Origin of the sequence: Indioceanicola profundi, from assembly GCF_003568845.1 — a bacterium.
Taxonomy (GTDB): Bacteria; Pseudomonadota; Alphaproteobacteria; order Azospirillales; family Azospirillaceae; genus Indioceanicola; species Indioceanicola profundi.
Genome location: NZ_CP030126.1, coordinates 2,019,321 through 2,074,391, shown reverse-complemented (window position 1 = coordinate 2,074,391; position 55,071 = coordinate 2,019,321). Strand labels below are relative to the sequence as shown.

53 protein-coding genes and 3 pseudogenes (2 of these 56 running past the window's edge) are annotated in these 55,071 nt (G+C 68.3%); 23 read left to right on the top strand and 33 right to left on the bottom strand.

The annotated features are described in order from the left end of the window. Nucleotides 1-874 carry the 5' portion of a dihydroorotase gene (gene pyrC, locus DOL89_RS09915; protein WP_119679004.1) on the bottom strand. 425 nt of this gene lie to the left of the window's left edge, so the window shows 874 of its 1,299 coding nt (coding positions 1-874); its start codon is at nt 872-874; its stop codon lies off the left edge, out of view. Between the two features lie 15 nt (nt 875-889). Beyond that, on the bottom strand, nt 890-1,852 hold the full coding sequence (locus tag DOL89_RS09910) for an aspartate carbamoyltransferase catalytic subunit (RefSeq protein ID WP_119679003.1): 963 nt from the start codon (nt 1,850-1,852) through the stop codon (nt 890-892). A 147-nt stretch (nt 1,853-1,999) separates the two neighbouring features. Here DOL89_RS09910 and DOL89_RS09905 point away from each other — a divergent pair, with 147 nt between their 5' ends. Beyond that, a complete protein-coding gene (locus tag DOL89_RS09905; RefSeq protein ID WP_162937434.1) occupies nt 2,000-2,632 on the top strand; it encodes a DUF4142 domain-containing protein in 633 nt (210 codons plus the stop codon). A 63-nt stretch (nt 2,633-2,695) separates the two neighbouring features. On the opposite strand, the gene DOL89_RS09900 is transcribed toward DOL89_RS09905, so the two are convergent. Continuing rightward, nucleotides 2,696-3,580 (bottom strand): dienelactone hydrolase family protein, encoded by an 885-nt coding sequence (locus DOL89_RS09900; protein WP_119679001.1) that lies wholly within the window; start codon nt 3,578-3,580, stop codon nt 2,696-2,698. Nucleotides 3,581-3,635: 55 nt separating this feature from the next. Then, nucleotides 3,636-4,871 carry a CaiB/BaiF CoA transferase family protein gene (locus tag DOL89_RS09895; protein ID WP_119679000.1) on the bottom strand — a complete coding sequence of 412 codons (1,236 nt, stop codon included), beginning with the start codon at nt 4,869-4,871 and terminating at the stop codon, nt 3,636-3,638. Between the two features lie 164 nt (nt 4,872-5,035). Here DOL89_RS09895 and DOL89_RS09890 point away from each other — a divergent pair, with 164 nt between their 5' ends. Continuing rightward, nucleotides 5,036-5,362: a hypothetical protein gene (locus tag DOL89_RS09890; protein WP_119678999.1), complete on the top strand. Its 327-nt coding sequence runs from the start codon at nt 5,036-5,038 to the stop codon at nt 5,360-5,362. Nucleotides 5,363-5,368: 6 nt separating this feature from the next. On the opposite strand, the gene DOL89_RS09885 is transcribed toward DOL89_RS09890, so the two are convergent. Continuing rightward, a complete protein-coding gene (locus DOL89_RS09885; RefSeq protein ID WP_119678998.1) occupies nt 5,369-6,295 on the bottom strand; it encodes an AEC family transporter in 927 nt (308 codons plus the stop codon). After that, nucleotides 6,292-6,873: a Holliday junction resolvase RuvX gene (gene ruvX, locus DOL89_RS09880; RefSeq protein WP_119678997.1), complete on the bottom strand. Its 582-nt coding sequence runs from the start codon at nt 6,871-6,873 to the stop codon at nt 6,292-6,294. Before ruvX ends, DOL89_RS09885 begins: the two co-directional genes overlap by 4 nt. A gap of 113 nt (nt 6,874-6,986) precedes the next feature. Here ruvX and gatC point away from each other — a divergent pair, with 113 nt between their 5' ends. The 3 genes from gatC (at nt 6,987) to mepA (ending at nt 9,853) form a co-directional block, all read left to right on the top strand. After that, nucleotides 6,987-7,289: an Asp-tRNA(Asn)/Glu-tRNA(Gln) amidotransferase subunit GatC gene (gene gatC, locus DOL89_RS09875; RefSeq protein WP_119678996.1), complete on the top strand. Its 303-nt coding sequence runs from the start codon at nt 6,987-6,989 to the stop codon at nt 7,287-7,289. Further along, the gene (locus DOL89_RS09870; RefSeq protein WP_119678995.1) at nt 7,289-8,854 is read left to right on the top strand and encodes an amidase family protein; all 1,566 of its coding nucleotides are present in this window, start codon (nt 7,289-7,291) and stop codon (nt 8,852-8,854) included. The genes gatC and DOL89_RS09870 overlap by 1 nt, the downstream gene beginning before the upstream one ends. 144 nt (nt 8,855-8,998) lie before the next feature. Next, the gene (mepA, locus tag DOL89_RS09865) at nt 8,999-9,853 is read left to right on the top strand and encodes a penicillin-insensitive murein endopeptidase (protein WP_119678994.1); all 855 of its coding nucleotides are present in this window, start codon (nt 8,999-9,001) and stop codon (nt 9,851-9,853) included. Nucleotides 9,854-9,904: 51 nt separating this feature from the next. On the opposite strand, the gene DOL89_RS09860 is transcribed toward mepA, so the two are convergent. The 3 genes and pseudogenes from DOL89_RS09860 to DOL89_RS26145 all read right to left on the bottom strand — a co-directional run. Next, nucleotides 9,905-10,315 carry a GlcG/HbpS family heme-binding protein gene (locus DOL89_RS09860; RefSeq protein ID WP_119678993.1) on the bottom strand — a complete coding sequence of 137 codons (411 nt, stop codon included), beginning with the start codon at nt 10,313-10,315 and terminating at the stop codon, nt 9,905-9,907. 107 nt (nt 10,316-10,422) lie between these two features. Then, nucleotides 10,423-11,532: a malate synthase G gene (locus tag DOL89_RS26150; RefSeq protein ID WP_449768883.1), complete on the bottom strand. Its 1,110-nt coding sequence runs from the start codon at nt 11,530-11,532 to the stop codon at nt 10,423-10,425. Between the two features lie 418 nt (nt 11,533-11,950). Further along, nucleotides 11,951-12,589 (bottom strand): annotated as a pseudogene (locus DOL89_RS26145) (malate synthase G); the annotation flags it as partial. 179 nt (nt 12,590-12,768) lie between these two features. On the opposite strand from DOL89_RS26145, the gene DOL89_RS09850 reads away from it, so the two are divergent. After that, nucleotides 12,769-13,611 carry an IclR family transcriptional regulator domain-containing protein gene (locus tag DOL89_RS09850; protein WP_119678992.1) on the top strand — a complete coding sequence of 281 codons (843 nt, stop codon included), beginning with the start codon at nt 12,769-12,771 and terminating at the stop codon, nt 13,609-13,611. On the opposite strand, the gene glpD is transcribed toward DOL89_RS09850, so the two are convergent. Next, a complete protein-coding gene (gene glpD / locus DOL89_RS09845; RefSeq protein ID WP_119678991.1) occupies nt 13,574-15,133 on the bottom strand; it encodes a glycerol-3-phosphate dehydrogenase in 1,560 nt (519 codons plus the stop codon). The two genes, DOL89_RS09850 and glpD, sit on opposite strands and share 38 nt — an antisense overlap. Before the next feature lie 99 nt (nt 15,134-15,232). On the opposite strand from glpD, the gene DOL89_RS09840 reads away from it, so the two are divergent. Both DOL89_RS09840 and DOL89_RS09835 read left to right on the top strand, forming a co-directional pair. Continuing rightward, complete coding sequence (locus tag DOL89_RS09840) at nt 15,233-16,036, top strand: type 1 glutamine amidotransferase domain-containing protein (RefSeq protein WP_119678990.1); 804 nt, start codon at nt 15,233-15,235, stop codon at nt 16,034-16,036. Nucleotides 16,037-16,131: 95 nt separating this feature from the next. After that, complete coding sequence (locus DOL89_RS09835) at nt 16,132-17,268, top strand: SMP-30/gluconolactonase/LRE family protein (RefSeq protein ID WP_119678989.1); 1,137 nt, start codon at nt 16,132-16,134, stop codon at nt 17,266-17,268. A 9-nt stretch (nt 17,269-17,277) separates the two neighbouring features. Here the strand turns inward: DOL89_RS09835 and DOL89_RS09830 are convergent, their stop codons facing one another. Beyond that, nucleotides 17,278-20,382, bottom strand: a complete 3,105-nt coding sequence (locus DOL89_RS09830) for a phosphoenolpyruvate carboxylase (RefSeq protein WP_162937433.1) — start codon at nt 20,380-20,382, stop codon at nt 17,278-17,280. A 152-nt stretch (nt 20,383-20,534) separates the two neighbouring features. Here DOL89_RS09830 and DOL89_RS09825 point away from each other — a divergent pair, with 152 nt between their 5' ends. The 3 genes from DOL89_RS09825 to DOL89_RS09815 all read left to right on the top strand — a co-directional run bounded on the left by DOL89_RS09825 (nt 20,535) and on the right by DOL89_RS09815 (nt 23,507). Continuing rightward, nucleotides 20,535-22,145, top strand: a complete 1,611-nt coding sequence (locus DOL89_RS09825; protein ID WP_119678987.1) for a bifunctional aminoglycoside phosphotransferase/ATP-binding protein — start codon at nt 20,535-20,537, stop codon at nt 22,143-22,145. A gap of 54 nt (nt 22,146-22,199) precedes the next feature. Continuing rightward, nucleotides 22,200-23,066 carry a universal stress protein gene (locus DOL89_RS09820; RefSeq protein WP_119678986.1) on the top strand — a complete coding sequence of 289 codons (867 nt, stop codon included), beginning with the start codon at nt 22,200-22,202 and terminating at the stop codon, nt 23,064-23,066. Nucleotides 23,067-23,135: 69 nt separating this feature from the next. Continuing rightward, the gene (locus DOL89_RS09815; protein ID WP_119678985.1) at nt 23,136-23,507 is read left to right on the top strand and encodes a hypothetical protein; all 372 of its coding nucleotides are present in this window, start codon (nt 23,136-23,138) and stop codon (nt 23,505-23,507) included. Nucleotides 23,508-23,698: 191 nt separating this feature from the next. Here DOL89_RS09815 and DOL89_RS09810 read toward each other — a convergent pair whose 3' ends face one another. From DOL89_RS09810 to pepN, 3 genes are all read right to left on the bottom strand, one after another. Continuing rightward, on the bottom strand, nt 23,699-24,217 hold the full coding sequence (locus DOL89_RS09810) for a macro domain-containing protein (protein ID WP_225889753.1): 519 nt from the start codon (nt 24,215-24,217) through the stop codon (nt 23,699-23,701). A gap of 141 nt (nt 24,218-24,358) precedes the next feature. Next, on the bottom strand, nt 24,359-24,865 hold the full coding sequence (locus DOL89_RS09805) for an O-acetyl-ADP-ribose deacetylase (protein WP_119678983.1): 507 nt from the start codon (nt 24,863-24,865) through the stop codon (nt 24,359-24,361). 158 nt (nt 24,866-25,023) lie between these two features. Then, complete coding sequence (pepN, locus tag DOL89_RS09800) at nt 25,024-27,681, bottom strand: aminopeptidase N (protein WP_119678982.1); 2,658 nt, start codon at nt 27,679-27,681, stop codon at nt 25,024-25,026. A 197-nt stretch (nt 27,682-27,878) separates the two neighbouring features. On the opposite strand from pepN, the gene DOL89_RS09795 reads away from it, so the two are divergent. After that, the gene (locus DOL89_RS09795; protein WP_119678981.1) at nt 27,879-28,496 is read left to right on the top strand and encodes a hypothetical protein; all 618 of its coding nucleotides are present in this window, start codon (nt 27,879-27,881) and stop codon (nt 28,494-28,496) included. After that, nucleotides 28,493-29,044 (top strand): hypothetical protein, encoded by a 552-nt coding sequence (locus DOL89_RS09790; protein ID WP_119678980.1) that lies wholly within the window; start codon nt 28,493-28,495, stop codon nt 29,042-29,044. The genes DOL89_RS09795 and DOL89_RS09790 overlap by 4 nt, the downstream gene beginning before the upstream one ends. A gap of 12 nt (nt 29,045-29,056) precedes the next feature. Here DOL89_RS09790 and DOL89_RS09785 read toward each other — a convergent pair whose 3' ends face one another. The 14 genes from DOL89_RS09785 to DOL89_RS09720 form a co-directional block, all read right to left on the bottom strand. After that, a complete protein-coding gene (locus tag DOL89_RS09785) occupies nt 29,057-29,407 on the bottom strand; it encodes a HesB/IscA family protein (RefSeq protein ID WP_119678979.1) in 351 nt (116 codons plus the stop codon). 84 nt (nt 29,408-29,491) lie between these two features. Continuing rightward, nucleotides 29,492-29,881, bottom strand: a complete 390-nt coding sequence (locus DOL89_RS09780) for an SUF system Fe-S cluster assembly protein (protein ID WP_119678978.1) — start codon at nt 29,879-29,881, stop codon at nt 29,492-29,494. A gap of 13 nt (nt 29,882-29,894) precedes the next feature. Continuing rightward, the gene (sufU, locus tag DOL89_RS09775; protein ID WP_119678977.1) at nt 29,895-30,377 is read right to left on the bottom strand and encodes a Fe-S cluster assembly sulfur transfer protein SufU; all 483 of its coding nucleotides are present in this window, start codon (nt 30,375-30,377) and stop codon (nt 29,895-29,897) included. Nucleotides 30,378-30,380: 3 nt separating this feature from the next. Then, nucleotides 30,381-31,670 (bottom strand): aminotransferase class V-fold PLP-dependent enzyme, encoded by a 1,290-nt coding sequence (locus DOL89_RS09770; RefSeq protein ID WP_119678976.1) that lies wholly within the window; start codon nt 31,668-31,670, stop codon nt 30,381-30,383. Further along, nucleotides 31,667-32,545 carry a GNAT family N-acetyltransferase gene (locus DOL89_RS09765; protein WP_119678975.1) on the bottom strand — a complete coding sequence of 293 codons (879 nt, stop codon included), beginning with the start codon at nt 32,543-32,545 and terminating at the stop codon, nt 31,667-31,669. The genes DOL89_RS09770 and DOL89_RS09765 overlap by 4 nt, the downstream gene beginning before the upstream one ends. A gap of 3 nt (nt 32,546-32,548) precedes the next feature. Continuing rightward, complete coding sequence (gene sufD, locus DOL89_RS09760; protein ID WP_119678974.1) at nt 32,549-33,874, bottom strand: Fe-S cluster assembly protein SufD; 1,326 nt, start codon at nt 33,872-33,874, stop codon at nt 32,549-32,551. 26 nt (nt 33,875-33,900) lie between these two features. Further along, a complete protein-coding gene (locus DOL89_RS09755) occupies nt 33,901-34,773 on the bottom strand; it encodes a GNAT family N-acetyltransferase (protein WP_119678973.1) in 873 nt (290 codons plus the stop codon). 20 nt (nt 34,774-34,793) lie between these two features. After that, a complete protein-coding gene (sufC, locus tag DOL89_RS09750; protein ID WP_449768882.1) occupies nt 34,794-35,552 on the bottom strand; it encodes a Fe-S cluster assembly ATPase SufC in 759 nt (252 codons plus the stop codon). A 130-nt stretch (nt 35,553-35,682) separates the two neighbouring features. Then, a complete protein-coding gene (gene sufB, locus DOL89_RS09745; protein ID WP_119678972.1) occupies nt 35,683-37,164 on the bottom strand; it encodes a Fe-S cluster assembly protein SufB in 1,482 nt (493 codons plus the stop codon). Nucleotides 37,165-37,217: 53 nt separating this feature from the next. Continuing rightward, nucleotides 37,218-37,694: an SUF system Fe-S cluster assembly regulator gene (locus DOL89_RS09740; RefSeq protein ID WP_119678971.1), complete on the bottom strand. Its 477-nt coding sequence runs from the start codon at nt 37,692-37,694 to the stop codon at nt 37,218-37,220. 235 nt (nt 37,695-37,929) lie between these two features. Continuing rightward, nucleotides 37,930-38,766 carry a hypothetical protein gene (locus DOL89_RS09735; protein WP_119678970.1) on the bottom strand — a complete coding sequence of 279 codons (837 nt, stop codon included), beginning with the start codon at nt 38,764-38,766 and terminating at the stop codon, nt 37,930-37,932. A 120-nt stretch (nt 38,767-38,886) separates the two neighbouring features. After that, nucleotides 38,887-39,342, bottom strand: a complete 456-nt coding sequence (locus tag DOL89_RS09730) for a phage holin family protein (RefSeq protein ID WP_119678969.1) — start codon at nt 39,340-39,342, stop codon at nt 38,887-38,889. After that, nucleotides 39,339-39,566 (bottom strand): hypothetical protein, encoded by a 228-nt coding sequence (locus DOL89_RS09725; RefSeq protein ID WP_119678968.1) that lies wholly within the window; start codon nt 39,564-39,566, stop codon nt 39,339-39,341. The genes DOL89_RS09730 and DOL89_RS09725 overlap by 4 nt, the downstream gene beginning before the upstream one ends. Then, complete coding sequence (locus DOL89_RS09720; RefSeq protein WP_119678967.1) at nt 39,563-40,915, bottom strand: hypothetical protein; 1,353 nt, start codon at nt 40,913-40,915, stop codon at nt 39,563-39,565. The genes DOL89_RS09725 and DOL89_RS09720 overlap by 4 nt, the downstream gene beginning before the upstream one ends. A gap of 858 nt (nt 40,916-41,773) precedes the next feature. Between DOL89_RS09720 and DOL89_RS09715 the strand changes: the two genes are divergently transcribed. The 5 genes from DOL89_RS09715 to DOL89_RS09695 all read left to right on the top strand — a co-directional run bounded on the left by DOL89_RS09715 (nt 41,774) and on the right by DOL89_RS09695 (nt 45,516). Then, complete coding sequence (locus DOL89_RS09715; protein WP_119678966.1) at nt 41,774-42,463, top strand: hypothetical protein; 690 nt, start codon at nt 41,774-41,776, stop codon at nt 42,461-42,463. After that, nucleotides 42,429-43,214, top strand: coding sequence for a response regulator transcription factor (locus DOL89_RS09710; protein ID WP_225889752.1), 786 nt, complete (start codon nt 42,429-42,431; stop codon nt 43,212-43,214). The genes DOL89_RS09715 and DOL89_RS09710 overlap by 35 nt, the downstream gene beginning before the upstream one ends. Nucleotides 43,215-43,300: 86 nt before the next feature. After that, a complete protein-coding gene (locus DOL89_RS09705) occupies nt 43,301-44,902 on the top strand; it encodes a sensor histidine kinase (protein ID WP_119680352.1) in 1,602 nt (533 codons plus the stop codon). A 40-nt stretch (nt 44,903-44,942) separates the two neighbouring features. Further along, nucleotides 44,943-45,131, top strand: a complete 189-nt coding sequence (locus tag DOL89_RS09700) for a type II toxin-antitoxin system HicA family toxin (protein WP_318658491.1) — start codon at nt 44,943-44,945, stop codon at nt 45,129-45,131. A gap of 10 nt (nt 45,132-45,141) precedes the next feature. Beyond that, nucleotides 45,142-45,516: a type II toxin-antitoxin system HicB family antitoxin gene (locus DOL89_RS09695; protein ID WP_119678964.1), complete on the top strand. Its 375-nt coding sequence runs from the start codon at nt 45,142-45,144 to the stop codon at nt 45,514-45,516. A 39-nt stretch (nt 45,517-45,555) separates the two neighbouring features. Here DOL89_RS09695 and DOL89_RS09690 read toward each other — a convergent pair whose 3' ends face one another. Continuing rightward, nucleotides 45,556-48,120, bottom strand: coding sequence for a cation:proton antiporter (locus DOL89_RS09690; RefSeq protein ID WP_119678963.1), 2,565 nt, complete (start codon nt 48,118-48,120; stop codon nt 45,556-45,558). Nucleotides 48,121-48,291: 171 nt separating this feature from the next. On the opposite strand from DOL89_RS09690, the pseudogene DOL89_RS26020 reads away from it, so the two are divergent. The 5 genes and pseudogenes from DOL89_RS26020 to DOL89_RS09670 all read left to right on the top strand — a co-directional run. Further along, nucleotides 48,292-49,221, top strand: a pseudogene (locus DOL89_RS26020) (DUF3369 domain-containing protein); the annotation flags it as partial. A 167-nt stretch (nt 49,222-49,388) separates the two neighbouring features. Further along, nucleotides 49,389-49,691, top strand: a pseudogene (locus DOL89_RS26015) (diguanylate cyclase domain-containing protein); the annotation flags it as partial. Nucleotides 49,692-49,730: 39 nt separating this feature from the next. After that, a complete protein-coding gene (locus tag DOL89_RS09680) occupies nt 49,731-50,564 on the top strand; it encodes a putative bifunctional diguanylate cyclase/phosphodiesterase (protein ID WP_162937432.1) in 834 nt (277 codons plus the stop codon). Between the two features lie 43 nt (nt 50,565-50,607). Next, nucleotides 50,608-50,925, top strand: a complete 318-nt coding sequence (locus DOL89_RS09675; RefSeq protein ID WP_119678960.1) for a nucleotidyltransferase domain-containing protein — start codon at nt 50,608-50,610, stop codon at nt 50,923-50,925. Between the two features lie 2 nt (nt 50,926-50,927). Further along, nucleotides 50,928-51,311: a HEPN domain-containing protein gene (locus DOL89_RS09670; RefSeq protein WP_162937431.1), complete on the top strand. Its 384-nt coding sequence runs from the start codon at nt 50,928-50,930 to the stop codon at nt 51,309-51,311. On the opposite strand, the gene dxs is transcribed toward DOL89_RS09670, so the two are convergent. From dxs to DOL89_RS09650, 4 genes are all read right to left on the bottom strand, one after another. After that, complete coding sequence (gene dxs, locus DOL89_RS09665; protein ID WP_119678958.1) at nt 51,308-53,230, bottom strand: 1-deoxy-D-xylulose-5-phosphate synthase; 1,923 nt, start codon at nt 53,228-53,230, stop codon at nt 51,308-51,310. The genes DOL89_RS09670 and dxs overlap by 4 nt on opposite strands. A gap of 51 nt (nt 53,231-53,281) precedes the next feature. Then, nucleotides 53,282-54,181 carry a polyprenyl synthetase family protein gene (locus DOL89_RS09660; RefSeq protein WP_119678957.1) on the bottom strand — a complete coding sequence of 300 codons (900 nt, stop codon included), beginning with the start codon at nt 54,179-54,181 and terminating at the stop codon, nt 53,282-53,284. Between the two features lie 46 nt (nt 54,182-54,227). After that, nucleotides 54,228-54,473, bottom strand: a complete 246-nt coding sequence (locus DOL89_RS09655; RefSeq protein WP_119678956.1) for an exodeoxyribonuclease VII small subunit — start codon at nt 54,471-54,473, stop codon at nt 54,228-54,230. Between the two features lie 95 nt (nt 54,474-54,568). Then, nucleotides 54,569-55,071: the 3' portion of a histone deacetylase family protein gene (locus DOL89_RS09650; RefSeq protein WP_119678955.1), read on the bottom strand. The gene runs 427 nt beyond the window's last position; only the last 503 of its 930 coding nucleotides appear in the window; its start codon lies off the right edge, out of view; its stop codon occupies nt 54,569-54,571.

Genomic DNA, 55,071 nt, shown 5'->3' with positions numbered 1-55,071 from the left:
CCATCTCCCCGCGCAATGGTGGAGACAGTTTGAAGAAGGTGCGGTAGTCCCCGACATCCACCTCCGTCAGGGAGAAATAGGGCGGGGCGGTATCGCAGGTGACCTTCAGCCCCTTGCGCTTCGCCCGCCGGATCACGTCCACGCTTTCGGCGGTAGAGATGTTGGCGGCGTGGTAGCGCCCGCCGGTCATCTCCACCAGCCGCAGATCACGCTCCAGCATGATGATCTCGGCCATGGGGGAGATGCCCTTCAGCCCCAGGCGCGTCGCGACCTCGCCGGCATTCATCGCGCCGCCGGCGGCCAGTGACGGCTCCGCCGGATGCTGGAAGATGGTCCGGCCCCAGGTCTTGGCATAGGACAGCGCCCGGCGCATCACGCCGGCATCCGTCACCGGGCTAGTGCCGTCGGTGAAGCCCACCGCCCCGGCCTCCGCCAGCAGGCCCATCTCGGCGATCTCGCGCCCGGCCGTCTCCCGCGTGACGGAGGCGTAGGCGAAAATCTTGACCAGCTTCACCTCGCGGGCGCGCCGGGCGATGAATTCCAGCCCGGCCACATCGTCCAGCACCGGGTCCGTGTTGGGCAGGCAGGCCAGCGCCGTGATGCCGCCCGCGGCGGCCGAGCGGCTGGCGGTCAGCAGGGTCTCGTTATGCTCGAACCCCGGCTCCCCCACATCGGCGCGGAGGTCGACGAGGCCCGGCGCCAAGCAGGCGCCGCCGCAATCGATGCGCTCCACGCCTTCTGGCACCCCGTCACGGAACAGGGCAGGGCCGAAATCGGCGATCTTCGTCCCCTCGACCAGCAGCCCCCCGATGGCGTCCAACCCGGTCGCGGGGTCCAGCAGGCGGGCGTTGGTGTAGGCGGTGCGATTGGTCATGGCGGTCACCGCTCCTCAATTCCGCGTGCGGGTCAGGAGGTCCAGGCAGGCCATGCGCACGGCCACGCCAAGCTCCACCTGCTCCAGGATCACGCTGCGGTGGATGTCGTCGGCTACCAGGCTGTCGATCTCCACCCCGCGGTTCATGGGGCCGGGATGCATCACCAGCACGTCGGGCTTCGCCACGGTCAGCTTCTCGTAATCCAGGCCGAAGAAGCGGAAATACTCCCGCTGGCTGGGCAGGTACTGGCCCTGCATGCGCTCAAGCTGGAGGCGCAGCATCATGACGATATCCGCATCCTTCAGGCCGGTCTTCATGGAGTGGTGGACCTCCACTCCAAGCCGGTCCAGCCCGGACGGCACCAAAGTGGGCGGGGCGACGACGCGGACGTTGGCGCCCATGATGTTCAGCAGGTGGATGTTCGACCGGGCTACCCGGCTGTGCAGGATGTCGCCGCAGATCGCTACAGTCAGGCCCTTCAGGCTGCCCTTGTGGCGACGGATGGTCAGGGCGTCCAGCAGCGCCTGGGTCGGGTGCTCATGCGCGCCGTCGCCGGCATTGATGACGGCGCAGTTCACCTTGTCGGCCAGCAGCTTCGGCGCGCCCGATTCCTGATGGCGGACCACCAGCACGTCCAGATGCATGGCGTTCAGGGTCATCGCCGTGTCGATTAGGGTCTCCCCCTTCTTCACGGACGAGCCGTCCACCGACATATTGATGGCGTCGCCGCCCAGCCGCTTGGCCGCCAGCTCGAAGCTGGTGCGGGTGCGGGTGGAGTTCTCGAAGAAGAGGTTCACCACCGTGCGCCCGGCCAGCACGTCGCTGAACTTCCGGGCGCTGCGGTTCTGGGCGACATAGCCGTCCGCCAGATCGAGGATCAGATTGATCTCCGGCGCGGTCAGCCCCTGGATGCCCAGCAGGTCGCGGTGGGGCAGGGAATCGGCGCGGGCGTCCAAATCGTGGGGGTGCGGCGGCATGGGCGGCGATATCGGCTGCGGTCTGGGGCGGGTCGGCGGGACTATGGCCCCGCCCGCCGCAGGAGGCAAGCGCCGGCCCCTCCGCCGCGTGAGGATGCGCCGGGAGCGCTGTTGACACCGCATCTTTTCAAATGCTGGAGGATGCAGATGCGCTGCGTTGCCATCTTCGCCGCAAGCCTGCTGGCCACCACCGCAGGTGCGGCGTTCGCCGAAGGACAGAGCGACTCGACGAGCTACGGCGCGTCCGGCCCCACCCCAAGCGAACCCGTGGACGTCCGCACGCCCGGCGGCGCGATGCCGGCCGCGTTCGCCATGGCGCTTACGGAGCAGGGCCACACGTTCCTGAAGAAGGCGGTCCAGACGAACCTGGCGGAGATCCAGCTCGCAGAGATGGCTCTGGACAAGGACGATCTGCCGGACAGGGTGACCACCGCGGCGGAGCATGTCCTGGAGGATCACAAGGCTGCCCAGGAGGAGGTGGAGAGCATGGCAAGCAGCTATGATCTCAACCTCCCGGACGAACCGTCGGATCGCCAGAAGGAATCTGCGGAAATGCTGGAGGACCTTTCCGGCGACCAGTTCGCGGCCGAATATGCCCGCATCCTGGTGGAGGAGCATCAGCGCGCCATCGAGCTGTTCGAGCAGCAGGCGCAAAGCTCCGGGGGCGGCAACGACCCGCTCCAGCAATATGCAGCCAATCAGCTCCCGGCCTTGCGGAAACATCTGACAATGGCGCAGGAGCTTCAGGCGGAGTACGGGGCCACCGCTTCCAGCGACTGATCCTGATAGCGGTGCCGGGAAGCCGCCGGCCGGGATCGTTCCCGGCCGGCGTTCCCATGCCGATCAGGCGACTCCGTGCTGCTTGAACCACTCCAGGCAGCGCTGCCAGCCATCCTGTGCCGCATCCTCGCGGAAGCTGGGGCGGTAATCGGCGTAGAAGCCGTGGGGGGCCTCGGGATAGACCACGATCTCCGACCCTGTCTTGCCCGCCTCCGCCAAGGCGGCGCGCATCTGCTCCACGGTCTCGACCGGAATGCCCTGATCCTGCCCGCCATATAGACCCAGCACCGGCGCCTTCAGTTCGGCGGCCAAGTCGATGGGATGCCGCGGCTGAAGGGGAGAGGGCTCGCCGCGCGGCACCAGCCGTCCGTACCAAGCCACGCCTGCCTTCAGAGCGGGGTTGTGGGCGGCATAAAGCCAGACGATCCGCCCGCCCCAGCAGAAGCCGGTGATGCCCAGGCTCTCCGTGTCCGCCTTGCCGGTTTCCTTGGCCCAGGCCACCGTCTCATCCAGATCGGCCATGACCTGATCGTCCGGGACCTTGGAGACGATGGTGGAGAACAGGGTCTGCACATCCGCCACGGTGCGCGGATCGCCCTGGCGGGCATAAAGCTCAGGCGCCACGGCGAAATAGCCGGCCTTGGCAAAGCGGCGGCAGACATCCTGCATATGCTCATGCACGCCGAAAATCTCCTGCACCACCAGCACGGTGGGGAAGGGGCCGTCCCCCTCCGGCATGGCACGGTAGGCGGGCAGGGTTCCGTCCCGCACGGGGATGGAGACCTCACCGGCCACCAGCCCGTCGGACGGGGTGGTGATCACGGTCTGCGCGCCCGCCGGGTCCACCGACAGGGCGAAGCCGGCGGCGACGCTGGTGATTGCGAAGGTGCGGCGGGAAAGCGGCGCGTTCAGCACCTGTACATCCTCGGGTCCGGTCAGCGTAGGCATGGGCGTCCTCCGATCCTTGAGACTGGAGCGGAGGATAGGCCGCATTCCCGTTTCGTCAAACCACGCCCTTGCCGCGCAGCTTCTCCACCTCCGCCGGCTGCATGCGCAGCCAGTCGCCCAGCACCTCGTCCGTGTGCTGGCCAAGGGTGGGCGGGGCATAGCGGTAATTGACCGGCGTGCTGGAGAATTTCATCGGGCTGCCGATCAGGGAAACCGGGTCGGGCCGTACCGGGTGCTGCATCTCCACCCGCATGCCGCGGGCCTGGACCTGCGGGTCGGCGAAGACGGCGGGGATGCCGTTGATCGGCCCGGCCGGAACGCCCAGCGGCTCCAGCCCCTCCAGCCAGTGCGACGTCGGCTGCGCTGCGATCACGGCCTCCAGCATGGGCACCAGCTCCGCCCGGTTGGTGACGCGCATGCGGTTGGTGGCGAATCGGGGATCGGCAGCCAGCTCCGGCTTGCCGGCGAAGGCGCAGAACTTCCGGAACTGCTCGTCATTGCCGACGGCCAGGATGATCCAGTCATCCGCCGCCCGGAAGGTCTGGTAGGGAACGATGGTCGGGTGGCCGTTGCCATAGCGCGGGGTGGGCTGCCCGCTGGTCAGGAAATACTGTCCGGCGTTCGACAGCCACGCCACCTGGGCGTCCAGCAGCGACATGTCGATATGCTGGCCGCGGCCGGTCTGGTCGCGGTGGCGCAGCGCCGCCAGGATGGCCACGCCGGAATACATGCCGGCCATCAGGTCGGCGATGGCGACGCCGGCCTTCATCGGCTCCCCCTCCGTCTCCCCGGTCAGGGACATGATCCCGCCCATTCCCTGGATCAGGAAATCGTAGCCGGCGCGGGCGGCGTAGGGGCCGGTCTGGCCGAACCCGGTGAGCGACAGATAGATCAGCCGCGGATAGGCGTCGCGCAGATCCTCATAGCCCAGCCCGTACTTCGCCAGCGTGCCGGTCTTGTAGTTCTCCACCAGCACGTCGGCATGGCCGATCAGGCGCAGCGCCAGGGCGCGCCCCTCCGGCTTGGTGAAGTCCAGGGTGAGGGAGCGCTTGTTGCGGTTGGCGGAGAGGTAATAGCTACTCTCCGTGCTGTCCCGACCCTCGGCATCCTTCAGATAGGGCGGGCCCCATTTCCGGGTATCGTCGCCCTGGTCCGGCCGTTCCACCTTCACCACGTCGGCGCCGAGGTCGCCCAGCATCTGGGTGGCGCTGGGCCCGGCCAGGATGCGGCTCATGTCCAGGACGCGCAGGCCGGCAAGGGGGCCGGTGACGGGCGGGGTATGGTGGGGCATCTACGGGGTCCGATCCACATCACGAAACGATGATGCAGCTTAGGGCCGCCGGTGCGGCCTGGGCAAGCCGCCGGCCGGGAGGTAGGACCTACGCGCCGGGCTTGTGGCGGCCCCGCCCTTGCCCCACACTGGCGGCATTCCCGCCCGAATGGAGCGCCGTCCCTGTGCCGACCGACCCGAAAGCCGAGCTTCTGCGCCAGATCCGCACCATCCGTGCGCGCCTGGACCCCGAGGTGCTGGCCCGCGCGGAACAGGTCGCCCGCCGCGTGCAGCCCGGCTCGAAGCCCATGGCGGCACCGGCGACGGAGCCCTACGACAAGGACGCGGCGCGCAACGCCGTGATGCTGTTCCTCCAGTCCCGCCAGGATGGCGGCCGCTTCGCGACGCGGGTGATGGAGGCGCTGAAGCAACCGGAGCAGGCGGCCCAGGCCTATGGGAAAACGCCGGAAACCAGGTCGGGCATCGCCCGCATCGTCACGAAGAAGCTGTAGGCCGCGCTATCCCGGCACACCGCCCACCAGCAGCAGGCAGATCGGCAGGGTGACGGCCGCGGCCAGGGTCTGGGCGGTGATGATCCCGGCCATCAGCGCATGGTCGCCACCCATCAGTCGCGACTGGACATAGGAGGCGGCGGAGGTCGGCAGGCCGTTATAGAGCACGATCACCGCCAGCGGCACGGTATCCAGCCCGGCCCAGATGCCCAATGCCGCCGTGATCGCGGGCACCATGACCAGCCGGACCACGCTGGACCAGACCAGCCCGGCCCCCGACCGGCGCACCGCCGCCAGATCCAGCCCGGCACCCACCGCCAGCAGCCCCAGGGGAAGGGCCGCGGCGCCCAGCGCCTGCATCAGCGGGCTGACCACCGTGATCGTGTGGATGCCCGCAGCGTTCAGCGCCAGCCCGATCAGCACGGCCAGCAGCAGCGGGTTCTTGGCCAATGACAGCAGCACATGCCGCCAGCCCTTCCGGCCGCCGCTGCCCCAGCGGTGCAGGACCAGCACCGCCATGACGTTGATCAGCGGAACGATGGAGATGATGCCCACCGCCATCAGGGCCTTGCCCTCCGTCCCGTACAGCGCGGAGACGGCGGCCAGGCCCACATAGGTGTTGATGCGCACCGCCCCCTGGAAGACGGAGGTGAAGGCCGGGCTGTCCTTGGCCACCCATGGCCGGACAAGCAGCAGCAGGGCTGCGGCGGCCAGCGTTCCGCCCAGCATCGCCCCGCCCATTCCGACCACGTCAACGTCCGACAGATCCGCCCGCGCCGTGCTGTCGACCAGCAGGGCCGGGAAGAAGACGTAGAAGGTCAGCATCTCGCACGGGCCCCAGAACGAGTCCGGGACCAGTTGCCGGCGCTTCATCACGAGACCGGCCACGATGATGAGGAAGATCGGCGCCAGCGCCTCGAAGACGGCGCTCATTCGCCTCCGCCGTCCCCGCCGCCATCGCCGCCGCCGTCACCGTCTCCGTCATCATCGTCGGAGCCCAGGCTGGAGCGCGCCCCGCGGGCGTCGGCTTGGCTCGCATGGCGCAGATGGTCCAGCGCGCCTTGCAGGATGTAGGCGGCCGCCATCTTGTCCACCACCTCGTCCCGGCGCTTCCGGGTCATGTCCCAGCCGATCATCATGCGCTCGACCGCGCTGGTGGACAGGCGCTCGTCCCAGAAGGCGATGTCCAGTTCGCCGCCGAACAGCTCCGGCACCTTCAGCAGGTTCTTGGCGAACTGGCGCACGCTGTCGCAGCGCGGCCCCTCCGTCCCGTCCATGTTGACGGGCCAGCCGATCACCAGCGCCTTCACGTCCCGGTCGCGCATGGCGCGGGCCAGTTCCTGCGCGTCGGGCGTGAATTTGGTGCGCCGGATCGTGCCCACGGGGGAGGCGACGGACAGGCCGGGGTCGGACACGGAGAGACCGATGGTGGTCTCCCCCACATCCAGCCCCATCAGCCGCCCGTTCCGGGGCAGCCCCTGCTTCAGTTCCATGAGGTTGCGGATCGCCATGGCTCGGTGCTAGCTTCCCTGCCGCTTCGCGTCATACCGAAGGGGCCGCGCCATGCGTCCGGATATGCTGTCCGGGATGGCGTATGGCCCCCATTACGGAGAGACTTAACACAATGTCGTCCGATAAGGCCGCCCTCAACAAGGAACAGGTGGCGAAGATCGCGCATCTGGCCCGCATCAAGGTGCCGGAACAGGAACTTGACCACCTTGCCGGTGAGTTGAACAAGATCCTGGGCTGGGTCGAAATGCTGGACGAGGTGGATACGGCCGGCGTCGAGCCGATGACCAGCGTGGCCGCGCAGACCCTGCGCCGCCGGGCGGACGTGGTGACCGACGGCGGCTATCCCGACAAGATCGTGAAGAACGCTCCCGACGCGGCCGAAACCTTCTTCTCCGTTCCCAAGGTGGTCGAGTAATGACCGAACTGACCAATCTGACCATCGCGGAGGCCCTGGACGGCCTGCGCAAGAAGGACTTCAGCGCGGTCGAGCTGACCCGGGCCTACATCCACGCGGTCGAGAACTCCCGTTGCCTGAACGCCTACACGGTGGAGACGCCGGAGATCGCCCTGCGGCAGGCGGAGGCGTCCGACGCCCGCTACGCCAAGGGCGAGGGCCGGCCCATGGACGGGCTACCCATCGGCGTGAAGGATCTGTTCTGCACCGAAGGCGTCGACAGCACGGCGGGCAGCAGGATCCTGACCGGCTTCAAGCCGCCCTATGAGAGCACGGTCACTGCGAAGCTGTTCGCCGACGGTGCGGTCATGCTGGGCAAGCTGAACATGGACGAGTTCGCCATGGGCAGCGCCAACATCACCAGCCATTACGGCCCGGTGATCAGCCCCTGGTCCAAGGGCATAAAGACCCAGCGCGATGCGCACACCTCCAATGGCGGCCTGTTGGACGAGCTGGCGGACGCCTTCCGCCAGCCCCAGCCGGTGACGGAGTGGGAGTGGGAGCGCAAGCTGGTTCCCGGCGGCTCCTCCGGCGGGTCGGCGGCGGCCGTCGCGGCGCGCGCGGCAATCGCGGCCACGGGTACCGATACCGGCGGTTCCATCCGCCAGCCGGCCAGCTTCGTCGGCATCGTGGGCTTCAAGCCCACCTATGGCCGCTGCTCCCGCTGGGGCATCGTGGCCTTCGCCAGCTCGCTGGACCAGGCCGGCCCGATGACCCGCACGGTGCGCGACTCCGCCATCATGCTGAAGAGCATGTGCGGCTTCGACCCGAAGGACAGCACCAGCGTGGACATGCCGGTGCCGGACTTCGAGGCGGCGCTGACCGGCGACATCCGCGGCCTGCGCGTCGGCATTCCGAAGGAATACCGGGTCGAGGGCATGCCTGCGGAGATCGAGCGCGTCTGGCAGCAGGGCATCGACTGGCTGAAGGCCGCCGGCGCCGTGCCGGTGGAGATCAGCCTGCCGCACACCAAGTACGCGCTGCCGACCTACTACATCGTGGCCCCGGCGGAATGCTCCTCCAACCTTGCCCGCTATGACGGTGTCCGCTTCGGCCTGCGGGTCGAGGGCAAGGATTTGAAGGAGATGTACGAGAACACCCGCGCCGAGGGCTTCGGGGCGGAGGTGCGCCGGCGCATCATGATCGGCACCTATGTGCTCTCCGCCGGCTATTACGACGCCTACTACCTCAAGGCCCAGAAGGTCCGCGCCCGCATCGCGGAGGATTTCGCGAAGGCCTATGAGCAGTGCGACGTCATCCTGACCCCGACGGCCCCCAGCACGGCCTTCGCCATCGGGGAGAAGATGGACGATCCCATCGCCATGTACCTGAATGACGTCTTCACGGTTCCGGCCAGCCTGGCCGGCCTGCCGGGCGTGTCGGTTCCGGCCGGCCTCGCCGCCGACGGCCTGCCGCTGGGTCTCCAGCTCCTTGGCCGCCCGTTCGACGAGGAGACGCTGTTCCGCGTGGCCGGCGTCCTGGAGCAGGCCGCCGGCCCGCAGCCGCTGCCGCCCTTCCTGGGCTGATCCGGGCTTTCCCGACCTGGAAATGGGCGCCTGCGGGCGCCCTTTTTCGTTCCAGGCATCCGCAGGCTCAGCGGTCTGGCCCCCGGTGCCGCTCATGGGGCATTCTGCGTCCGGTGATCGATACGCGGACCCAGGACACCCCTCATGGCACGATTTCCGCTTGCCTGCGCAACGGGTCTCATCGCCGCGGCATGGCTGCTGATGCCGGCCGGAGCGGCGGAGACGGTGACACTATCCCGATCAACGCTGGATGCTGTTCCGCCCGACCTGTCGCAGCCAATCGGAAGTTATGCCAATGGCTGCATCCAGGGGGCGCACGAGCTGCCGCCCGAAGGGCTGGGCTATCAGATATGGAAGGTCTCGGAGCGGCGGAACTTCGGTCATCCGGAGCTGCTGGACTACATTGCCGGCTTGGCGGACCGCGTCATGGCGGAAGGGCTGGGACGCCTTGCCATCGGCGATCTGTCGCTGCCGCTCGGCGGACGGATGGAGGGCGACCATGCCAGCCATCAGATCGGCCTTGATGCCGATATCTGGTTCAATATCGACCAGCCCAGCATCCCGCGCAGCCGGCGCGAAGGACCCGATTTCCAGAGCATGGTGAATGGCGAGACCCAACGGGTGAGCCCTGAACGGTTCGGCCCGGGGCAGATGCGCCTGCTGCGGCTGGCAGCGGAGGACGGGCGCGTGACCCGCATCTTCGTCAATCCGGCGATCAAGCTCGCCTTGTGTGAGGCGGCGGGCGGCGACCGCTCCTGGCTGCGGAAGGTCCGTCCCTGGTTCGGCCATGCGGCCCACTTCCATGTGCGGCTGGAATGCCCCGAGGGGGCTGCCTCCTGCACGCCGCAGAACCCGCCGCCGCCCGGTGACGGCTGCGGCGACGAGTTGCTGAGCTGGTTCGAGCCGCCGAAGGAAACGCCGGGAGAAGCTGGACCGCCTCCGGTCCCGCCGCCGCCCCCGGCAGCCTGTCTGGCCCTGTTCGGCCAGCCCTCACCCTGAAGCCTGCCGCCAATGGGCGGAGACTGCACGGGTGAGGGATCTGCCTTATGCTCAGGCCAGCGCTTCCAGCGCCTTGACGCCGGCTGCGGCGATCTGGCCGTCCTGGAAGGACTGGACGCCGCTGATGCCGATGGCCCCGACGATCTGGCCCTGATAGGTCAGCGGCAGGCCGCCCTCGATGGTGGTGGCCTGGGGCATGGTCATCATGACCGGCCGGCCGCCCAGCACCGCATCCTCCAGCGCCTTGCTGGGGCGCTTGAACAGCAGGGCGGTGCGGCCCTTCTCCTGCGCCACGACGACGGAGCCGAGCTGGGTGCCGTCCATCTTCTCCAGATACATCAGGTTGCCGCCGTCATCGATGATGGCGACCACCACGGTCCAGCCATTCTTCTCCGCCTCTTCAACGGCGGCGGCGGCGATCTTCTTGGCGTCCGAGATGGACAGGGCGGGTTTGGTGAGCATTCGAAACTCCGGGAACGCAGTGGATTGGAACCGGTCGTGTACCCCCGAACCGTCACCCCGGCTCTCGACGGGATGACGGAACAGGGCAGGTGATCAGCAGCGCCTTATTACGCCGCCTGCTTCACCCGGCGGCGATGCATGTGCAGCAGGGGCTCGGTGTAGCCGTTGGGCTGCTCCACGCCCTTGAAGACCAGGTCGCAAGCGGCCTGGAAGGCGATGCTGTTCTCGAAGTTGCCGGCCATGGGCTGGTACAGCGGGTCGCCCGCATTCTGCTCATCCACCACCTTGGCCATGCGCTTCATCACGTCCATGACCTGATCGGGCGTGCAGACGCCATGCTCCAGCCAGTTGGCGATGTGCTGGGAGGAGATGCGGAGCGTGGCCCGGTCCTCCATCAGCCCGACATTGTGGATGTCCGGCACCTTGGAGCAGCCGACGCCCTGGTCGACCCAGCGGACCACGTAGCCCAGGATGCCCTGGGCGTTGTTCTCCAGCTCCTGCCGGACCTCGTCCTCCGACCAGTTGATGCCATTGGCCAGCGGGATGGTGAGGATGTCGCGGACCGAGGCGCGGCTGCGCTTCGACAGCTCCTCCTGGCGCTGGGCCACATTGACCTGATGGTAGTGCAGGGCATGCAGCGTGGCGGCGGTGGGGGAGGGGACCCAGGCCGTGTTGGCGCCGGCCATGGGATGGCCGATCTTGGTCTTCAGCATGTCGGCCATCCGGTCCGGCATGGCCCACATTCCCTTGCCGATCTGCGCCTTGCCGCGGAAGCCGCAGGCCAGCCCGATATCGACGTTGGAATTCTCATAGGCCTGGATCCAGGCGGTGGACTTCATGTCCCCCTTGCGGATCATGGCCCCGGCCTGCATGGAGGTGTGGATCTCGTCGCCGGTGCGGTCCAGGAAGCCGGTGTTGATGAAGCAGACCCGGTCCTTCACGGCGCGGATGCACTCCTTCAGGTTCACCGTGGTCCGGCGCTCCTCATCCATGATGCCGATCTTCAGGGTGTTGCGGGCAAGGCCCAGCACATCCTCCACCCGATCGAAGATCGTGCCGGCGAAGGCGACTTCCTCCGGCCCGTGCATCTTCGGCTTCACGATGTAGACGGAGCCGGCGCGGCTGTTCCGGTACTTGCCCAGCGCCTTCAGATCGTGCAGCGCCGCCAGGCTGGTGACGATGCCGTCCAGGATGCCCTCCCGGCGCCTCCGACCCATCGGGCAGCAGCACGGCGTCGGTGGTCATCAGGTGGCCGACATTGCGGATGAACATCAGCGAGCGGCCATGAAGGCTCAGCTCGGCCCCATTCGGGTCGGTATAGGTGCGGTCGGGATTCAGCGCCCGCTCCAGCATCTTGCCGCCCTTGTCGAAGCTGGCGGTCAGGTCGCCGCGCATCAGGCCCAGCCAGTTGCGGTAGACGGCGACCTTGTCCTGCGGGTCCACCGCGGCGATGGAATCCTCGCAGTCCATGATGGTGGTCAGCGCGGATTCGACCACGATATCGGCGACGCCGGCCTGATCGTCCTTGCCGATGCGGTGGCTGCGATCGATCACGATCTCCAGATGAAGGCCGTTGTTCTTCAGCAGGATGGCGCTGGGGGAGGCCTCCTCGCCACGGAAGCCGGCGAACTGGGAGGGGTTGGCCAGCCCCACCTGCCCGCCGCTGGTCAGGTGCGCGATCAGCGTGCCGTGGTTAATGCCATACCCGCCGACATCGGCATGGCTGGCCCCGGACAGCGGCGCCGCCTGGTCCAGCACCTCGCGGCCCTTGGCGATGACGGCGGCGCCCCGCACCGGGTCGTATCCTTTGACGCCCGGGTCGCCCACATCGCCCAGCGCGTCGGTGCCGTACAGGGCGTCATACAGGCTGCCCCAGCGGGCATTGGCGGCGTTCAGCGCGAAGCGGGTGTTCATCACCGGCACGACAAGCTGCGGCCCGGCGACCCTGGCCACCTCCTCATCCACATTCCCGGTGCCGATGGTGAAGTCCGGCCCCTCCGGCACCAGATAGCCGATCTCCTTCAGGAAGTCCTCATAGGCGTCCTGGTCGATGGCGCCCTTGTGCTCCCGATGCCACTGGTCGATCCGCGCCTGGATGTCGTCGCGCTTCTTCAGCAGCGTGCGGTTCACCGGCGTCAGATCGGTGAAGATGGCGGCGAAGCCGGACCAGAAGGCCGCCGGCTCGACCCCGGTGCCGGGCAGCGCCTCATTCTCGATGAAGCTGTGGAGTTCCTGATCGACCTTCAGGCCGTGCACATCGATGTGGCTGGACATGGCGATTCCTTCTGCATGGGGGCGGATTATGCCGTCTCGGCTGAGCTATACGCTTGACCGCTTGCGGCTGGCAACGTTCCATGGAAGGTATTCCACGATGTGGAATGTGAGGGATTATCCTCTTTCACCAAGGGAGTAGGCGGAATGGATAGGCGCTGGAAGGCTAGGAGGGCACGTCTGTGGCGCGGCTGAAAGGGAAGGTGCCGCTACCGGCAGACAGCGCCGAAAAGACTGCTCCCGACATGGCGGAGCGGGGCGGACAGGTGCAGGTGCTGGGCCGGGCGTTGTCCATCCTGAACCTGTTGTCCCGGGCGGAAGGCGGCATGTCGCTGACGGAGGTGGCGCAGGCCACCGGCCTTGCCGGCTCCACCGCGCACCGGCTGCTGACCTCACTCGAATCGGAACGCTATGTGCGCTTCGATCCGGAGCCGCGGCTCTGGTCGGTCGGTGTGCAGGCCTTCATCGCTGGCAGCGGATTCCTGAAGACCCGCAACGTGGTCCAGATGGCCCGTCCCCATATGCGCACGCTGATGGAGCGCAGCGGGGAGACGGTGAGCTTGGCCGTGGAGGACCAGGGCGTCGCCGTCTACCTGTCCCAGGTGGAATGCCGGGAGATGATGCGCAGCTTCGCCCGTATGGGGGCGCGGGTGCCGCTGCACTGCTCCGGCGTCGGCAAGGCGCTGCTCTCCGCGACAGGGGAGGGGGAGCTGGCGCGGGTGCTGGCCCGCTACGGCCTGCCGCCCATGACGCACCGGACCCTGACGAAGGAGGATGTGCTTCGCGCCGATCTGGTCGGCATCCGCGAACGGGGCTACGCCATCGATGACGAGGAGCATGCGGTGGGGCTGCGCTGCGTCGCCGCCGTGGTGTTCAACGAACATGGCGACCCCGCCTGCGCCATCTCCGTCGCTGGACCCATGGCGCGCATCACGGATGAGCGCATGCCGCATCTGGGCGAGTTGGTGCGGGAAGCGGCGGGCCGGATCACGGCTGAGATCGGCGGACGGCTACCCGCGGACTGACAGCGGCGCGGCGGCCGCCGCCGCGCGCCGCGATCCAGCCGGTGACCGCGTCGAGGGCGGCGGCGTCCAGATGCAGGCCGAGGCGGGTGCGCCGCCAGAGGAAATCCTCTCCTGTCCGAACGAACTCCTCCGCGACGGCATAGGCCAGCTCCGCCTCATGTACGCCGCCGCCAAGGTCGCGGCCGAGGTTTTCCATGCCATGGCATCCGTCGAGTAGACGGTTGGTGCGGGTGCCGTAGGAACGGGCGTAGCGGCGGGCCAGGGCGGCGGGCAGCCAGGGGTAACGGCCCATTAGATCGGCCAGGAAGCGGCTGAAATCAGCTCCCGGCATGTCGCCGCCCGGCAGCGGGGCGGTGCCGGTCCAGGGCGCCGCCTTGCGGCCCAGCTTGGGCAGCAGCAGCTCCATGGCATGCTCCGACAGCCGGCGGTAGGTCGTGATCTTGCCGCCGAACACGCTCAGCAGCGGCGGGCCAGGGGCCTCGTCCAGTTCCAGCACATAGTCGCGGGTAACGGCCGAAGCCTCCCCCTTCTCATCGGCCTGGAGCGGGCGGACGCCGCTGTAGCTCCAGACCACCATCTCCGGCGTCACAGGCCGGGCCAGATAGGCGGAGACGGAGCGGCAGAGATACTTGACCTCCTCCGGCCCGATCTCCGCCGCGGCGGGATCGCCGGCATGGTCCACATCCGTCGTGCCGATCAGGGTGAAGCGCCCCTCATAGGGGATGGCGAAGACGATTCGGCGGTCGGGGTTCTGGAAGATGTAGGCGTGATCGCCGGGGTAGATGCGGGGCACGACGATGTGGCTGCCCTTGACCAGCCGGACCCTGTGCCGGGACGCGGCCCCGATCTCCCCGACCAGCACCTGCCCGACCCAGGGGCCGGCGGCGTTCACCAATGCCCGCGCGCCGATGCCATACCGGTGCCCTGTGGAAATATCCTCCAGCTCCGCCTGCCACAGCCCGCCCTGCCGCCGGGTGGAGACGAGGCGGGTGCGGGTCAGGATGTCGGCCCCGCGCTCCCGTGCGTCCATGGCGTTCAGCACCACCAGCCGGCTGTCCTCCACCCAGCAGTCCGAATATTCGAAGCCTTGGGTGAGGTGCCGCGCCAGGGGCTCTCCCGCCGGGTGCCGGCGCAGGTCGATGGTGCCGGAGCCCGGCAGCCGCCTTCGCCCGCCGAGATGGTCGTACAGGAAGAGCCCCAGCCGCAGCAGCCAGGCCGGCCGCATCGACCGCTCATGCGGCAGCACGAAGCGCAGGGGCCGGATGATGTGCGAGGCGAGGCGCAGAAGCACCTCCCGCTCTATCAGCGCCTCCCGCACCAGGCGGAACTCGTAATGCTCTAGATAGCGGAGACCGCCATGGATCAGCTTGGTGCTGGCGGATGAGGTTGCCCGGGCCAGATCGCCCTGCTCGCACAGGATGACGGAGAGGCCGCGTCCGGCGGCGTCGCGGGCGATGCCGGCCCCGTTGATGCCGCCGCCGATGACCAGAAGATCGGCCTCCGCCGCTCGGGACCCGTGCATGAAGCCTCCCCTCCAGAACTCCTGCACACTCTACACGCACAGCGGAACGTCGCGCCCCTGTTCATGTTCGCAGGGCTCAAGGCAGCAAGGAGACGGAGCATGGATCGCAAGCGCGTACTGATCGTCACCACCTCACATGCAGAGATGGGCGGCGGCGGGGAGAAGACCGGCGTCTGGCTGGAGGAGCTGGCGACCCCCTATTACGCCCTGCTGGATGGCGGGGCGGAGGTGACGCTGGCCAGCATCGCGGGCGGGCAGATCCCGTTCGACCCGCGCAGCATCCCGGCCCAGGCCGGCGACGGCAGCGGCGAGCAGCCGGCGGAACAGCAGGAGGAAGTGCCGGCCAGCGTCCGCCGCTTCCTGGACGACTCCAAAGCCATGGAGGCCGCGCGCAGCACCCCCTCGGTGGAAGAGGCTTCGCGCCAGCCGCATGACGCCCTGCTGCTGCCGGGCGGGCATGGCACCATGTGGGACCTGCCGGCCAGCGACACGCTGGCCGTGCTGGTCGGCTCCTACATCGATGACGGCCGCATCGTCGCCGCGGTCTGCCATGGGCCGGCGGGGCTGGTCACGGCCAAGCGCGCCGATGGCCGGCCGGTGGTGGAGGGCAAGCGCGTCAGCGCCTTCACGGACAGTGAGGAACATGGGGTGCGGCTGGCCGACACCGTGCCCTTCCTGCTGGAAAGCAGGCTGCGGGGGCTGGGGGCCAGGATCAAGAAGGGGCCGGACTGGCAGCCCTTCGCCGTGCGCGACGGCAATCTGATCACCGGGCAGAACCCGCAATCCTCCGAACTGGTGGCGAAGCATCTGCTGGCGGCCATCGGCGCCGGCCCCGATATGGAAGCGCAGGCCGGGCCGGGCGATACCGGCGTCAGCGGCGACCTCCGCACGCCGCGGCCCTGATCCGCACATCCGCACCCCTTCCGGCCGCGCCGATTCCCTTCGGTGCCGGGATACGCTAAGGCTGCCCTAACGATGCAGATCGGGGAGGCGGTGCGATGCGGGGTCTGGCGGTGGCGGCGGGAGTGGCCGTGCTGGCGGGGGCGGGGTATCTGGCGGCATGGCCGGTGCCGGTGGAGCCCGTGGCCTGGGCGGCACCGGAGAATCCCGGCTATGCCGGCCCGCATGCGGTGAATGAGCGGCTGGCGGGGCTTCAACGGATCGAGCTGAACGGGCAGGAGGGGCCGGAGCATGTGGCGCTCGGCCCCGACGGGAAGGTCTATCTCACCGTCCTGTCCGGCGAAATCCTGCGCATGCGGCCCGACGGGACGGGGCTGGAGCTGTTCGCGAGGACCGGAGGGCGGGTGCTGGGCTTCGACTTCGACGCGGACGGCAACCTGATCGCGGCGGACGCCGAGCTGGGCCTGCTCGCCATCGCGCCGGACGGGGCGGTGCGGGTGCTGGCCGACAGCTTCGCCGGGCCGGACGGGACGGCGCAGCCGATCCGCTACGCCGACGGGGTCGCGGTGGCAGGCGACGGGAAAATCTACTTCACCGACGCCTCCGCCCGCTTCGCGCCGGCCGAATGGGGCGGGACGTTCCAGGCAAGCGTGATGGATATCCTGGAGAATTCCGCCACCGGCAGCGTGCTGGTCCACGATCCCGGCGCGGGCACGACGGAGCTTGTGCTGGGCGGCCTGTCCTTCGCCAACGGCATCGCCCTGTCGCAGGACGGGCGGACGCTGTTCGTCAACGAGACCGGGCGCTATCGCGTCTGGACCGTGGACGCCAGCGCCCGCAACCTCGGCGCGGCGGCCCCGGACGGGCGGGCGGCGGTGCTGTTGGACAATCTGCCGGGCTATCCGGACAATCTGCTGCGGGGGCGGGACGGGCGCATCTGGCTGGGCTTCGCCAAGCCGCGCAGCCCCGTGGTGGACAGGCTGGCCGGCAGCCCGGAGCTGCGCAAGGTCACGATGCGCCTGCCGCGCTCGCTCTGGCCGGTGCCGAAGCCGTACGGCCATGTCATCGCCTTCGACGAGCAGGGCGGGATCGTGGCCGACCTCCAGGACCCCAGCGGCGCCTACCCGGAATCCACCGGCGTGCTGGAGCTGGAAGACCGGCTCTACATCATGAGCCTGCACGCCGGCTGGCTGGGCTGGATGCCCTGCGACGGCTGCCTGCGCACAGGCTCCTGACCGGCTTCCCTAGCCGAAGAAGCCGATCCGCTGGCTCACCGCGTTGCCGGTGCGGCGGATCAGCTCGTAGATGTTGGAGATCGGGCGGAAGATGCGCTCATTCTCCTGGCTGTAGTCCTGGCTCTCATCGCTGACATAGGTCGCCGGCTCCCCGAAATCGCCGCCAAGCGCGGTGTCGGTGGTGGCGGGGAAGATCTGGGACAGCAGCTCCATCGCCCAGGGCACGTCCAGATGCAGCAGCCGACCGACCAGCCGGCGGTGGCTGACGGCGTGCTGGCTGGAGAACTGGGGCACATGGGTGGCCAGCCGGAACACCTCGTGCAGCAGGGCCAGCCGCAGCGCGTGCAGCAGGGCCAGGGCGGTGCGGGCCTCCCCGTCCTGCGGGGGCAGGGCGCCGGCCCGCTCCAGGTTCGTGCTCAGCAGGGCGAAGTCGCGGTAGAGGCGGCGGAACACCTTGATGAGGCGGGCGTGGGTCGGCGATTCCTCCAGATAGCCGGCCACGCGGCGCAGCTCCTCCGCATCCGCCGGGTCCTTGGCACGGGCGGCCAGGGTCAGCCACAGGGCCGGGTCCAGGCTGTCGATATAGGCGCGCAGGGCATCCGGGCTCGCCACCGCCACCCCGTACTGGAGCAGGCCGATGAGCTGGCGGAAGCGGGGCGACGCCTCGTAGAGGCTGCGGAAATGGTCCGGGTCGCGGTCGATGGCCTCACCGGCGCCGGACAGGACGTTGGCCGCGATCCCCATCTGCAGCAGGATGGCGTTGTGCGGGATGGCGCGGAAGCGGGAGGCCATGACCTCCTCCGGCCCGTCCTCCGCCGATTCGACCTGCCGCTTGATGGCGCGGCTGCCGGAGGGGTAGAGCAGGTTGGTGCCGAAGGCGGCCAGCAGGGCCCCGTAATTGGGGTCCTCCACCAGCCCGACCTGGAAGGTCTTGATGGTGGTGAACACCTCCCGGATGTAGTCGGCGTCGGCGTAGAACGGGTCGTCCTCCAGCGCCGGCTTCTCCGTCCCCCAGAGATATTCCGCGATGCGGGTAACGGCGGCGAGCGCGCCGGCCGGGGTCACGAAGTACAGATAGCCGTCGCCGCCCTGGAAGCTGACCTCCTGCTTCAGGGCGACGCCGTTGCTGGCGGCGAAGTTCAGCGTGGCCGGCGGGCTGACATAGGCCAGCCGGTCGCGGAAGCCGCCGGGATGCCCGCCGCGGCCGATGCTTTCGCCATGGGTGTCGAAGATGACGAGCTGCACATCGGTCATCTCCCGCTGGGCGAACAGGCGCAGGATGCGCAGCCGCAGCCGTTCGATGCTGGCCCCGGCGGGGATCTGGCCCAGATAGCGGCCGGCGTCCGAATAACCGGTCTGGATGCAAAGCCGGCCGCGGCGGCGCACATAGTCGCGGTAGTGCGGGTTGTCCAGCAACTGCTCGATCACCCGGCTGCCGACCTCCAGCGCCTTCTCCGTCTCGAACAGCGGGCTGATGTCCACCCGGTCGTCCACCCCGAACAGGCGGGCATAGTAGAGGGCGGTCAGAACGGTGAAGGCCGATTCGCTCTCCGCCACCAGGAAGCGCACCGGGGTGGTGGCGTCGGAATATTTCAGCATCTGCGCCACCACCATGAACAGGCGCTTGGCGCTGGTGCGTTCGGCGATGATGCTGCCGAAATTGATCTTCGCCGGCCGAACCCCGTCCAGCAGCTCCGTGACCTTGGTCAGGAAGGACTGGCGGTAGCGGGGATCGTCCGGCTCCGTCTCCATGCCCACGGTCTTGCGGATGGCGTTGTGGAGCTGGGTGGAGTTGATGCGGACATGGGTATGCGCCATGCCCAGCCCGTAATTTGCCAGCTCCGCCCGCAGCACGGCCAACCGCTCGACGGTGTCGGCGGCGGCCGCGTCCTGCGCGGCCTCCCCGGTCAGGCGGATGGCCCGGTCGATCAGCTCGATCGCGTGCCCGGCCTCGACCAGCCGCAGCGGCAGCCCCTCATGCATCCGGCGGGCGATGCGCTGGATATGGGCGACGTCGGTGGCCGCATCGTGCCCGCCAAAGGCGGCGATCTCATCCGTCACCTGGTTCAGCGCCAGGGCCAGCCGGCTTTCGATCAGCTCCAGCGTGTGGCGGAGGTCCTCCTGCCGGGGCATGGCGCCCGCGATCTCCCGCAGTTCCGCCAGATAGTGGCGGAGCTGGCATTTCTGCACGATCAGCCGCTTGTGCAGCGTGTCCGACCAGCGGATGTCGGAGCGGCCGTCCAGGTCGTAGCCGACCCAGCTCGCCACCGTGATCATGCGGGGCGTCAACTCCATCCAGCGGTCGGGCCAGTGCCGGCGGGCGACGCGCAGCACCACGGCATAGAGGGTGCGCAGGGCGGACTGGATGTTGGCGATGGCGGTGAGGGAGAGCGCATGCTCCCGCGCCAGGGTCATCTCCTCCGGCGCGTGCTCCAGCGACGCCATGCGGCGGACCAGCGCCTCCCGCTTCTTCGGCGTGAGCGCCGCGCCCTCCGCATCCCGGCCGGTGGCGAGGCAGGCCAGGATCTCCATCAGCTCGCCCGACAGGCTGAAAGTGGGGTGGGCGGTGATGACGATGCCGAAGGACTCCCGCTCCACCGTCGCGGCGAAGCGGCTGAAATCGCCGCTGGCCGAGGCGAGGGCCTCGATCAGCTCCTCCAGCCGGCTGGTGTTGGCCTCCGGATCGGCCTCCCCCAGATAGGAGCCGAGCCGCTTGGCGCGGGCCAGGAAGCCTTCCGCCGAAAGGTACTGGATGAGCTGCTCCACATCGCCCAAGGCCAGGGTCCCGGCACGCAGCCGGCGCGAGACGTCCAGGCCCAGCAGAAGCACCGGGTTTGCGAAGGGATCGGTCTCCGTCTGCCGCCCGTACATCTCCAGCGCCTCTGCCAGCTCGGCCGCGAGGGCAGGCGCCTGGGATTTGGATGGAAGTGCGAAACGGGCCGCAGGGCGGGCCAGAAGGGGGGAGACGGTGGCGGCCGCAGACAGGATTTTCCGCTCATCCCCGGCTTCCGCCGGAGCCGGAACAGGTCCGGTCCCATTCCGGGTCGCCGTGGCGACGGCGGTGTCCTGGGGCGGGGGGGAATTCTCCAGCTCCATGCGGGCCTTCTTGGGCATCGGGCTTTTCCTGCTGCGCTGCGAAACGAAAGCGTGCGGTGCGGTGGCGCTCCTGTCAACGCCCATGGCCCGCGCTTCCGTTCCCGCATTGCGAATGGCAGGGCTGACACCACCTCATCCCAAGGGGAAGCCATTGCGGACAGAGCCGAACCATGACCGACAAGCAACCCATTCCTGCCGAGGCCATTCCAGCCCAGGAGCGGATATTCGATTTCCTCGGCAACCCGGCGCCCCATGGCGGGCAGGACGTCATGCGGCTGGACACGCACGGGGCGGCAGTGTTCCTCGCCGGCGGGCTGGCCTACAAGATCAAGAAGGCCGTGCGTTTCCCCTTTCTCGATTTCTCCACCCTGGATCTCCGCCGCCGGGCCTGCGTGGCGGAGGTGGAGCTGAACCGGCGGACGGCGCCCGGCATCTATCTCGGCCTCGGCGCGGTCGTGGCGGATGAGGACGGCCGGCTGACGCTGTCTGGACCGGGAGAGGAGATAACCGGGCGGCCCATCGAATGGTTGGTGGTCATGCGGCGCTTCGACCAGGAATGTCTGCTGGACCGGATTGCGGCGCGTGGGGACCTGACCCCGGCCCTGATGCGCGATCTGGCCGACGCGGTCGCCGCCTTCCACGAAGAGGCGGAACCCCGGCCCGACGGGGCCGGGGCGGCTGCGATGCGGAACATCGCCGTTGGGGTCATCGAGCGGCTGCAGGCCTTTCCGGACATCTTCCCGGAACGGCAGGTGCGGCGGCTGTCCGCCGTGCTGGCCGGGGCGCTGGATCGGCATGCCCAGCTGATGGATCGGCGGCGGGATGCCGGCCAGGTGCGGCACTGCCATGGCGACCTGCATCTGCGGAACATCGTCCTGCAGGACGGCCGTCCGGTGCCGTTCGACTGCATCGAGTTCGACGAGGCCTATGCAATCTGCGACGTGCTGTACGATCTGGCCTTCCTGCTGATGGATCTGGAGCATCGGCGGCTCCGTCCCCTGGCGAATGCGCTGTTCAACCGATATCTGGAGCGGAGCGGCGATGCGGCCGGGCTGGCATTGCTGCCGCTGTTCCTCGGCATCCGCGCCGGCATTCGGGCCCACATCACCGCGACCATGGCAGCCGGCAGGAGCAAGGCGGAGGAGGCGGCGGAGCTGCGCCGGGAGGCCTTGTCGTACCTGGACCTCGCCCTGCGGGTGGCGGAGCCCGGCCAGGCCGGCCTCATCGCCATCGGCGGGCTGTCGGGAACAGGGAAGACTATGCTGGCCCGCCTTCTGGCGCCCGGAACCGGGCCGGCGCCGGGGGCAGTCGTGCTGCGGTCCGACGTGCTGCGCAAGCGCATGCTGGGCGTGGACGAATTGGCCCGGTTGGGTCCCGAAGGGTACGGCGAGGCGGTGACCGACCGAGTCTATGCGGAGATGGCGGCCCTTGCCGGACAGGTGCTGGACAGCGGGCATGCCGTGATCTGCGACGGGGTCTATGCCCGGCCGGAGCAGCGCGCCGCCATTGGGGAGGTAGCCCGTGCCGTCGGCCAGCCCTTCACAGGATTGTGGCTGAGTGCGGAGCAGAGCACCCAGCTTGCCCGGGTCGAGGCCCGGACCGGCGACGCATCCGACGCCACGGCGGACATTGTACGGCTTCAAGCCGGCTTCGACCTTGGCGGGATGGATTGGCGGGTCCTGTCCGCAGAAGGCCCTTCGGAGGAGGTGGCCGAGGCGGCCCGGCGGCTGTTGCCGGAGGAGCGGGGCCGGGCAGGTGCGGCGCTTGACGCACGTCAATGAGCCGACGCCGGCGCGGTTCTAGGTTTTCCTCCTGCATTCAGAAGGGGACCGGCCATGCCGTTCAAGAAGATCGTCTGTGTTCTGGGGACCGGGAAGGCGGATGCGGCAGCGATCGCCACCGCCTTCGCGCTTGCCTGGCCGGCGGAAGCGCATGTGGAGGCGCTGTTCGTCCGCACGGACCCCAATGAGACCATTCCCATGCTGGGAGAGGGGATTTCCGGCGCGCTGGTACAGGAGGTCATGGACAATGCGGAGCGGGACAACAATGCCCGCTCCGCCGCAGCCCGCCGGTTATTCGAGGAGCAGCGCCTTGCCGCAGGCGCGACCCTGGCCGATGCCGCGCCCGGCCCGGGAGGCCCCACCGCCGCCTGGGTGGAAAAGACCGGCCGGTGCGAAGCCATGGTGGCCGGGGCCGCCCGGCTGGCCGATCTGACCGTCTTCCCGCATACGCCGGAATCCGCCAGCGTCGATGCCGTGGTGATGCTGGAAGCCGCACTCCTGACCAGTGGACGGCCATTGCTGATCGCGCCGGACCTGCCGCCCGCGACCGTGGGCCGGCGCATCGCCATCGCCTGGAACGGCGGGGCCGAGGCGGCGCGGGCCGTGGGCTTCTCCATGGGCGTCATCACGCGGGCCGACGAGGTTCACATCCTGACCGCCCCGACGGGAAAGACGGACCCCGCCTCCGCCGCCGAGCTGGCCGGGTATCTCGCCTGGCACGGCGTGCGGGCCAAGGTGCGGGAGGTCGCGACCTCCGGCGAAAGCGTCGGGGCAGCCCTGCTGCGGGCCGCGGCGGAGGTGGATGCCGACCTGCTGGTGATGGGCGGCTACGGCACGTCCCGCCTTCGGGAGCTGATCCTGGGCGGTGTTACCCGCCATGTCCTGAACAATGCCACCTGCCCGGTGTTGATGGCCCATTGAACCCGCCGAAGGAACCCGCGGATCGGTCCCGTGCCGGGCCGCGGGGCGCCGCAAGAAAGGGAAGATGGAATGCCGTTGAAGATGATCCGCCTGGAACTGGCCCGCACGGAGGAGGAGTTTCCCCAGGGCGCCAATGACCGGGGCTATGAGTTCGTGGCCCCGCTGACCGATGACGGGCACCTGGACCAGGAGGGCTGGAACAGTGGCAAGGACCGCTGCACCGTGCGGCGCTTCTGGGCGGCGGAGCCCGAGGAGCATGGCCGCCTGATCAACCAGGGCGGCAAATGGTACTTCCACTATGACGGGCTGGAGGCCGGCGAGGATGAGCCGATCTTCCGCTTCGAAGGCCATACCTTCATCGAGGGCGAATACATGTCCGTCACCGAGCATGACGGCGTGCAGCGCCCCTTCAAGATCGTGAGCATCGCACCGGTGGAGTAAGAGTGGGGCGGCCGTCGCAGCCGCACGCTTAACGCACCAAAGGCACCACAGATCGCAAGGTGTTGCGTCAAGAGGGCGGGGATCGCCCGATTTCATCCTGTTCAAGAACCGCCGGCCCGGTGAGGCCGGCGGATAACATGGCATGGAAATAGGAATAATGTCACCGACGTTGTGCCGGACCGTGAGCCGGTTCAGGCCCCTGCCAGGGCGGCCTGGTGGAAGGCGGCGCTCTCCTCCGACCGGCAGCAGAAGATGATCTCGTCGAATACGTCGGGCAGACCTTCCAGGGTGGCGCGCACGCTGTCCACGGCGATGCGGGCGGCGAGGTCGCGGGGGAAGCGGTAGGCGCCGGTGGAGATGGCCGGGAAGGCCACGGTGCGGGCGCCGATGTCGCGGGCGACCTCAAGCGCGCGGCGGTAGGTCTTGCCCAGAACCTTGTCCTCCCCCAAGGCGCCGGTGACGAAAACCGGGCCGACGGCATGGATCACCCAACGGGCCGGAAGGGCGAAGCCGGGCGTGGCCGCAGCATCGCCGCGGCCGACCGGGTCCAGCTTGGTGGCGGCCTCGAACAGGTCCGGGCCGGCCGCGTCATGGATGGCGCGGGACACGCCGGTGCCGCCGCCCAGGCCGGGCGCTGCCGCATTCACGATGGCGTCCACCGACAGGGTCGTGATGTCGCCTTGCAGGACGGTCAGCGTGGTACGGGTCAAGGTCTGCCTCATCGGTCACGGAAACGCCGCGCCAGAGCTACACATCCAGGCGCGGAAGGGGAAGGGGGTTGGGTGGAGCGGTTTGCGGGGTAGGGCGCGCTATGTCGGCCACGCTTCGCGTGACGGGCCAGCGCCGGGGGCCTACGTCAGGGCCTTGCGGTGCAGCTCGGCGCTTTCGGCGCTGAAGCAGCAGAAGATCACTTCGCGGAGGCCGGGATTGGCGGTGGTGAAATCACGTACCGTGGCGACCGCCAGCGGGGCGGCCCGTTCCGGCGGGTAGCCATAGATGCCGGTGGAGATGGCGGGGAAGGCCACGGTGGTGAGAGCATGCTCCAGCGCCAGTTCCAGGCTGCGGCGGTAGCAGGAGGCCAGAAGCTCCGGCTCCCCCCGCGCGCCGCCTTGCCAGACCGGGCCGACGGTATGGATGATGTGGCGGGCCTTGAGATTGAAGCCCGGCGTGATCACGGCGTCGCCGGTGCGGCAGCCGCCGAAGGGGCGCAGCGCCGCCTGGAGCTGCGCATGGCCCGCCGCCCGGTGGATCGCCCCATCCACCCCGCCGCCGCCCGCCAACTGGGCATTCGCGGCGTTCACGATGGCGTCCACGTCCAGGGTGGTGATGTCGCCTTGCAGGACGGTGAGGGTGGTCATGGGCATTCCTGCGGGTGGTGGTTCACCTTTTTCCCGTCATCCCGGCGGAAGCCGGGGTGACGGAGAGGAGGGGGAGTGGAGCTTCAGTCACCCTCGCCCTGAGCCGGTCGTTGCCGAAGGTGGCCAGGGCGAGGACGATTGGCGGTGTCGACGGGTGGTCAGCCCTCCAGGCTCCGCGACACGATCTCGTACACGTCGGGCGACAGGCCCTCAGTGGATTTGATGCGTTGCAGTTCGCGCTGGGCGTGGGACTGGCGGACGGGGTCGTACTGGCGCCAGCGGGCGAAGGGCTTGGCCATGCGGCTGGCGACCTGCGGGTTCAGACGGTCCAGCTCGATCACCCGGTCGGCCAGGAAGGCGTAGCCGCTGCCATCCTCCGCGTGGAAGCAGACCGGGTTCCCGGCGAAGCCGCCCACCAGGGCATAGACCTTGTTGGGGTTCTTGATGCTGAAGCCGGGATGCTGCAGCAGGGCCGTGACCCGCTCCACCGTCTCCGGACGGCTGACCATGGCCTGGACCATGAACCATTTGTCCATGACCAGGGCCTCGCCCTTCCAGCGCTGGGCGAAATCCTCCAGCACCTCGTCGCGTTCCGGCAGGTCGCTTTCCGCGATGGCGGTGAGGGCGGCCAGGACGTCGGTCATGGCTCCGCCGGCGCGGTACTGGGCCAGGGCCAGCTTGCCGGCCTCCGCATCCTCCGCCGTCATCAGATAGGAGAGGGCCGCATTCTTCAGGGCGCGCCGGCCGATCGCATCCGGCGTGATGGAGAACTCGCCCTGCTGCCGGTTGGCGTCATAGGTGGTCAGGAGTCTGTCACGCAGGCGGGTGCCGACGGTGCGGCGGACCAGGCTGCGGGCGGCGTGGATGCCGTCCACATCCACTACCGGCATCTGCTGGCCGAGATAGTTCTCGCTGGGCAGGGAGAGGACCAGCGAGGCGAAGAACGGGTCCTCGGACGCGCGGTCCAGCGTGGCGGCCATGGCCTCCACATAGGAATCCGGCACCCGCAGCTCCTGGCCCGCGGCACGCTGCGCCACCAGCGACAGGATCAGACGGGTGGACAGGGTCTGCCCGGCCTCCCACCGGTTGAAGGCGTCGCTGTCATGGGCCATGAGGAAGGTCAGATCGGCGTCCGAATAGCCGAAGCGCAGCTTCACCGGGGAGGAGAAGCCGCGGAACAGGGACGGCACCGGCTTTGCCGGCACGTCGCGGAAGATGAAGGTCTGCTGCGCCTGGGTGAACTGCACCACCCGGCTGGTTTGACCCTGCTCATCCTCCCCGCAGAGGCGCAGCGGGATGTCCTCCCCATCCGGCCCGACGAGGCCGAGGGAGACCGGAATCAGCATGGGCTGCTTTACCGGCTGGCCGGGGGTGGCCGGGACGGTCTGGGTCAGGGTCAGGCGGTAGGTCCGGGACGCGGCGTCATACTCCGCCTCGCCATCCACCACCGGCGTGCCGGCCTGGGAATACCAGAGCCGGAACTGCTCCCAATCCACCTCGACCTCCGGATTGGCGTCCCGCATGGCCGCCAGGAAGTCGTCGGTGGTGACGGCCTGGCCGTCATGCCGCTGGAAATACAGGTCGATGCCCTTGCGGTAGCCTGCCGCCCCGAGGAGCGTGTGGTACATGCGCAGGACTTCCGCCCCCTTCTCATAGACGGTGGGGGTGTAGAAGTTGTTGATCTCGATATAGCTGTCCGGGCGGACGGGGTGCGCGGTGGGGCCGGCATCCTCCGCGAACTGGATCTGGCGCAGCCGGCTGACTTCCTGGATGCGCTGGACGGGGGCGGAGTTCATGTCCGCGCTGAACTGGTGGTCGCGGAAGACGGTCAGCCCCTCCTTGAGAGAGAGCTGGAACCAGTCGCGGCAGGTGACGCGGTTGCCGGTCCAGTTATGGAAATACTCGTGCGCCACCACGGCCTCGATGCCCAGGAAGTCGGTATCAGTGGCGGTGTCGGGGCGGGCGAGGATGTACTTCGTATTGAAGATGTTCAGGCCCTTGTTCTCCATCGCCCCCATGTTGAAGTCGGAGACGGCGACGATGTTGAACTCGTCCAGATCGTATTCCAGCCCGTAGACGTCCTCATCCCACTTCATGGACTTCTTCAGGCTTTCCATGGCGTGGGCGCACTTGTCCTCATTGCCGGGCTCTACATAGATGCGGAGCTGCACGTCCCGGCCGGAACGGGTGCGGAACCGGTCCTCCACATGGACCAGCTTGCCGGCGACCAGCGCGAACAGATAGGCCGGCTTCGGCCACGGGTCCTCCCACCGCGCCCAGTGGCGGCCCTCCGCGGCCTCCCCGCCATCGACGCGGTTGCCGTTGGACAGCAGCACCGGGCAGGAGTCCTTGTCGGCCTCCAGCGTCACCGTGTACTTCGCCATCACGTCGGGACGGTCGGGGAAGTAGGTGATCTTGCGGAAGCCCTCGGCCTCGCACTGAGTGGTGTAGTTGCCCGAGGATTTGTAGAGCCCCTCCAGCGCCGTGTTCTCCTCCGGCCGGATGCGGGTCACGATCTCCACATCCGCGGCGGCCGGCAGCTTGAAGATGCTGAGGCCGTCCGGGGTGACGGCATATTCGTCGGGGGAGAGCACGCGGTTGCCGATGGCGACCGACACCAGCTCCATATCCTGGCCGTCCAGCACCAGCGGGGCCGGGCCTTCCGCGGCGCGGGCCGGGTTCTGCCGCACGCCCATGCGGGAGGTCACGGTGGTGCCGCCGTCCCGCAGGTCGAAATGCAGGCTGATCGTGTCCACCAGCCAGGCCGGGGGCGCGTAATTCTTGAGCTGGATGGCCTTCGGCGTGCCCTTGTCCATAGGTCCGTTTCCTCGAGGGTACCGGGAATGTTCGTCCGGGGCGGAGAATAGGCGAGGGCCGGGGCCGTGTCACGCCAGCAAGCCGCACTCCGAATGGAGGCGCTGCATACCCCAATAGTTTTCGACGTAAAGAGTGGGTCGGGTCCGCGGCCGTTGCGTCCTATGATGCCACCGGAAGGCGGCATGCGGGGAGCAGGATGTACCTTCAGATCGCGGACTCCGATGTCGTCGTGCTGTCCCTCGCGGCGGCCTGCCTTGCGGCGGCCATCGTGATGGAGCTGCTGCGCATCGTGCTGCCCGATATCTATGAGTGGATCGCCGATTACGCGGCCATCAAGGTGGAGATCACGCGGACGCGCAATCTCACCGTCCGTACGCTCGAGGGCAACCGGCGGCAGGCGGTGCTGCGCGAGCGCCGGAACGCCGAGCGGTTCCGCCTGAAATCCAAGCTCAGCCGCACGGAGATGACGTTGGCCGCGCTGGAAAGCGACCGGGTCGAGGTCTTGCACGAACTCGGGGAAGCGGCGCTGGGCAGCCAACTCTTCATCGCCAGGGTCAGCCACCGGCGCTTCGCGGATGCCTCCCACAAGGATTTCGACAGCGCGCCCTGCATCTGGCGATATGGCAATGTGGTGCGGATCTGGGCCTCCCAGGAACGTGCAGCGCGGTCCATGCTGCAATCGGCATTTCCGGCGGCCAAGGGCTATTCCGTCGGCGAAATGACCCAGGTTCAGGTCGCGGCCAAGCCGATGGTCCGCCCGGCCGCCGCCAGTTCGGCCCCGGAAGCGCGGGCGGAGGCGGGATACGGCCGATGATCGTCATCACCTGGATGCATGTGGTCAGCTTTCTCGCCCTGGCCCTGGGCGGGGCCGGCATGGTGCTGTCGGCCCGGCGGCTGCACAGGGTAATCAAGCGGACGGAACGGCGGATCGCTGCCGCGGTGGATGAGAAGAATGCCGCCGCCGCCGAGCTGCGCCTTGCCCGCCGGGACGAGGCGGCGATCCGTCAGGCCATCGAGGAGGCGGAGGAGGCGATCCACGGGATCAACCGGTCGACGGAAGAGGCGGAGCAGCGCATCGAGGCGCTGAAGCGGCAGCCCAAGCAGGTGATCGGCATGGCGGACCAGGAATGGCAGCGCTATGACCGGCTATGGCGGGTGAGGGTGATGAACCCGTCCTTGCCATCGGCCCTGTCCCGCATGCCCGGGGGACAGGCGGGGGAGCAGGGGCGGATGGTCCATGGGTTCGCGCGGTCCGGCCTTGAGTTCAAGGCCAGGGTGGAGGGGAGGTTCGCCCCCTCCGCCGGGTTCATCGTCGGCGAGGCCGAGATGGCGGATCTGGAAACTGCGGAGCCGGCCGCCTGACGGGCAGCCGGATCAGACGGTGAAGCTCTCGCCGCAGCCGCAACGGGCCTTCTCGTTCGGGTTCTTGAAGGTGAAGCCGGACTGGAACTTGTCGTCCTGGTAATCCATCTCCGAGCCCAGCAGGAACATGGTGGCCGCGGGGTCGATCAGGATGGTGACGCCCTTGTCCTCCACCACCTCCTCGAACTTCTTCTTCTCCTCGGCATATTCTACAAAGTAGCTCATGCCGGAGCAGCCGCGCGCCTTGACGCCGACGCGCAGCCCGATGATCGGCTTGTCCGCCTTGGCGATCAGCGACTTCACGCGCTCGGCCGCCGCGTCGGTGATGGTGAGCGCCTTGGGGCGCTCCTTAAGGGTGGTCATGGCGATACCCTCCGTTTTCATCCATGTTGCCCGACCGGGATGACGGTTGAGAAGTACCGTCCAGCAACGCCGGACGGCACGAAATCAGAACATTCCCAGGGTCAGCCGGGCCTCGTCGGACATGCGGCTGGGGTCCCAGGCCGGCTCCCAGACGATTTCGACCTGCACGTCGCCGACGCCCTCGACTTGGCGCACGACGCCCTGGACCTGGCCGGGCATCTCGCCGGCCACAGGGCAGCCGGGGGCGGTCAGGGTCATCTCGATGTCGACATCGCCGTCCTCATCCACCTCGCACTTATAGACAAGGCCGAGTTCATAGATGTTCACCGGGATTTCGGGGTCGTAGACGGTCTTCAGCGCCTCAATCACGCGGTCGTGGAGCGGCGCGTCGGGCGGCAGCCGCTCCCCCTCCGGAATGTCCACCGGGGCGCCCATGGTGACGTCGGGGGCGATCGGTCGTTCAATGGAACTCATCTCTTCCCCTCTCTCAGAACGCGGCGTTTTCGGTGGAGGTCACGGCCTCGCCATGCACCGCGGCGTTCATGGTGTGCCAGGCCAGCGTGGCGCATTTCACCCGCATCGGGAATTCGCGCACCCCAGACATGACCTGCAGCTTGTCCATGGCATCGGGATCGACGGGGCCGTGGTCGGTCCACTCCTCATCATCCTTGGTGCACATGTCGTGAAAGCTGCCGAACAGGGCTTCCGCTTCCTTCACCGGCTTGCCCTTCAGGATCTCCGTCATCAGGCTGGCGCTGGCCTGGCTGATGGCGCAGCCGCGGCCGTCGAAGCCGGCATCCTGGATGATCCCGTCCTCGCCCACCGTCAGATAGACGGTGATCTTGTCGCCGCACATGGGGTTGTCGCCCCGGGCCGTGCGGTTGAAGCTGGCCGGCTTGCCGAAGTTCCGCGGGTTCTTGCCATGGTCCAGGATCACTTCCTGGTAGAGGTCACGTAGATCGTCGAACATGCCTTACCCCCAGAAATCCTTCGCCGCGCGGACGGCGTCCGCCAGCATCGCGGCCTCGTCCTCGGTGTTGTAGAGCCCGAAGCTGGCCCGCGCCGTGGCCCCGACGCCGAACCGCTCCATCAAGGGCTCCGTGCAGTGGCGGCCCACCCGGACGGCGACGCCGGCGCGGTCGAGCAGCGTGCCGATGTCGTGCGGGTGGATGCCGTCGATGGTGAAGCTGATGATGGCCGCCTTGCCGGGCGCCGTGCCGATCAGGCGCAGCCCCTCGATGTCCGCCAGCCGGTCCATGGCATGCGCCAGCAGGCGCTGCTCATGGGCCATGATGGCGTCCATTCCGATCTCCTTCACATAGTCGATGGCGGCCCCCAATCCCACCCCCTCGATGATCGGCGGGGTGCCGGCCTCGAAGCGGTAGGGAGCTTCCCGGTAGGTAGTCTTCTCGAAGGTGACGGTGGAGATCATGTCGCCGCCGCCCTGGTAGGGCGGCATGGAGTCCAGAACCTCCTTCCGGCCGTAGAGCGCGCCGATGCCAGTCGGGCCGTACAGCTTGTGGCCGGTGAAGACATAGAGGTCCGGATCGATGGACTGCACATCCACCGGCATGTGGACTGCGGCCTGGCTGCCGTCCAGCAGCACGGTCTTGTCTTTGGCGCGGGCCAGCCGGACGATCTCCCTGGCCGGGTTCACCGTGCCCAGCACGTTGCTGGCATGGGTGATGGCGACCAGCTTGACGTCGTCGGTCAGCATGTCCGCATAGGCGTCCATGTCCAGCGCGCCGTCGTCCAGCACCGGCACCACCTTGATGCCGATGCCGATCCGGTCGCGCAGGAGCTGCCAGGGCACGATGTTGGCGTGGTGCTCCATATGCGACAGCAGCACGGTGTCGCCGGCCTTCAGATGCTTCCCGCCCCAGCTCTGGGCGACGAGGTTGATCGCCTCCGTCGCGTTGCGGGTGAAGACGATGTTCTCCCGGCTGGGCGCGTTCAGGAAGGCGGCGACCTTGTCGCGCGTGGCCTCGTACAGGTCGGTGGAGCGCTGGGAGAGGAAATGGACGCCGCGATGGACATTGGCGTAATCCTCCTCCAGCAGGCGGGACATGGCGTCGATCACCTGCCGCGGCTTCTGCGCGCTGGCGGCATTGTCCAGATAGACCAGGGGCTTGCCCGGACGGCCCGGCTTCTCATGCACCAGACGGGACAGGATCGGGAAATCCTGGCGGACGCGCATCACGTCATAGGGCGCGTTGCTGCCGTGGGGAGCCGTGGCGGTCCCAAGGGGCGCGGTGTTGCTCATGCACTCAGATCCTTGCGCATCCAGGTCCGGCCGTGGCCGGCGGTGTAATCGTTCACCCGGAACAGGGCGGCGTAGCCCAGCCGTTCGAAGAAGCCGGGCGACTGCCAGTCCATGGGATAGGCGGTGGCGTGGCGGCAGCGCGCGGCCCGCGCCGCATCCTCCAGCTCCCGCGCCAGCCGGCGGCCCAGACCCTGGCCGCGGGCCTCTTCCCTCGTCCAGATGTGGACCAGGGTGAAGCTGCCATTGTCCAGCACGCCGACGGCCCCGGCGACCAGCGCGCCAGAGGCCCCGCGGGCCAGGGCGGCGATCTCCTCATAGGGGGCGGCGTGCTCGTTCCAATGCGCCGTCAGGCCGTCGTCGATCGCCTGGACGTCCGCCTTGGCGGGGCTGTCGGTGATGTCCAGGGCAAGGCCGGCGGGCAGAGCGGGAAGGGGGACGGCCGCGACACTTTTCCGGAAATAATGCCGGTCGCTGCCCTGGATGAAATCCACCAGCCGCCCTTCCTCCGCATAGCCCAGACGGGCGTAGAAGCCGGGCGCCTGGAAGGTGATGGTGTTCAGGAAGATGCGCTTCGCCCCGCGGGCATGGGCGGCATGCTCCGCGGCCAGCATCAACGCCCGGCCAAGCCCCGTGCCGCGCAAGGCGCTGTCCACCCACAGGAGATGGACATAGAAGTCCGGCCCGATCCGCTGGGCGCTGATGCCGCCCGTCACCCGGCCCTGCGCGTCGCGGGCGAAGATGCCCACAGGCCGGCGGGAGCCGCCCAGCACCGCCACCTCCTGCCGCGCCACGGCCGCGTCGATCCACGCCGTGTCCGACTGGACCGGCGGGCGCTGCACCGTGATGCGGATGTCGGGGGCGGCGAGGGCCGGCATGGCTCAGCGCGCCCCCAGCCAGGCGTGGACGCGGGACTGGAGGACGGCGCGCACGGTCTCGTCCGCGATCTCCTCCATCGCCTCGTCCAGGAAGGCGGCGATCAGCAGGCCGCGGGCCTGCTCCAGCGGGATGCCGCGGGCGCGCAGGTAGAAGAGCTGGGCGTCGTCCAGCTCGCCTGCTGTCGCCCCGTGGCTGCACTTCACGTCGTCGGCATAGATCTCCAGCTCCGGCTTCGCGTTGATCTCCGCCCGGTCGGACAGGAGCAGGGCGCGGTTGAGCTGGTAGCCGTCGGTCTTCTGCGCGTCCGGCCGCACCACGATCTTGCCCTGGAAGACGGCGCGGGCCTCATCGTCGATGGCGCCCTTCACCACCTGGCGGCTGGTGCAGTGCGGCTTCACATGGTCGATGAAGCTGGTGAAGTCGGTGTGCTGCTTGCCGCGCACGGCATAGGCGCCGGAGACATGGCAGGAGCCGTTCACATCGTCCAGCAGGGTCCGCGCCTCATGCCGGCACAGGATGGAGCCGGTGTTCAGCGTGAAGCTGTCATAGGTGGCGTCGCGGGCGATGCGGGTGGTGACGGTCGCCATGTGGATGGCGTCCGGGCCTTCCCCCTGATGCTTGTAGTGGCGGATGCGGGCACCGGAACCCACCACGATCTCCGCCGCCACGTTGGCGAAGTAGCGGCCGCCGGCCAGGGACAGATGCTGCTCCACCAGCGTGGCCTCGCAATTCTGCTCCGCCAGGACCAGGATGCGGGGATGCCAGGACTGGCCTTCAGCCCCCTCGGCGGCCAGGAAGGTCAGCTCCACCGGTTCCCGCACGACCGTGCCGCGGGGAATGCGCAGCACGACGCCGTCGCCCAGGAAGGCCATGTTCAAGGCCAGAAGCGGGTGCCCGTCCAGGGTGGCGGTGCGGCCAAGATTCTCGGCCACCAGCTCCGGATTGCCGGTCAGGGCCGCGGCCATGCTCTCCAGCACCACGCCCTGGGGCAGGTTGCCGATGCTGGACAGGGCGGCGTCGAAGCGGCCATTCACGAAGACCAGCCGGTGGCTGCCCTCCACCACGACCGGTACCTGCTCCGGCACCACGGCTGCGCCGCCGCGGGGGGCCACGGCGAAGTTCTGCCGTTCCAGCGCGCGCAGGCTGGTGAAGCGGTACGCCTCGTTCCGCTGGGTGGGGAAGCCGGTCTTGGCGAACCGGTCGATGCCCGCCGCGCGCAGCTCCGTCAGCCAGGGCAGGCCGGTGCCGGGCAGGCTGCCGAGGGCGGCCTTGTACTGGTCGAGATAGGCCTGGACGGGCGCCGGGGTCTGGGTCGTTTCGTTCGTCATGATCGTTCGACTTGCTATCTGCCGGCTCAAAGCCGCATGCGGAAGAAGGTCATGCCCATGCCGGGCACGTCGCTCGGAACATAGGCGATGGGGGCGAAGCCGGCCTTGGGGTAGAAGCCCGGCGCTTGGCAGTCCATGGTCTCCACGCCCGCGCGGGTGCAGCCCATGTCCCGCCCGGCCTCCAGGGCGCGGGTCAACATCTCCAGGCCGAGGTTGCGGCCGCGGAGCGTCTCGTCCAGCCAGACCATGTCCACCATGAAGTCGCCGGCCGTGCCGTAGCAGAGGGCGCCGCCCATCACGGTTTCGCTCTGGCGGACCAGGGCGCAGGCCCAGCGCGGCCGTTCCGGCAGGCGGGACTGGCGGCGGCGGTCCAGGCGGGTCCACATCTCGCCGGCCAAGAGGCGGGAGATCGGCTCCCGCAGCTCCAGCGACACGCCCTCCGGAATGGCGGGCGGCAGGTCGGCAGGAAGCTCCAGCGCCATGACCGTATAGTCGCCGCCGGCGATATGGTCGGGCACCCGGACCGTGGGGCGGAAGCCCAGCGCCTCATAGGGCGACATGTCGTCATGGGCGCGGACATGCGCCTCCAGCCGGGTGCAGCCGCGGACCTGGGCGGCCCGGGCGGCGCGCGTCACGACGGCAGGCAAGGCCGGGCCGCCCTCCGCCGCCGGAACAGCCCAGCCGGCCCAGTGGCTGTAGCCGATGGTGCCGTAGACCACGACGCTGATCCCGGCCAGGACCGCATCCGTGCCCATGTCCCGCGCCAGCACGCCGTACCGGGTGGCGGGCGCCGGCAGCCGGGTCGCGTTGAACGCGCCCAGGCCCGGCAGCACCACGGCCATGGCGGCCGCGGCGGCATCCGTCCCCAATTCCAGCGTGATGCGCGGTTCGTGGGCCACGATGGCCGCTCCTCCTGCCGTCAGGCCGCTTCGTTGGCGCCGTACTCGGCGTAGCCCTTCTGCTCCAGCTCCAGCGCCAGCTCCTTGCCGCCGGTCCGCTGGATGCGCCCGTTGGCCAGGACGTGCACCACGTCGGGCACGATGTAGTCCAGCAGGCGCTGATAGTGGGTGATGACCAGCATGGCGCGGTCGGGCGTGCGCAGCTTGTTGACGCCGTCGGCGACGATCTTCAGCGCGTCGATGTCCAGGCCGCTGTCGGTCTCGTCCAGGATGGCCAGCCGGGGCTGGAGCACCGCCATCTGCAGCGCCTCGTTCCGCTTCTTCTCGCCGCCGGAGAAGCCGACATTGACGAAGCGCTTGATCATCTCGTCGGTCATGTTCAGGTCGGCGGCCTTGGCGCGGATCAGCTTCAGGAACTGCATCGCGTCCAGCGGCGACTCGCCCCGGCTCTTCCGGATGGCGTTCAGCGCCTCCTTCAGGAAGGTGGCGTTGGTGACGCCGGGGATTTCCACCGGGTACTGGAAGGCCAGGAACAGGCCGGCGGCGGCACGCTCCTCCGCCTCCAGCTCCAGCAGGTCCTGCCCGTCGAACAGCACCTGCCCCTCGGTGACCTCATAGCCCTCGCGGCCGGCCAGCACGTAGGAGAGCGTGCTCTTGCCGCTGCCGTTCGGGCCCATGATGGCATGGACCTCGCCCGGATTCATGGCGAGGTCGACCCCCTTGAGGATCTCCTTGCCGTCGATGGTGGCGTGCAGGTTCTTGATTTCGAGCAGTGGCATGACGTGACATCCGTTCATTGGTAGGTCGGATCAGGCGCGATGCGCCGTGATCCGACATCGTTCCTCGCACCAGGGAGCGTCGGATTACGCGGGCGGTTGCCCGCTAATCCGACCTACGGGCTTGCTTTCCTTACCCCACGCTTCCCTCAAGGCTGATGCTCACCAGCTTCTGGGCTTCCACGGCGAATTCCATGGGGAGTTCCTTCAGGACCTCCTTGCAGAAGCCGTTGACGATCAGGCCGACCGCGTCCTCTTCCGCCAAGCCGCGGGAGCGGCAGTAGAAGAGCTGGTCCTCGCTGATCTTGGCCGTGGTGGCCTCGTGCTCGATGCGGGCGGTGCGGTTCTTGCTCTCGATGTAGGGCACGGTGTGCGCCCCGCATTTGTCGCCGATCAGCAGGCTGTCGCACTGGGTGTAGTTCCGCGCACCCTCCGCCTTGGGCAGGATCTTCACCAGCCCGCGATAGGTGCTGTTGGACTTGCCGGCGGCGATGCCCTTGGCGACGATCGTGGACCGGGTGTTCTTCCCGATGTGGATCATTTTGGTGCCGGTGTCGGCCTGCTGGCGGTTGTTGGTGATGGCGACCGAGTAGAACTCGCCCACCGACCCGTCGCCCTGCAGGATGCAGCTCGGATACTTCCAGGTGATGGCGGAGCCGGTCTCCACCTGCGTCCAGGACACCTTGCTGTTCCGGCCGCGGCAGGCGGCGCGCTTGGTCACGAAGTTGTAGATGCCGCCCACACCGTTCTCATCGCCCGGATACCAGTTCTGGACCGTGCTGTACTTGATGGTGGCGTCGTCCAGCGCGACCAGCTCGACCACCGCGGCGTGGAGCTGGTTCTCGTCGCGCTGGGGAGCGGTGCAGCCCTCCAGATAGCTGACGTAGCTGCCCTCGTCCGCGATGATCAGGGTGCGCTCGAACTGGCCGGTGTTCTTGGCGTTGATGCGGAAATAGGTGGACAGCTCCATCGGGCAGCGGACGCCCTTCGGGATGTAGACGAAGCTGCCATCCGTGAAGACGGCGCTGTTCAGCGTGGCGAAGTAGTTGTCGGAGTAGGGCACGACGGAGCCCATATACTGCCGCACCAGCTCCGGATGGTTCTGGATCGCCTCGGAGATGGAGCAGAAGATGATGCCCTTCTCCTCCAGCTTCTTCTTGAAGGTGGTGGCGACGGAGACGCTGTCGAACACGGCGTCCACGGCCACGGCGGGCGTGTCGCCCGCACCCTCGACGCCGGCCAGGATCGCCTGCTCCTTCAGCGGGATGCCCAGCTTCTCATAGGTCTTCAGCAGCTCCGGATCGACCTCGTCCAGGGACTTCGGGCCGGCCTTGGTCTTCGGTGCCGCGTAGTAGTAGGCGTCCTGGTAGTCGATCTTCGGATAGTTCAGCATCGCCCAGGAGGGCTCTTCCATCGTCAGCCAATGACGATAGGCCTTGAGCCGCCACTCCAGCAGCCATTCCGGCTCATTCTTCTTGGCGGAGATGAAGCGGACCGTATCTTCGTTGAGACCCTTCGGCGCCATCTCCGACTCGATGTCGGTATAGAAGCCGTACTTGTACTTGGCCTCCGTCAGGGTGCGGACCTGCTCGATCGTCTGTTCGGTGGCGGCCATGTGCCTCGTCCCTCTTGCTCGAACCTGTGTGCTCTACCGTTCCGTCCGCCGGGTCAGCCGGCCATCACGGCGCCGCGCGCCGACTTGGCCGTGACCTCGAAGGCGGGCAGGGACGGCACGGCCATATCGGCCAGCGAAACCCCGTCCAGGGCGGTGCGGACCGCCCGGTTCACCTTGTCCCAGTTGCCCCGCATGGGGCACAGCGGCTGGACGCCGCAGCTTCCCTCGCCGCCATCCACGCAGTCGGTCAGCGCGATCGGGCCATCGATGGCGGTGATGATCTCCGCGACCGAGATGCGGTCGGCCGGCCGAGCCAGGCTGTAGCCGCCCGCGGCCCCGCGCGTGGAGACCACGATGCCGTCCCGGGCCAGCAGCTTCAGCACCTTCTGCACCGTCGGCACGGGTGCGGCCGTGCGGTCGGCCAGCGCCGGCGCGGTGAAGACGGCGGGCTTGCCCGTGCCGGGCTCCACCCTGGTCATCTCCGTCAGGACGACGACGGCATAGTCGGTCAGCTTGCTGAGCCTGATCATGTCCGGGCTCCTCCCGCGGCGGAAAGCGGGTCCGGATCGGGGTTTCCAATCCGGACCAATTCAGTACGCTTTAAGTGTGCGCTGCGGAGCGTTCAGTCAAGCCGTATCGGGTCCGCGGCCATGCATCGGCGGAGAGGGTGCCTTGCATGGCCCAAGTATTTGACGGAAAAAGCCCCGCGCCGGGTGGGCGCGGGGCTCGGGGTCGATTGACCAGTGATTGCGGGAGCGCTGTGCGTCAGGACTTGTTGCTGCTGCCCGTGCTGCCATTGCCCGTGCTCGACGTGGAGCCGTTGCCGCCATTTCCGGTCAGGCCTTGCTCCTCGGCGCGGCGCTCGGCCGTCTCGCGGGCGGCGTGCGCGCCGGCGCTGACCGCTTCCTTGGCCACGTCGGTGGCCTGGCGGGCGGTCTCCTGACCGCGCGACCAGAGCTGGTCCATGGTGCGGTCGCGGTAATCGCCCAGCCACTCATCCTCAGTCTCGGTGGCCGGCAGGCTGGCGCCCATCGCGGCGCCCAGGGCAACGCCCATCAGCCCCACCGCCAGCGGATGCTCATCCACCATGTCCCAGAAGGACCGGCCGACCTGACGCGCCCGCATGGAGGTATTGCGGCCCATGCCGCGGGCGCGGTCGGTCACATGGCCGTAGCGCTCGCTCATGCCGCTGCGCCAGCTGCTGCCCGAACCGCTGTTGGAAGCATAGTCCTGGCGGGCGTCGTAGTCGGCGATGCGGTCATAGCCGGCATCGGTGCTGGACCCGCTGCCCTTGTCGCCGCTGCTCCGGCCGACGGCGCTTTCGGCGCGGTTCCGGTAGTCGTCGAAGGTGCTGCGGGCGCGCTGACGCAGGCCGCGGGTGCGGTCCGACATCTGGTGGCTGTACTGCTGGTACATTTCCGTCTCGCGGGCGCTGGACAGCAGCATCCAGCCGATGCCCAGCCCGATCAGGGCCAGAGGCAGCTTGTTGTCCTTGATCGTATCCTCGATCCGGTCGTCCCAGTCGCGGTCGTCGTGGTCGTCCTCGTAATCGAAGTCGCGGTAGGCGCTGCGATAGTCGGGGGCTTCCGTCTGATAAGTCATCTTCTTCCTCCTTCCGTCGTCCACCGGGCCGCTGCCCGGTGAGGCCGGACGCTGGTTGGACGTTGTTGGCCCCGGCCCGCGGGTCCTGTACGGCCGTCCTTGCGGACGGAATCGACGGGATCAGCGTCCGACCTGGGCCTTGGCCCAGCGGCCGTCGTCCTTGATGGTTTCGATGGTGCGGTTGGGGGCGAGATTGCTCGCCTTCAGCTTGTTCCGACCGCTGGCGAGCATGACCAGGCCGACGATCAGCACCAGGCCGCCGACGATCAGCGCCGACGCCCAGAGCGGCAGCCAGTTGGCCAGACCGAAGGTCAGGGCCAGAAGCAGGAAGATCACGCCGGTGTAGGCCACGGCCCCGCCGATCGCCAGACTCGCGGCGCCCTTGCCGGCCTGCGCGGCCTTCTCGGACAGCTCCGCCTTGCCCAGCTCGATCTCTTTGCGGATCAGGGCGGAGGTCTCGGTTGCAAGCTCGCTGAACAGCGACGTCAGCGGACGGTCGTCGCGGGCCGGCTCCACGCCGGCCGGGTCAATGCGCTCGGGGCGGTCGGGCCCGGCAGGATCATTATACACGGTCATGGGCTGAACCCTCCTGGACGGGTGGTCGTGGGCTTGGCCGGCTTCTGCTGGAGGTCGCGGTCGGCCGTGCTGTTCATGCCGGTCTGCCCGGTCTGATCGTCATGGGCGCCCGGCCGGTGACGGGCTCCGACAGCCGGACCGGAGGCCGGGTGGGGGTTGTGCTCCCGCGCGGCGTCGCTGCGCTCGCGCGGGGTCACGACATCCGACTTACGGTCGCTGCTCATGCCTTGTCCTTCTTGCCGCCGGACTTGTCGTTCCCGGCCGCACGTTCGGACCCGATGCCATGGGTGCCCAGCGCGCTGTCGCTCGGCGCGGTGGAGCCGCCGCTCTTGCCGCCGCCGCTGGTCATGGTGCTGCCGCTGGTCGGGTTGGTGGTCGTCGTACCCTTGCCGCCGGGGGTCTGCTGGCCCGTCGTGGCCGCCCCGGTGCCGAGACCGCCGCCCGCGCCGCCCGCCTCACCGGCCTTGCCGGCGCCGAAGCCGACCCCGGTGGAGCCCGGCGTGCCCGCCATACGGCTGGTGCCGGTATCGCCCAGACCGCCTGCACCGGTACCGCCGGTCGGCGCGCCGCGGCCGCCGGCCCCCGCACCCATGGAGGAGGGCTGGTTGCTGAGGTTCATGGCCGTCGTGCGCTGGTCGGAACCGGTGGCGCCCGGACCGCTTCCGCCGCCTGTGCCGCCGCCGGAACCGCCGGCCGAAAAGCCCATGCCTCCCCCGCCCTCAAGCCCGGTGGAAGAGGTGCTGCCAAGCGGATCGGGGGTGTTGCGCCCCGCGAGCCCGTCGGCCGCCGGATAGTGCGCATACTCGTCGGCGCGGGAGCTGTGGGTCCGCATGCGCCGGGTCATCTCGTCCATGCCGCCGGACGAGCCGTAGCTGGCGGCATCGTCGCCGTCGTCGGCATTGTAGGCGCGGCCGCGCGCACCGGCATATCCGCTGGACCCATAGCCAGCGCCGCCGGTGCGGCTAGCCCCGAAAGGGCGGCCCCCGGCGCCTCCAGCGCCCATGGACCGGCCATAGCTGCCGCCGCCGTAGCTGCTGCTTCCATAGCTGCCGCCCGTGCCGGACGCTGCTTGGCTGCGGACATGGCCGCGGTGGGAGGAGGCGCGGAGGAAGCGGCCCAGCGCCATGCCGGCCAACAGCGCGCCGCCCAGGAACAGCTCCGGCTGACGCCGGGCGAAGCGCTCGGTCTGGGCCAGCAGGTCGTCCAGGTTGCGGTCGCGCACCGTGTCGGCGAAACGCTCGACCCGGCTGGCGGCCTCGCCCACATAGCGGGCCGTCATACCCTGGTCTTCCTTGTTCAGCTGGTCGGCCGCCTGACGCAGCGCGTGAGCCACGCCTTCGATCTGGCTGGCGGCGAAGCTCTGCTGGCGATTGAAGGTCTCGCGGGCCCGCTCCTTCGCGGCCTCGGTCAACTCCTCGCCCTTGTGCTGCGCCTGCGCCTTCAGGTCGTTCGTCGTATCGGACGCGGCCTGCTTGGCCTGGGTGGCTTTCTCCTTCGCCTCACGCTCGGCGCGGTTGCCATTCTGGTCTTGCGATCCACGTCCTGCGGAGCCGGTGGTGTCGCCCATCGCCATTCGAGGCCTCCTTGAGCTTGTTCGTGTGCCTGTCATGCCCTGCGCCGCTTTCGGCGTGGGCTGGGATTCCGTCGCTTAACAGGACGAGGCACACTCCGTTCCGCCCGGCGCGTTTGCGCCATCCGCTGCCGGGAAGGAGACAGGCCGGAGCCATGTGCGTGCCGGGTAGCGGACGCGGCGCGCCATGCCGTCCTGGCCGTTGACCCCGCGGGACAGGCGAGTCAGGCTTCCCATACCCGGGCGGCGGAGCGCATCCGTCATAACGGGGAACATGCCGGCCTGTGTCCCACATGGCCGGAAACACGGCCGGATCATTTGCGGCAGGGCTTCATGCGCCGCCCAGGGCGGACTCATCGCAACAGCCTGTGCCCATCCGGCTGAGCGCCAGCGAATGGCGGTAAGTCCAGGATCAGGTACGTTTCGGCGGCACCGGTCCATGGCGGGACAGCGGCGGGCTCCGGTCTCCGGAACCCGCCGCTTCGCTGTCGGACCCTTGCGATTCGCCTTGTCCCTCCAGTGCCTTGGAAACGGCACGTCTCTGTCTCGACTTCGGCTGAATTTGTCCACAATAATGGAGTAGATGACTCCCTATTCTCACGGGCAATTCAGGGCGGAATGCAATAGAAGGCAACGTCTCGGCCGTAACAGGGCTAGGGGTCTACCCCCACCGAAGGTTTGTACGCTCCGCGTTGCAACGAAAAGGGGGTAGGCCAGCTTTTCTTAACCGACAATTCACCATCCAGGCCAATTTTGGTCCTAAGAAAGACTGTTCACGGGTCGAAGTTTTGTCGCATCTACGACATGATTTTGTCTCCGTTCGCGGAAAGCCTTCGGACCTTGGCAGGAGGACGGTGGTACGTGTTTCAGACGGCGGACAGCAATCCGGCGCTGCGGGAATTTCCCGGCGGCGCAACGCCAGTGGCGGTGGCGAAGGCCGCATCCGCGGTCTGCGGCGCCCATGGGCGTGGGCTGAACGGCCTGCTGAGCTGCGCGATGGCGCTGCTGGTGGCTGCCGGCCTCCTGGTAAGCTGCGCCGAGCGGCCGCAGGAGCAGGCGCAGCCGCTGAACACGCAGGTGGCCGTTCTGCCGCCGCCGGACCCGGCACCGGCGCTGGCGCCCACCTCGCCGGTTCCGAAGGCGAAGCCCAAGCCGAAGCCCGTCGCCATTCCCGCCGTGGTCCTGCCGCAGCAGCGGCCGGAACCGGTGGATGCCGCCAGCCAGCAGACCGCGGCGGTGGCGGCGAAGATCGATCCCGGCGTCCTGGTCGGCATGACCGAAGCGGAGACGCTGGACCTCCTGGGCCAGCCAGCCTGGACCCAGGAGATTCCGCCGGCGAAGACCTGGCAGTACGCCAGCGAACGCTGTGTCCTTCGCGTGTTCATGTTCATGGAAATGACCACGCGGGACTTCCGAACGTTGTCCTATGAACTCACCAGCACGGACGAGCAGCCCGATGTCGATCAGCAATGCCTTGCCGAACTTGTCGCCCAGGCCTGGGGAGAGGGAAATCAGCATGATGCCCCTCGCTCGCATCGCACTGGTGGATGACGACGATCTGTTTCGGGAATCGCTCGGCATGAACCTCTCGGACGAGGGGTTCGAGGTCGTGCCGTTCGACCGCGGCCACACCGCCCTGGACTATTTCATCAATGGCGGCTCCGCCGACCTGATCCTGCTGGACTGGCGCATGCCCCGCATGGACGGGATCGAGACGCTGCGCCAGCTCCGGGCCCGCGACATCGACATTCCGGTCATCTTCCTGACCGTGCTGTCCGACCAGATCTATGAGGAGACGGCGCTGACCGGCGGAGCCGTGGACTTCGTGGAGAAGTCGCGCTCCCTGCCGATCCTGCTGAAGCGCATGCAGCTCATCATCCAGGGCCGCAAGCCGACCGCCGAGGAGGCGCAGCCCAACGCCGTCAACAACGAGCTCCTGGGGCAGGTCTACCGCCGCGGCTCGCTGGAGCTGCGTCTGGACGTGGCGCGCGCCTTCTGGAAGGACACCCGCATCGACCTGACGCTGACCGAATTCAACATCGTGAAGCTGATGGCGACCCGGGCCGGGGAGGACGTCTCCTACCGCGACCTCTACGATCTGGTGCATGGCAAGGATTTCGTGGCGGGCTACGGCCCGGCCGGCTACCGCGCCAATGTCCGCGCTTTCATCAAGCGCATCCGCCACAAGTTCCGCGCCGTCGACACCGGCTTCGACGAGATCGAGAACTATCCCGGCTTCGGCTATCGCTGGTCCGACCGGCACCCGGCCGAGCTGACCGGCGCGCCGAAGGACCGCGCCTGACCGGCGCCGCCTGATCCATCGTGTCGGTGCACCAGCCCGTTCCCCATCAGGCGGCGCCTTCCGCGCCGGTTCCGCGGGCGGCCGTCATGGACGGACATACGTCCAGGCGGGAAGACGAATCGTCCCGTCCCGGCCGGCGGCGCGGCAGGCTTTCCCTGCTCGCCCGGTCGCTGGCCGGGCGGCTGGTGCTGGTCGGGCTCGTCTTCCTGGCCGTGCCGGTACTGGTCTATGAGCGGTTCCGCGAGGCCGACCAGCAGAACCAGATCCTGCTGCTGCGAAGCGCCCAGCAGCAGGGCCAGCTCATCTCCCGCGCCCTGGCGCCGGAGCTGCAGCGGCTGGACGGTTCCGCCCTGACGGGGCTGAGCGACCTGCTGAACCGCTTCGCCGATGAGCACACCCGTGTCCGCCTGCTGCTGCGGCCCAGCACCGCCAAGGGCCGAACCGGCGAGGCCTTCTACTACGTCGCCTCGGCTCCCGCGGTTTCCACCGCCATGCTGGATCTGGAGCGGCAGCGCCTCATCAAGCAGGGCGTCCTGGTCCGTCTGGCGGCGAGCTGCGCCGGCGACCAGCCGCTGGCCATCCCGGTGCCGACCGAGAAGGGCGGGCTGGAACTGCTGACCTCCATCGCCCCGGTGCAGACGGAAATGGGCTGCTGGGCCGTCGTCACCTCCCACACGGCGGATGCCTTCGGGGGGACGAGCCGGCCCTACTGGAAGACGCCGGAAGTCCAGGCTGCCGCCCTGATCTATCTGGCCATGGCCGCCATCGTCATGGTGCTGATGCTGGAGATCTGGCGCAACCTGCGCCGCTTCGGCGATCTGGCCCGCAATCTGGTGCAGTCCCGCGGCGCCGATCCGCGCGGCCGGGGGCTGACCTTCACCGCCCACAACACGGTGCCGGAGCTGGCTCCGGTGGCGGAGGATTTCGACCGGTTGGTCGCCACGCTGCACAACTCCGCCGTCAATCTCCGCCGCGCCGCGGAGGACAACGCCCACGCCTTCAAGACGCCGATCGCCATCATCCGGCAGGCCGTGGAGCCTCTGAAGCGCATCGTCCCGGCGGAGGATACCCGCGGTCGCCGCGCCCTGGACATGATCGAGACGTCGGTGGAACGGCTGGACGGGCTGGTCTCCTTCGTCCGCCGTATGGACGAGACGGCGGCCGACCTGCTGGAGCCGCCGCGCCAGCGCATCGACTTCTCCGCCCTGCTGGAGCGGGTGCTGCTGGGCTACCGCGGCGTATTGGAGGAGAGGCAGGTTCATCTCGCCCCGCGGGTGGAGCGGGGGCAGGTGGTCCGGGCCGGCGAGGATCTGCTGGAAACCATCGTCGAGAACGTCATCGACAACGCCATCAGCTTCTCGCCGCCCGGCGGGGTGCTGAGGGTGGCTCTGCGTCGTGTCGGCAAGTCCGTCGAGTTCACCATCGACGATGAGGGGCCGGGCGTCGAGCCGTCGAACCTGGACAAGATATTCGAGCGCTATTTCTCCCAGCGTCCCGGCGGAAGCGGCGGCGGGCAGGGCGGCGCCAACCTGCCGGTGCGCGCGGGAGAAGACGGCATGGCCCATTACGGCATCGGCCTGTGGGTCGTGCGCCGCAACGCCGAAGCCATCGGCGGCACGGTGGAAGCCCGCAACCGCGACGAGGGCGGCCTCAGCATGCTGATCCGCCTGCCCTTGGCCGAGGGGTGAGGCGGGCCCCGGCTAGCTGGGGCAAAGCGGCGTGTGTGTGATGTGCGCCATGAGGGGCGCGGACCTGATACGCGAGTTGAAAGCAGCAGGTTGGATGCCGGATCGGGTCCGCGGGTCCCATCACGTCTTCAAACATCCTGATCGTCCCGGCCACTTGGTTGTACCGCACCCGAAGAAAGACCTCGGGACCGGGCTTATGACGGCGATCCGCATGCAGGCGAGGCTCTGAGGAGGGGTCGATGCGCTATCCCATCGCGATCGAACCGGGCAGCGGGGAAACAGCTTTTGGCGTCGTAGTGCACGATCTGCCAGGGTGCTTCTCGGCCGGCGAAAGCCTGGACGAAGCCATTCAAGCTGCCGAGGAGGCTGCGGCGGCCTGGGTCGACGCGGCCCTGGATGCCGTCACCGCTGTTCCGGCCCCCTCGTCACTGGACGCGATCCGTGCGAACCCGGATTTCAAAGGCTGGACATTCGGCTTCATGACTGTCGACCCCGCATTGCTGGACGACACGGTGGAGCGGATCAATGTCTCTCTGCCACGGCGGGTATTGCGCCGGCTCGACAGTTTGGCACAGGCGGCCGGCGAAACCAGGTCCGGCTACTTGCCAAGCTGACGCTGGAGGATCGGCGGGGGGCCGCCTGACCGACGGCTGCTAGCCTGCCCTCGGAAGTCGCCGGACGGCAACGTCGTAGAAGTGGGCGCGCAGGGCGGGGTCTTCCTCGAAGAGGCGGGCCAGATCGCGCCGCTGGAGAACCAGCAGCCGGCAATAGGCGCTCGAGATCACGTCGGCGTTGCGCGGCTCGTCATAGAGCAGCGCCATCTCCCCGAACACGTCGCCGCTGCCCAGCCGCACCGGATGGGCCAGTCCGGGCACCTTGACCAGCACGGCGCCGGAGGCGACCACATACATGGAGTCGCCCCGCTCGCCGCGGCGGACGATGATCTCGTCGGGCACGGTCAGACGGGGACGGAACAGCTTCTCGATCCGCTTCAGCCGGTCCTCCGGCAGGCCGGAGAAGAGGGAGACGCGGTCAACCAGCTCGGAGGTGGAAAGACCCAGGTCCAGTGCCGGCGGCCGCTCCACCTCCCGCCTGCGTTCGCGTAGCTCGCGGCTCAGGTCCTGGAGGATTTCGCGGCTGATCAGCGCCTCCTCGAACAGGAGGTTCAGCGACCGCTCCTCGAAGCGCAGGCCGGCGCGGGCCAGATAGCGCTCCTGCACCGCTTCGGCATAGGTGGGGTATTGCAGGCGCAACGCCTCCAGCGCCTCCTCCACGGCGATCTGTCGCCGCTCCAGCAGGCCGGAAAGGGTTGCGGCAGCGTCGCGGCCCAGCATGGGGGCCAGCCGCTCCCCATTGAAGCGCAGCAGCGCCTGAAGCACCAGCCGCAGGGTCAGCAGCATGGCGAAACGTTCCGTCAGCCGGGCGGCGAGGGCGCGTTGGATGCCGAACCGGCGGTGCAGCAGCAGGGCGGAGCGGAGCCGGCGCGACAGGCGCAGGAATTTGCCCGAGGCCTTGACGTAGCCGGACTGTCCGCCCGTTTTCACCGCATCTTGCAGGCGACCGGCCTGGGTGGTGAGGATCTGCACGATCCGGCGGGAGATCACTCCGTCCCGGAACAGGTCCAGATACAGCTCCTCCTCCCGCCGGGCCAGGGTGGACAGGCCGATATAGATGCGGTCGTCCGCGGACAGGCCGCCGTGGCGCGCTTCAAGGTCCAACTGCTCCTGCGCCAGTTCCGCCCCGCGCTCCAGCAGGGGCTGCACGGCCGGGGCCGGGTCCATGTGGAAGTCGTTGGCGGTCCGCTCCACCTCCTTGCGGACGTCGCCCAGCGACAGGCCGAGCGCCCGGTTGCGCAGGATCAGCTCCAGCGGGGAGAGCTTGTCGATGCCCAGCAGCCGGATCAGGGGACGCAGGGTGGTGCCCTGGACGAACAGGGTGAACAGGACGAAGCCGGTGACCACCACGGCGACGAGGCTGCGCGTATCGTCCGAGACGGCCTGGTTCTCCGAAACCGCCAGCCCCAGGGCGAGGGACACGGCGCCCCGCAGCCCGCCCCAGAGCATCACCGCCTTGTACGGGTTGCTGATCCGGTCGGCAGCCCCTACGGCGGTGAGCGCCGGCAGCATGCCGTAGATCACCAGGGCGCGCGCCACCAGGGCGGAGACGATCAGGGCGGCCAGGATCAGCACATGCCCCCAGGTCGCCCCCATCAGGGTGGGTGGCACCAGCATGGAGGCCAGGATGAAAATCAGCGAGTTGGCCCAGAAGCCCAACTGGCTCCACACCTGCTGCAGCCCGCCCCAGCTTTCCGGGCTGATGCGGGTCCGCCCCTCGGCCGAGACGACGAGCCCGGCGGTGACCACGGCCACCACGCCGGACACGCCGGCATAGGTTTCCGCGACGATAAAGGCCAGATAGGCGAGGCTGACGGTGACCGTGATCTCCGCCTGCGGCTGGTCGTGCAGCGGGGTCACCACCATCATGGCCACCCATCCCAGCACATAGCCCACGGCAAGACCGCCCAGGAACTTGACCAGGAAGGCCACGGCCGCGGCCCCGATGTCCGCCCCGTTGGCGCCGGCCGCGCCGGCGGTGACCATGCCCAGCAGCAAGGTGAACAGGGCGATGGCGGCGGCGTCGTTGAACAGGCTTTCGCCCTCGACCAGGATCGACAGCCGCCGCGGCGCGCCGAGGTCGCGGAAGATGCCGACAACGGCGGCGGGGTCGGTGGTGGCGACGATGGCCGCCAGCATCAGGCAGACCACCAGCTCCTGCGTGGACCAGACGCCGTTCCAGAGATACCACGCCCCCCACATGCCCAGGCCCGAGATGGCGGTGCTGAGCAGCACCGCGACCACGGCCAGCAGCAGGATTGGCCAGAGGTCGTCCATCAGGCGGCGGACATTGACCGAGAGGGCCATGTCGAACAGCAGCACCGGCAGGAATATGTGCAGGAAGGCGGCGGAGGTGAGCTTCAAATCCCCCAGCGCCGCCAGGAAATCGCCAACCGGCCCCAGTCCGCTGAGTTCCACGTCCAGCACCGGCGCGCCCAGGCCATAGGTCTGACGGCCCAGATGGATAGCCGTGCCGATGGCCACGCCGACGACGGCCAGCAGCACCGTATAGGGCAGGCGCAGCCTTTGGGCCAGCGGCGGCAGGAAGCTGACGACCGCCAGCAGGCCCGCGAGCGCGAAAAGGGTGTGGACGAGATTACCCATGCGGGATGCCGGCTCATCGGGTCGAGGAGGGAGCGTGGGCGCAACCTAAGCACCGCCCTGTAATGGGGCAAGTGGCGATCCCGGGGCAGCTTGTGGACGGAGCTGTGATACGGGATGGCGACAACCCCTTTCGGCTATGCTAGAAAGAGGTAATACGTACCGGGGGTTGTGATGACCGATGACGAGCTGCTGTTCGCGCCGGAGGCGCCGGAGGTGGAAGCCCTGCCGGTCGCCGACGTTGCGCCATGGCGGGTTCTGATCATCGACGATGACCCCGAGGTACACCAGGTTACCCGCATCGCCTTGCGCGGGCTGTGTCCCTTCGGCCGACCGCTGGAGTTCCTGAGCGCCCATTCCGCCGCCGAAGGAGAGGCCATGGTCCGCGCCACGCCGGATCTGGCGCTGATCCTCCTGGACGTGGTCATGGAGACGGACGATGCCGGCCTCCAGCTCGCGCGCCGCATCCGCGAGGAGATCGGGAACCGGCTGGTCCGGATCGTCCTGCGCACCGGTCAGGCGGGGCAGGCGCCGGAACGGTCGGTGGTGGCTGCCTATGACATCAATGATTATCGTGCAAAGGTTGAGCTTACCTCTCAACGCCTTGCCACCACTGTTCTGGTCGCCCTGCGCGGCTATGAACAGGTCTGCGGGATGGAGCGGGGGCGGCGCGGCCTGCAACAGGTACTCGACGCGACGGCCGCCCTGTTCGGGGAACGATGCCCGGACAGGTTCGCCAGCGGCGCGGTGAGACAGTTCCGAAATCTGCTGGGCGGGGACTGGGACGTCCTGCTCTGTATGGCGGCCCTGGGGGAAGAGGCTGGGGAGGGAGCGGAACCGGCGGGGCCGGTGGAGCCGCGTCTGCTGGCCTCCACGGACGAACGCATTCCGCCCGGCCTGCTGGCTGCCGCCATCGGCCCGGAGCAGCGGCGGCGAATCCTGTCCTGCCTGGCCGCGGGGGAGCATGGTTCCGGCGAAGGCTGGATGACCCTGCATGTCCGGGTGTCGCGCGGGGTGGTCGGCGTACTCCACGCCGAACATGCCGGCGACGCGCCGTCTCCGATGGCGGACGGCAGCGGACTGGAGGCGGAACGGAAGCTGCTGGAGCTGTTCCTGCGCATGATCGCGGTGGGGCTGGACAATGTGCTGCTCTTCGACGAGCTGGTGAAGGACCGGACCCATGACCGCGCCACCGGACTGTTGAACCGTTCCGGCTTCGTGGCTGCCATCGATGCCCAGCTTGCCCGCATGGCGGCCGGAGCGATCGATGCCTGCTCCGTCGCCACCATCGACCTGCGCCGGTTCCGCGACATCAATCACGAGCTGGGCGTGTCCTGGGGGACCGGCTGCTGGCGGCGACGGCTGAACGGCTGGCCGCGGCGGCGGGCGGACCCGGCCTCTGCGCCCGCATCGGCGGCGACCAGTTCGCGGTGCTGCTGCCCGGCCTGCCCATCGAGCTGGCCCGCGGCCGGTTGCGGGAAATCGCAACGGCGCTGGGCGCGCCCATCATGCTGGCCGGGCGGGAGGTACATCCGCTCGCCATCCCCGGCCTCGCCTGGTGCGGCAAGGCAGGGCTGCATGCGGAGGAGCTGCTGGCGCGGGCGGAGGACGCCATGCAGCAGGCCAAGCGGACCTTCGGCCGGCTGACGGAGGTGGTGGTTGGAGAGGCCGAGGCGCCTGGGCGGCTGGGGCTGACCATCGAACTCAACGCCGCGCTGAAGCAGAACCAGTTCGAGCTCTATTACCAGCCCATCGTCAATGCTGCCGACCGGCAGGTGGTGGCGCTGGAGGCCCTGATCCGCTGGAACCACCCGACGCGGGGCACCATCGCCCCGGCCGCCTTCATCCCCACGGCGGAGGAGACCGGGCTGATCGTTCCCATCGGAAGCTGGGTGCTGCGCGAAGCGGCGCGGCAGGCGGCCGCGTGGCACAGGGCGTCGCCCCGGCACCGCCCCTGGGTGTCCGTCAACATCTCCGCCGCCCAGCTTTCAGAGCCGGGCTTCCTTGAGGGGGTCCAGACTGTTATCGAGGAATGTGGCGTCGATCCCTCCTGGCTGAAGCTGGAGGTGACGGAAAGCACCATCATCTCCGACCCCGACCATGCGGCGCTGGTTCTGTCCGGGCTGCGCGACCTCGGCATCCGGCTGTCCATGGATGACTTCGGGACCGGCTACTCGAACCTGAGCTATCTCCAGACTCTGCCCTTCGATTTTCTGAAGATCGACCGGGCCTTTGTGAAGAGCATGATCGAGCGGTTCGAGAGCCGCACCATCCTGCGGACCATGATGGCCCTGGCCCAGCAGTTGGAGATCGAAGTGGTGGCGGAAGGGGTGGAGACGGCGGCGCAGGCCGATGAACTCACCCGGCTCGGCTGCGGCTTCCTCCAGGGCTTCCTGTTCGGCCGGCCCATGCCGGCCTGTGCCGCCGGGCGGCTGATCGGGGCTTGAACGGGCCGTGCGCGGGAAGGGGCGGCCGTGTTATCCTGGGACCATGAACCCACGCATCCGCCCCATCCTGGATGAATTGAAGGCCGGGCTCGAGGAGCTGTATGGCGACCGGCTGGACCGCGTCATCCTCTATGGCAGCCAAGCCCGCGGCGATTCCGGCCCGGAGAGCGATATCGACGTGCTCGTTGTGCTGAGGGAGCCGTTCGACACCGTCCGGGAATTGCAACGGGTCGTTCACCTGACCACGGCACTGGATATCCGGCACGGCGTGGCGATTACGCCTGTGATGCGTACATCGGCGGATGTGGAGCTTTCCCACGCATTCTATCGGAATGTGATGCACGAAGGCGTGAGGATCTGAACTTGGCGCTGACAGTCGAGGACCTGCTTGCGATCGGGAAGCGTAATCTGGAAGCGGCCCGCTATAACATTGAAGGCGGATTCGCCGACATCGGATTGAGCCGCGCCTATTACGCGATGTTCCACGGCGCATCCGCAGCGCTGCTCTCCATCGGCATCACGCCCAGAACGCATGCCGGCGTGCGGACCATGTTCGCTCAGAACTTCGTCAAACCTGGCCACATCGCGGTCGGCTATTTTGAAATGTACAGCTACGCCTTCGCGCTCCGGCAGGATGCCGATTATTCCGGACGGCAGCTCTCCCTGGAGGAGGTGCAGCCACATCTGGAAAATGCGGCGGCCTTCATCGCTGAAGTCCGCCGCTTTCTGAGCCTTCCGGGCGATTAGGCCCTTGCCGGCTGGGGCTTCGCCTGGTCGATGCCGAGCGCCTTCAGCGCCGTCGTCACGATGTGCGGGGCGGTGAGGCCGGCTTCCTCATACTGCTTCTCGGGCGTGTCATGGTCCTGGAACACGTCCGGCAGGGTCATGGTGCGGACCTTGAGGCCATGCTCCAACAGGCCGTTATTGGCCAGGAAGCCCAGCACGAAGCTGCCGAACCCGCCGACCGAGCCCTCCTCGATGGTGATCAGCACCTCATGCTCCGCCGCCAGCCGGCGGATCAGCTCCTCATCCAGCGGCTTGGCGAAGCGGGCGTCGGCCACGGTGGTGGACAGGCCGCGGGCAGCCAGATCCTCAGCCGCCACCAGCGCCTCCTTCAGACGCGCGCCGAGGGAGAGGATGGCGACCTTGGCGCCCTGGCGGACAATGCGGCCCTTGCCGATCTCCAGCGGCACGCCCTGATCCGGCATGTCGACGCCGACACCCTCTCCGCGCGGATAGCGGAAGGCGATAGGGCCGGCATCATAGGCGGCGGCAGTGGCCACCATATGCACCAGCTCCGCTTCGTCCGCCGCGGCCATCACCACCATGTTGGGCAGGCAGCCCAGATAGGCGACATCGAAGCTGCCGGCATGGGTGGCGCCGTCGGCCCCGACCAGCCCGGCCCGGTCGATGGCGAAGCGCACCGGCAGGTTCTGGATGGCGACATCGTGCACGACCTGATCGTAGGCGCGCTGAAGGAAGGTGGAATAGATGGCGCAGAACGGCCGGAACCCTTCCGTCGCCAGGCCGGCGGCGAAGGTGACCGCGTGCTGTTCGGCGATGCCGACATCGAAGCAGCGGTCCGGATAGGCCTTCTCGAACAGGTCCAGCCCGGTGCCGGACGGCATGGCGGCGTTGATCGCCACGATGCGCGGGTCGCGGCCCGCCTCGGAGATCAGGCTCTGGGCGAAGACCTTGGTATAGCTCGGCGCATTGGCCTTGGCCTTGGTCTGGGCGCCGGTGATGACGTCGAACTTGCTGACGGCGTGCAGCTTGTCGGCGCTCGCCTCCGCCGGGGCGTAGCCGCGGCCCTTCTGCGTGACGCAATGGATCAGGACCGGCCCGTCACCCTCATCATCCCGGATGTTCTCCAGGATGGGCAGCAGGTGGTCGAGATTGTGCCCGTCGATGGGGCCGACATAATAGAAGCCCATCTCCTCGAACAGGGTGCCGCCGGTGACCATGCCGCGGGCATATTCCTCCGCCCGGCGGGCGGCGGTCTGCAAGGGGCGCGGCAGCACGCCGGCCACCTGCTTGCCGAGATCGCGCAGGCCCCGGTAGGATTTGGAGGAGATCAGCCGGGACAGGTACCCGCTCATCGCGCCCACGGGCGGCGCGATGGACATGTCGTTGTCGTTCAGGATGACGATCAGCCGGCTGTTCATCGCCCCGGCATTGTTCATCGCCTCATAGGCCATGCCGGCGGAGATGGAGCCGTCGCCGATCACGGCGATGACATTGTTCCGGCGGCCCGCGAGGTCACGCGCCACCGCCATGCCGAGGCCGGCGGAAATGCTGGTGGAGCTGTGGGCGGCGCCGAACGGGTCGTACTCGCTCTCCGACCGCTTGGTGAAGCCGGACAGACCGCCGCCCATGCGCAGGGTGCGGATGCGGTCACGCCGTCCGGTGAGGATCTTGTGCGGATAGCACTGGTGCCCGACGTCCCAGATCAGCCGGTCCGCCGGCGTGCTGAACACATAGTGCAGCGCCACGGTCAACTCGACCACGCCCAGCCCTGCGCCCAGATGCCCGCCAGTGACGGACACCGCGTCGATCGTCTCCGCCCGCAGCTCGTCGGCCAGCTGGCGGAGCTGGGATGGGGCCAGCTTGCGCAGCTTCTCCGGCGTCGGGCACTGATCGAGCAGCGGCGTCTTGGACTGCGCCATGGTGAAGTTTCCTTCCAGTACTCAAAACACGTGGATGCGTGGCGGCAACCTTCAAGTCCGCCGTTCAACCACGAAACGGGCGACCTCTTTCAGCATATCCGCACGGTCACCGAATATCTCCAGATGGCGAGAGGCCTGTTCGGCCAGCCGGCCGGCCTGGTCGCGCGCCCGCTCCACCCCCAGGATGGAGACGAAAGTGGCCTTGCCGGCCTGCTCGTCCCGTTGAACGGGCTTGCCGGTTTCCTCCTCGGTGCCTTCCACGTCCAGCAGATCGTCGGCGATCTGGAAGGCCAGACCCAGATCGTGGGCATAGGCCTGGAGCGAATGCAGATGCGCCGGGCTGGCCCTGCCCAGGATGGCGCCGGCCGTGGCGGAGAAGGCGATCATGTCGCCGGTCTTCATCCGCTGCAGCCGGGTGATGGCGCCGATGTCGAAGGTGGTCGTTTCCGCGATAAGGTCAAGCATCTGTCCGCCGACCATGCCGCGCGGGCCGGCGGCGCGTGCCAGCGCCGCCACCAGCTTGCAGCGAACGGACGGGTCCTCATGCGTTTCCGGGTCGGACAGGATCTCGAACGCCGCGGTCAGCAGCCCGTCGCCGGCCAGGATCGCCGTCGCCTCGTCGAATTCCAGGTGAACCGTCCGGCGGCCGCGCCGCAGATCGGCATTGTCCATGGCCGGCAGATCGTCATGGATCAGGCTGTAGCAATGGATGAACTCCACTGCCGCGGCCGTGCGCAGGGCGCAGGCCGGGTTCACCCCGAACATGCGCGCGCTCTCCATCACCAGGAAAGGGCGCAGCCGCTTGCCGCCGCCGAGACAACCGTAGCGCATGGCGTCATACAGCTTGGCCTCGGCCAGATCGGTCCGGGGCAGCAGCACGTCGATCGCGGCTTCCACCTGCTCGACAGTATCCGCCATGGCGGTTTGCAGGGATTTCGGCAGGCTGGGCATCTACATATCCGGCAGGTGGAGCGGCAGGGCGGAAGGTCCGGGCGCGTCAGTCCAGGCGGGCGGGCTCGGCGCCCACCGTTCCATCGGCGGCGACGGTGATCCGATCGATTTTGGCTTGCGCTTCCCGCAGCTTCAACTCGCAATGCCGCTTCAGCAGGGTTCCGCGCTCATAATGGCGGATGGCGTCGTCCAGCTTGGCCTTGCCCTCCTCCAACTGGCGCACGATGCGCTCAAGCTCCGCAAGGGCGTCCTCGAAGGACATCTGGGCGATATCGGCAGGCAGGTCGGTCATCGGTCGTCAGGCAGGTTTTGGAAAGGCGGACAATAGGGCGGACATACCGCGGCAAGCAAGCCTTGCCGCGGCTAGCCCGATGGCCCTAGGCCATACTACGCGACCATCAGTGACTTGACGTGGGCCGCAGAGCTGTTTGCCAGGGCGATCAGGTCGTAGCCGCCTTCGAGCGCCGAAACGACCCGGCCGTCGCAATGCTTCGCCGCCAGCTCGCACAGCTTTCCGGTGACCCAGGCGTAATCGTCTTCCATCAGGTGAAGACCGGCGAGGGGATCGCGGGTGTGGGCGTCGAAGCCGGCGGAGATCATGATGAGGTCCGGCCGGAAGGCGTCGATGGCGGGCAGGAGCTGGCTCTGCACGGCCATCCGGAACTCCGGGCTGCCGGACATGGGGGGCAGGCAGGCGTTCACGACATTGTTGTACTTGCCATGCTCCTTCGCGGCCCCGGTGCCGGGATAAAGCGGCCACTGGTGGGTGGAGCCGTAGAAGAGGTTCGGATCGCCTTCCGCCACGGTCTGGGTGCCGTTGCCGTGATGGACGTCGAAATCGATGATGGCGACACGCTCCAGCCCGTGGACGGCGCGGGCATGGGCGGCCC

What these genes read in the sequence shown, in the direction of transcription:
- DOL89_RS09910 (WP_119679003.1), bottom strand. Translation starts at nt 1,852, where the DNA reads ATGCCGCCGCACCCCCACGATTTGGACGCCCGCGCCGATTCCCTGCCC.
- DOL89_RS09905 (WP_162937434.1), top strand. Translation starts at nt 2,000, where the DNA reads ATGCGCTGCGTTGCCATCTTCGCCGCAAGCCTGCTGGCCACCACCGCA.
- DOL89_RS09900 (WP_119679001.1), bottom strand. Translation starts at nt 3,580, where the DNA reads ATGCCTACGCTGACCGGACCCGAGGATGTACAGGTGCTGAACGCGCCG.
- DOL89_RS09895 (WP_119679000.1), bottom strand. Translation starts at nt 4,871, where the DNA reads ATGCCCCACCATACCCCGCCCGTCACCGGCCCCCTTGCCGGCCTGCGC.
- DOL89_RS09885 (WP_119678998.1), bottom strand. Translation starts at nt 6,295, where the DNA reads ATGAGCGCCGTCTTCGAGGCGCTGGCGCCGATCTTCCTCATCATCGTG.
- ruvX (WP_119678997.1), bottom strand. Translation starts at nt 6,873, where the DNA reads ATGGCGATCCGCAACCTCATGGAACTGAAGCAGGGGCTGCCCCGGAAC.
- gatC (WP_119678996.1), top strand. Translation starts at nt 6,987, where the DNA reads ATGTCGTCCGATAAGGCCGCCCTCAACAAGGAACAGGTGGCGAAGATC.
- DOL89_RS09870 (WP_119678995.1), top strand. Translation starts at nt 7,289, where the DNA reads ATGACCGAACTGACCAATCTGACCATCGCGGAGGCCCTGGACGGCCTG.
- mepA (WP_119678994.1), top strand. Translation starts at nt 8,999, where the DNA reads ATGGCACGATTTCCGCTTGCCTGCGCAACGGGTCTCATCGCCGCGGCA.
- DOL89_RS09860 (WP_119678993.1), bottom strand. Translation starts at nt 10,315, where the DNA reads ATGCTCACCAAACCCGCCCTGTCCATCTCGGACGCCAAGAAGATCGCC.
- DOL89_RS26150 (WP_449768883.1), bottom strand. Translation starts at nt 11,532, where the DNA reads ATGGGTCGGAGGCGCCGGGAGGGCATCCTGGACGGCATCGTCACCAGC.
- glpD (WP_119678991.1), bottom strand. Translation starts at nt 15,133, where the DNA reads ATGCACGGGTCCCGAGCGGCGGAGGCCGATCTTCTGGTCATCGGCGGC.
- DOL89_RS09840 (WP_119678990.1), top strand. Translation starts at nt 15,233, where the DNA reads ATGGATCGCAAGCGCGTACTGATCGTCACCACCTCACATGCAGAGATG.
- DOL89_RS09835 (WP_119678989.1), top strand. Translation starts at nt 16,132, where the DNA reads ATGCGGGGTCTGGCGGTGGCGGCGGGAGTGGCCGTGCTGGCGGGGGCG.
- DOL89_RS09830 (WP_162937433.1), bottom strand. Translation starts at nt 20,382, where the DNA reads ATGCCCAAGAAGGCCCGCATGGAGCTGGAGAATTCCCCCCCGCCCCAG.
- DOL89_RS09825 (WP_119678987.1), top strand. Translation starts at nt 20,535, where the DNA reads ATGACCGACAAGCAACCCATTCCTGCCGAGGCCATTCCAGCCCAGGAG.
- DOL89_RS09820 (WP_119678986.1), top strand. Translation starts at nt 22,200, where the DNA reads ATGCCGTTCAAGAAGATCGTCTGTGTTCTGGGGACCGGGAAGGCGGAT.
- DOL89_RS09815 (WP_119678985.1), top strand. Translation starts at nt 23,136, where the DNA reads ATGCCGTTGAAGATGATCCGCCTGGAACTGGCCCGCACGGAGGAGGAG.
- DOL89_RS09805 (WP_119678983.1), bottom strand. Translation starts at nt 24,865, where the DNA reads ATGACCACCCTCACCGTCCTGCAAGGCGACATCACCACCCTGGACGTG.
- pepN (WP_119678982.1), bottom strand. Translation starts at nt 27,681, where the DNA reads ATGGACAAGGGCACGCCGAAGGCCATCCAGCTCAAGAATTACGCGCCC.
- DOL89_RS09795 (WP_119678981.1), top strand. Translation starts at nt 27,879, where the DNA reads ATGTACCTTCAGATCGCGGACTCCGATGTCGTCGTGCTGTCCCTCGCG.
- DOL89_RS09790 (WP_119678980.1), top strand. Translation starts at nt 28,493, where the DNA reads ATGATCGTCATCACCTGGATGCATGTGGTCAGCTTTCTCGCCCTGGCC.
- DOL89_RS09785 (WP_119678979.1), bottom strand. Translation starts at nt 29,407, where the DNA reads ATGACCACCCTTAAGGAGCGCCCCAAGGCGCTCACCATCACCGACGCG.
- DOL89_RS09780 (WP_119678978.1), bottom strand. Translation starts at nt 29,881, where the DNA reads ATGAGTTCCATTGAACGACCGATCGCCCCCGACGTCACCATGGGCGCC.
- sufU (WP_119678977.1), bottom strand. Translation starts at nt 30,377, where the DNA reads ATGTTCGACGATCTACGTGACCTCTACCAGGAAGTGATCCTGGACCAT.
- DOL89_RS09770 (WP_119678976.1), bottom strand. Translation starts at nt 31,670, where the DNA reads ATGAGCAACACCGCGCCCCTTGGGACCGCCACGGCTCCCCACGGCAGC.
- DOL89_RS09765 (WP_119678975.1), bottom strand. Translation starts at nt 32,545, where the DNA reads ATGCCGGCCCTCGCCGCCCCCGACATCCGCATCACGGTGCAGCGCCCG.
- sufD (WP_119678974.1), bottom strand. Translation starts at nt 33,874, where the DNA reads ATGACGAACGAAACGACCCAGACCCCGGCGCCCGTCCAGGCCTATCTC.
- sufC (WP_449768882.1), bottom strand. Translation starts at nt 35,552, where the DNA reads ATGCCACTGCTCGAAATCAAGAACCTGCACGCCACCATCGACGGCAAG.
- sufB (WP_119678972.1), bottom strand. Translation starts at nt 37,164, where the DNA reads ATGGCCGCCACCGAACAGACGATCGAGCAGGTCCGCACCCTGACGGAG.
- DOL89_RS09740 (WP_119678971.1), bottom strand. Translation starts at nt 37,694, where the DNA reads ATGATCAGGCTCAGCAAGCTGACCGACTATGCCGTCGTCGTCCTGACG.
- DOL89_RS09735 (WP_119678970.1), bottom strand. Translation starts at nt 38,766, where the DNA reads ATGACTTATCAGACGGAAGCCCCCGACTATCGCAGCGCCTACCGCGAC.
- DOL89_RS09730 (WP_119678969.1), bottom strand. Translation starts at nt 39,342, where the DNA reads ATGACCGTGTATAATGATCCTGCCGGGCCCGACCGCCCCGAGCGCATT.
- DOL89_RS09725 (WP_119678968.1), bottom strand. Translation starts at nt 39,566, where the DNA reads ATGAGCAGCGACCGTAAGTCGGATGTCGTGACCCCGCGCGAGCGCAGC.
- DOL89_RS09720 (WP_119678967.1), bottom strand. Translation starts at nt 40,915, where the DNA reads ATGGCGATGGGCGACACCACCGGCTCCGCAGGACGTGGATCGCAAGAC.
- DOL89_RS09710 (WP_225889752.1), top strand. Translation starts at nt 42,429, where the DNA reads ATGATGCCCCTCGCTCGCATCGCACTGGTGGATGACGACGATCTGTTT.
- DOL89_RS09705 (WP_119680352.1), top strand. Translation starts at nt 43,301, where the DNA reads ATGGACGGACATACGTCCAGGCGGGAAGACGAATCGTCCCGTCCCGGC.
- DOL89_RS09700 (WP_318658491.1), top strand. Translation starts at nt 44,943, where the DNA reads ATGTGCGCCATGAGGGGCGCGGACCTGATACGCGAGTTGAAAGCAGCA.
- DOL89_RS09695 (WP_119678964.1), top strand. Translation starts at nt 45,142, where the DNA reads ATGCGCTATCCCATCGCGATCGAACCGGGCAGCGGGGAAACAGCTTTT.
- DOL89_RS09690 (WP_119678963.1), bottom strand. Translation starts at nt 48,120, where the DNA reads ATGGGTAATCTCGTCCACACCCTTTTCGCGCTCGCGGGCCTGCTGGCG.
- DOL89_RS09680 (WP_162937432.1), top strand. Translation starts at nt 49,731, where the DNA reads ATGCAGCAGGCCAAGCGGACCTTCGGCCGGCTGACGGAGGTGGTGGTT.
- DOL89_RS09675 (WP_119678960.1), top strand. Translation starts at nt 50,608, where the DNA reads ATGAACCCACGCATCCGCCCCATCCTGGATGAATTGAAGGCCGGGCTC.
- dxs (WP_119678958.1), bottom strand. Translation starts at nt 53,230, where the DNA reads ATGGCGCAGTCCAAGACGCCGCTGCTCGATCAGTGCCCGACGCCGGAG.
- DOL89_RS09660 (WP_119678957.1), bottom strand. Translation starts at nt 54,181, where the DNA reads ATGCCCAGCCTGCCGAAATCCCTGCAAACCGCCATGGCGGATACTGTC.
- DOL89_RS09655 (WP_119678956.1), bottom strand. Translation starts at nt 54,473, where the DNA reads ATGACCGACCTGCCTGCCGATATCGCCCAGATGTCCTTCGAGGACGCC.